The following is a 56,054-nucleotide window of genomic DNA, read 5'->3' on the forward strand; positions in this document are numbered from 1 at the left end:
CATCGCCTGCAACGGCCCCATCTCCCCACCCGAACCGGCCGGGACGGCCCGGCGTATCGGGTGAAGCTTGTGGTGGTCGGCGTCGGCGGGTTCCCGGCCGGGCTGAGTCCCGGAGTTGGGGTTGGGAGCTGTCCAGGTGTTCGGGGCGGGAAGGGCGCCCAGCGGGCGGTTGAGACGGCGGGTCCACGGCGGCAGCGCGTCCAGGGCCAACCTCGTCGCCGTCCAGCCGTCCGGTGCCTCCTGCACGTGTCGCAGCAGCATCACCGTTGCGACCGCGACCAGGACCACGACCACCAGCAGCAGCACGGCCACAGAGGTGGACCAGACCGGCTCCTGCGGCAGCGCCGGGGCCAGCAGCTCCTCGAACGCGACGAGCAGCCACCCGTAGACGCCCACCACCACCGCCCCCGCCCCGGCGAGAACCCACAGGGCCGCCGGGTTCGTGGGATCCGCCGGGGTCGTGGGGGCCGCGGAGGAGCGCCTCCAGTCACTGGCGTGGGCGGCGGCGTGCACGGCCACCATGAGCGTGGCCACCGCCGCCGCGACCGGCAGGACCGCGACGAGGCCCAGCGAACCAACCGCGAGAAGGACCGCGGGCAGGGCCGCGGCGACGCCTAGACCCGCCGCCAACCCGATGAGGACCCCGCGCCTGAGCCGATCGCCCGGAGCCTGCCCCCTGCTGGAGCCGGACGGGCCGTCGGAGGTGGTGGACGGTGCGGTCGGGGCGTCGTCGCTCGACCTAGGCCGGTGCGCCCCGGGGGTGGGTTCGCGGCGGGCGCGGGTGACGGCGCCGCCGGCGCGCAGGAACAGCCATGCCTTGTAGCAGCCGTGGCCGATCAGGTGGGCGACCGCGGCCGCCGGGAGCCCCAGGCCCAGCTGCACGCTCATGTAGCCCATCTGCGTGGTCGTCGACCCGGCCAGACGCCCCTTGACATCGGTGCGCACGCTCATCGTCAGCGCGCCCACCGCCACGGACACAACCCCCAGCAGGAGCAGGCCCAGCAGGGCGGCGGGCGCAGCGGCGAACACACCCCAGAACAGGGCCACCATCACCCCAGCCCCATTGACCATCCCGGCGTGCAGGAGCGCCGACACCGGCGACGGCGCCTCCGCGGTCTCCACCAGCCACGACCGCGCCGGCACCAACGCCGACCTCACCACACACCCGATCACCAGCAGCCCCGCCACCACCGTCACCGGCCACCCCGACAACCCACCCGACAGCTCGACCGTGGTCAGGGCGGCCGGGGTCAGATCCGCCCGGTTCAGTGTCGGCAGCCACAGCAGGCCAACCAGCACCGCCGACCACACCGCGGCATCGCCCAGCAGCAGCCGGCGCTTCACGTGACGGGCCGCCCGACGGGCCGACGGGGTGCCGGCGTGAGCCACCAGGCCTACCAGCACCAGCCCGCTTCCGGTCCAGCCCACCGCGACCACCGGAAGACTGGCCCCGGTCATCAGCAGCGCCAACGAACCCAGAGCGGCCAGCAGCAACCAGCCGAAGCCCGTGGTGTCCGAACGCCCGGCCAGGTTGCGGATCGAGTACGACGCCACCAGCACCATCACCGCCGCCACGAACCCCAGCAGCAGCACGCTCAGCACATCCAGACGCAGCCCCACCTGCACCCCGCCCAACTCGACCACGACCCACGACCAGGGACCAGAGACGAGCACCCTCCCCCCAGCCGCCACAGCCAGCACGAGGACGAGAGCGGACACTCCACGGACGAGCTGCACCATCTGCACGACCGGCAACATACATGACGTGCATTACATGTGTTGTGGTTCCTGATCTAGGGTGAGCCCATGACGTGCAGAGCCAACCGTCGGGTGGGCGCGTGACACCTGTTCCCGGGTCGACGCCTCACCGTTCATCGGCCCCCGACGGCCTGTCGACCGACGCCACTACCCCAGCCCCGTCGCGGACCGAGCAGGATCCGCCCGATCGGACCGGGTCAGGCCCCCCGCCGCGCGAGCCGGCGACCTCGAGGTGGCGGTTCCTCACCAACCACGGCCACGTCCTCATCCACCTCGCCCGCCACCCCGAGTCCCGGGTACGCGACATCGCCACCGCGGTCGGGATCACCGAACGCTCCGCCCAGTCCATCCTCACCGACCTCGAGAGCGACAACTACGTCAGCAAGGTCCGCCACGGCCGCCGCAACCGCTACGAGCTGCGCCCCGAACTGCATTTTCGTCACCCCCAGGAAGCCGACCACCAGATCGGCGAGCTCCTCAACATCTTCCGCTGAGCCCCGCACAACGCCCCTGCAGCCGACGCTCAACAGGCCGCTCGACCTCACCAACTCGCCATCGGCACGGTTCACGACGCCGTCGCCGCCCCCGTCATCGCTTCACATCGCCGCGGCCGATCCCACCGTCGTCGATGCCCTCCACCGCGCGGACAGGCAGCAGCCCCATCCCCCCAGGTGCGGCCCGGACGGGGAGGCACGGCCCGCACCGCGCCAGGCGGCGCCCAGACCTGCGGGGGCCGCTCCAGTAGGAGTACGACGTCGCCGCGGTGGTGCTGGGGCTGGCGTCCTTCCCAGAAGACCTCTTTCGGGCGGCGGGAGGTGGTGTGGCGGGGGGTGCTGCGCCCGGGCAGACTGCGCAGCGCCCCAGTCCTCGACGTCAGGAGAGCTCATGAGTGCCGCAGACAAGATCAAGAACGTCGCCGAGGACGTGGGCGGTAAGGCCAAGGAGGCCGCGGGCAAGGTCACGGACAACGAGCGGCTCGAGGCTGAGGGGAAGACCGACCAGTCGAAGGCCGACCTCAAGCAGGCCGGGGAGAACACGAAGGACGCGTTCCGGCAGCACTGATCCGCCCGCTTGACCCGTGAGTCGACGTGGTCGGTGTCCACCACCCGCTGAGGTGGGCACCGGCCACACCGCTGTTGCCCCGATCCTGAAGCCGGCTGCGGCGCCCGTGCGGAGCGAGGTCGACTTCCGGCGGCCGGTTAGCCAGGCCTGCGGGCGGAGGCGTCCTTCTGGCTTTCGCCGGGGTCGGCGGTGAGGTGGTTCCTCAGGCCCCGCAGGGAGGTGCTGAGGACGCGGGAGACCTGCATTTGGCTGAGTCCGACCTCGATCCCGATCTCGGTCTGGGTCAGGTTGCCGTAGAAGCGGAGCGCGAGGATCCGTCGTTCGCGTTCGGGGAGTCGGGCGAGCAGGCCTTCCAACGCCATCAGGTTCACGGTGGTGCTGGAGCCGGCGTTGTCGTCGGCCTCGAAGCTGGGGCCGAGGTGCGGGTTCGCCTCGATGAGGCCGTTCAGGGACACGGCGTTGTACGCCTCGCCCGAGCTCATGGCCTCGATGATGTCGTCCTGGCCGACGTCGAGGCGCTGCGACACCTCTCGCACGGTGGGGGCCCGTCCGAGCTGGTGGGTGAGGGTCTGGGTGGCGCGTTGCACCTGGGTGCGGAGCTCCTGCAGCCGGCGGGGTGGTCGCACGGTCCAGCCGCAGTCGCGGAAGTACCGCTTGAGCTCACCGGTGATCGTGGGCGTGGCGAAGCCGAGGAAGTCCTGGCCCCGGCCGACGTCGAACCGGTCGATGGCCTTGAGGAGTCCGAGCGAGGCGACCTGGACGAGGTCCTCGGTCGGGACCCCGCGGTTGGCGTAGCGGCGGGCCAGGGTGGCGGCGACCGGGAGGTTGAGCAGCACGATCTCCTCCCGCAGCTGCGTGCGCTCGGCCGCGCTGCCGGCGAGGGACAGCAACGCGAACTTCTCCGCAGTCGCACGGGACACGGCCTGCCAGCTCTCAGGACGAGAGTCCTGCCAGGAACTAGCCGCCGTGCGCGCGGCCTGACGATCCGACGACGGACCAGACACAGGGTCGAGCGCGCGGTTGACCGGAGGGCCGGGCGCGGGGCTGATGGGGGGGCCGGACGGGGGTGTGGACGCCACACCACGCGGGGCGCGGCGAACGTCCAGGGCGCCCGCGGTCATCTGCGACCCTCCTGCCGCAGCGTGACGCTGCTGCCGGGGCGGCGTGCCGCCCGGATCCCCACGACGTCCTGGACCCACACCTCGACCGGACCTCCGGTCACCCGGGTGACGGTCTCACGGACGGCCTGCGCGGTCGGCAGCACGGCGGCCCCGAAGCGCAGGACGATGTGGACCTCCGTGGGCTGGCCCTCACGGAGGCGGACACCGGTGACCTTGCGGCCGGGCAGGTGCGTCGCGGCCTCGCCATAGGCACCGGCGTGCAGGTCGGCGACTCCGCGGACCCGCAGGACGGAGCTGGCCACCTCATCGGCGAGGGTGCGGTTGTCGGCGAGGTTGGGGTCCCCGAGCCCGGATACGGCTGCGGATTTGGCGGTCGGTTGGTTGATCACGCAGGTCCTCCTACGATCTGCCTCATGGTCTGGACGTGCAACGCGGGACGACAGTCCCCGATCAGACGGCGGACCACGACGATCGTCACGCCACCCTGCAGTGACGTGCATCACATGCGCCGGGAGCCGCAGATGCGGTTACGGGACGAGGGTCAGGGCATCGACCGCTGTCACGGGTTGCCACGGTGACGCCACGGAACGTCAGCGAAGCGGTCCTTGATGTCACCGACGGTGCGTTGGCTCGACGGGCCGCCCTGGGCGACCGTGAGGCGTTCGCGGAGATCTTCCACCGACACGGGGAGGCCATGTACCGCTACGCGAAGGGGATGCTCGTGGGCTTCCCGGAGGACGCCGAGGACGTCGTGCAGTCGGCGCTGCTCAAGGCGTGGCAGCACCTGCCGTCCTACCGCGGGGAGTCCTCGCTGAAGACGTGGCTGTTCAGCATCACCGCGAACGAGGTCAGGACCATCCGGCGCCGGTCCCGCCCGGTGCTGCTGGAGCACGTCCAGGTGGTGGAGCGGGTGGACCAAAACGCGGTCCACCCGGAGCAGAACCTCGCGGACCGTGAGCTGTGGGAGGTCCTGGACGCCGCCCTGGCCGACCTCCCGCCGCGGCAGCGGGAGGTCTGGATCCTGCGTGAGCTGGACGAGATGTCCTACGCCGACATCGCCACGGTCCTCAACGTCACCCCCACCACCGTGCGCGGGCAGCTGCACCGGGCCCGGCGCGCGGTGGCGCAGCGGATGGAGGACTGGCGATGAACGAGCCCACCTCCGACCGCGGGCCCGGACCCACGCAGCGGCCGCACACCCCCGGAGACGACTACCAGGCCGGCCACGAGACTGGCCAGGAGGCGAGCCCGGTCCTGCGGTCGGCCATCGAGTCCCTGCGCAGTCGCCGCGACCCTCGCTGGGTCGAGGTGTCCGACCGCATCCTCGACACGGCTCTGCGGGCCACCCGCCCCTCCGCGTCGGTGGTGGTGAGCACCCCGACCGGACCGGTGCGGGTCAGTGAGCAGGTCATCACCGCCTACCTGCGTGACGCCCTGGACGCGGCGATACCGGGGGTCGCGATGATGCGCCTGGTCCTGCAGGTTGAAGGCCGGGACCACCTCGGGGGCCTCACGATCTGCATGGTCGCCCGCTACGGCACGAACCTGCTCCTGGCCGCGGACCGGACCCGGGACCTGACCCGGGTGGCGTTGGAGACGGTCCTGGGCCCCAACTCCGTGGCCGTGGAGGTCGCCCCGATGCGGGTGCACTTCGAGGACGTCCTGCCGGGCGACCCCGCGGTCGAGGACCCCTGGCCGGGCTGACGTCCTTGCCGGTTGGTTCGGGTCTGTTTCCGGCCGCGCGTTTAGTGGCATCACCCCCGGGTAGTGAGGGGCGGGTCGCCAGAACGGCGGCCCCCTGCGGCGGACGTCGGTAACCGCGTACCCCCCACTTCACGACGTCCGGATGAAGCTGTCCTGGGCGTTCTTTCCGGAGGCATTCATGCGAGACGCTCTGACGACGTTGTGGACGACGGTGGCGGCGTTCGTGCCGCTGCTGGTCGCGTTCCTGCTCATTCTCATCATCGGGTTGATCATCGCGAAGGTGATTTCCAAGGCCCTGGAGAAGGTGCTGGAGAAGGCGGGCTTCGACCGGGCGGTCGAGCGGGGCGGGGTGAAGAAGGCGCTGGAGAAGTCGAAGTTCGACGCCAGCGACATCGTCGCCAAGCTCGTTTACTACACGCTGGTCCTGTTCGTCCTGCAGTTCGCGTTCGGGGTCTTCGGGCCCAACCCGATCAGCGACCTCATCGCCTCCGTCATCGCGTTCCTGCCTGGCCTGATCATTGCGATCATCATCGTCGTCATCGCCTCGGCCATCGCCGCGGCCGTGAAGACGCTGATCGAGGGCACCCTGGGCGGGCTGTCCTACGGCACGGTCCTCGCCAACATCGCTGCCGTGTTCATCCTCGGCCTCGGCATCATCGCCGCTCTGGAGCAGGTCGGCGTCGCGACCGCGATCACCACCCCGATCCTCGTCGCCGTGCTGGCCACCCTCGGTGGCGTCATCGTCGTCGGTGTTGGCGGCGGCTTGATCAAGCCCATGCAGCACCGCTGGGAGGGCTACCTGGCCAAGGCGGAGGAAGAGGCCCCCAAGATCCAGGCCGAGGCCAAGTCCGCGCCCAGCGTCAAGGCCCAGGCCGAGCAGGCCAAGAACAAGGCCCGCCAGGCCGGCCAGCCCGGCACCCGCGGCGCCACCCGCCACTGACCCCTCAGCCACTCGAACGGCACCACACCAGCGCGGTCCGCGCCGGTGCAGCACCCCTCACAGAGGAGATCCACATGATCACCACCGACCAGATCCAGTCCGTGCTCAGTGGCGGCGGCACCGTGCTCGGCCGTGACGGCGACAAGATCGGCGGCGCCGGCCAGGTGTTCCTGGACGACCAGACCGGCGCCCCCGAGTGGGTCACCGTGAAGACCGGGCTGTTCGGCGGCTCGGAGTCCTTCGTCCCGCTGGCCGAGGCCAGCGTCACCGGCTCCGACATCACCGTGCCCTACGACAAGGCCACGGTGAAGGACGCCCCGCGCATGGACGCCGACGGCCACCTGAGCCCGCAGCAAGAGGACGAGCTGTACCGCTACTACGGCATGGCCTACTCCGAGCAGGCTTCCGACTCCGGCCTGCCCGCCGGCGGCCGTCAGGACCAGGACCTGTACGACCAGGACCGCAGTGACCAGGGGCGCGACGACCGTCGTGACGTGGCCGGTGAGGCCGGTGTCGTGGGTCAGGACACCTCTGGTCCCACCACCGACGACGCGATGACCCGCTCGGAGGAGAAGCTGCACGTCGGGACCGAGAAGGTCGCGACCGGAAAGGCCCGCCTGCGCAAGTTCATCGTCACCGAGAACGTCACCACCACCGTCCCCGTCAGCCACGAGGAGGTCCGCATGGTGACCGAGCCCATCACCGACGCCAACCGCGGCGACGCGATGTCCGGTGGGGACCTCACCGAGGAGGAGCACGAGGTCGTCCTCACCGAGGAGCGGGTCGTGGTGAACAAGGAGACCGTCCCGGTCGAGCGCGTCCGCCTGGACACCGAGACCGTCACGGAGAGCCGCGAGGTCAGCGAAGAGGTCCGCAAGGAGCAGATCGAGCAGGTCGACGTGACCGACTCGACCCGCACCAACCCCAAGCACTGACCCACCAGCACTGACCCACCAGCACTGACCCACCAGTGCTGACCCACCAGTGCTGACCCACCAGTGCTGACCCACCAGTGCTGACCCACCAGTGCTGACCCACCAGTGCTGACCCACCAGTGCTGACCCACCAGTGCTGACCCACCAGTGCTGACCCACGAGCACCATCGACAGAAGGAGCACGTCATGCAGATCGACAAGTCTCAGATCATCGACATGCTGAAGTCCCGCGGCGACACCGACCAGGCCAGCAAGGCCGACTCGGAGCTGCCCGACACGGTGGACACCGACAAGGACTCGGGCCTGCTGGACAAGTTCGGCATCAACCCCCAGGACCTGCTGGGCAAGATCCCCGGCCTCGGCTAACGGGAACACCCCCGCACGACCCCTGGCGCGCCACGACCCCCTCGTGGCGCGCCAGGCCCGTGTCGGGCACCCCGTCCAACACGCCGACCGGAACCCCGGCCCACACGTGCCGGGTTCCACCTCCCGAAGAAGAGGTCCCCATGAGCAGCAGCGCATCCCCCGACCGTCGCTCCCGTGACCGCTCCACCGACCTGTCCACCGACGACCTGTCGGTGCACCACGACCACGACCGCGACGTACCGGGTGGGCAGGAGCACGCCGCCCACCGCGCCGACACAAGTGCCAACACAGACACGGGTGCGGTCTCCGCGGAGAGCTTCGGCCGTGACCGGGCCTCCGTCGTGGACCGGGAGAAGGAGGAGTACGGCGGCGTCAAGATCGGCTCCGCATTCTTCGGCTGGCTCACCGCGACCGGCACCGTCGTCCTGCTGAGCGCGTTCCTCGCGGCCGTGGGCGCCGTCGTCGGCTTCAACACCCAGCCCGACGCCTCCGACGCGACCGCCGACACCGCGCAGACCGCCGGGATCATCGGCGCCATCGTCTTCCTTGTCGTCCTGTTCGTGGCCTACTACTGCGGCGGCTACGTCGCGGGCCGGATGGCCCGCTTCAACGGCGTCAAGCAGGGCGTGGCGGTGTGGGTATGGGCCGTCGTGATCGCCGCGATCGTCGCGGTCCTCGGCGTGGTCGCCGGTGACCGGTTCGATGTCCTGGCCCAGCTGGAATCCCTCCCGCCAATCCCCGTGACCGCCGACGACCTCACCACGGGCGGGATCGTCGCGCTGCTCGCGGTCGCCGTGACCAGCCTCATCGGCGCCATCCTCGGCGGCCTCGCCGGGATGCGGTTCCACCGCAAGGTCGACAAGGCCGGCCTCGGCCACTGATCACCCAGCACAAGCACCTGCACCTGCACGGCACCGGCACGGCACCGGCACGGCACCGGCACGACACCGGCACAGCACCTCGGCGGGGCTGACACAGACGATCCGTGTCGGCCCCGTCGCGACAAGGCGCATTCTCTGCTCGACCGACCGTGACGTTTCGTGACCACGTGCGTCTCTATGAGTGCACGCCACGGTCCCGCGAGACCCCCGAACAGCCCAACCCTCGACCTTCAGGAGCAGACCACGATGAGCAGCCCCACCTCCGACACCACCCCCACCACGACCACCGGCAAGGACTCCGCCGCCGCACGCCGCGGCAGCGTCACACCCGGCACCGCAGGTACGCCGGGCACCGACCTGGTCACCGAGGGCGGGCGTACCACGATTGCCGACACTGTCGTGTCGAAGATTGCCGGCATGGCCGTTCGGGACGTCAGCGGAGTCCACGCCATGGGTGCGGGCGCTTCCCGCGCGTTCGGCGCGATCCGTGAGCGCATCCCCGGGGCCAGCAGCAGCGTCAGCCAGGGCGTGTCCGTCGAGGTGGGCGAGCGTCAGGCCGCCGTGGACGTTGACATCGTCGTGGAGTACGGCGTCGCGATCCCCGACGTCGCCGACGCGGTGCGCCGCAACGTCGTCACCGCCCTGGAGCGCATGACCGGGCTCGAGGTGACCGAGGTCAACATCACGGTCGACGACGTCTACCTGCCCGGCCAGGACGACACCTCTCAGGACGACGCTGGCAACGGTGACGCGAAGTCCCGCTCGTCCGAGCCTCGCGTCCAGTGAGCCCGGCACCGGCGCGCGCGTCGGTGCCGCCCCTCCTTCCAGGCGGCGGTGAGGACGTCGAACGCCTTACCGCCGCCGCGCTGGCCGTCCCCGGGGTGACCGGGTTGCACGGGGGCCAGTTCGGGGAGGTCGCCACCTACCTGCCCGGACGACGAGTCGTCGGGATCCGCGCCTCCGCCACCTCGGTGACCGTGCACGTCGTCGTGACGGCCGCAGCCCTGCCGGCCGTGCTCACCAGCGTCCGCGCAGCGATCACGGGCGTCGCCGACGGCAGGACCGTCGACGTCGTCATCGCCGACCTGCACCAGGCCCCCGACCCCACCGACGACCCGCCCTCCGGGCCCCGGCCGCCCGCCTGGACCCCCGTCGGCCCCGTCACCCCCGTCACCCCCGTCACCCCCGTCAGCCCCGTCCCGCCGATCACCCCGACTACCCGACCCGGCCCCGGTGACTCACCGGCCATGGAGGAGCGCACCTCATGAACACCACCACCCTCGGCCTCGCCGCCGGCATCGCCCTCGGGTTCGCGGCCGCGTTCGGCGGGTTCTACGCCTTCGTCCTCGTCCTGCTCTTCGGCGCCATCGGGCTGCTGGTCGGGCGGATCCTCGGCGGCCAGCTGGACGTGTCCGCCCTCATCGCCGACCAGCGCAACCGCCGGTGAGCGGCGGCGTCACCACGATCGCCGACCGGGTCGTGGAGAAGATCGCCGGCCAGGCGGCCACCGAGGTCCCGTACGCGGGAGGCTCCGCGCGCCGGGTCCTCGGTGTCGCGGTCGGTGAGGACAAGGAGCAGGACCGCCCCCACGTGGACGCACACGTGCACGGCGGCACTGTCACCGTCGACATCACCATGTCGGTCGTCTACCCCGAACCGGTCCAGGAGGTGGCGCAGGCCGTGCGCCGAAACGTCGAGCAGCGCGTCAGCACCCTCACAGGACTCGACGTCGCCCAGGTCGACATCACCGTCACCAGCCTCCTTCGGTCTCGCCCCCAGCCCAGGAGGGTCCAGTGACCCGTCGCCCCCGCCGCATCATCCCCGCCACCCTGACAGCGCTGCTGCTCATCGCCCTCGGTGCCTACGCCGCCGTCGTCAGCATCGGCAACCTCCTCGGCGAGGAGCCCACCCGGACGCTGACCCCGCTCGTGGACCGGGCGTCCGCCTCACCGTGGGAGGACCCCGGGGTGCTGACCGCCGGCGCCGTCCTGCTTGTCCTCGGCCTGGTCCTGCTGCTGTGCGGCGTCATGCCCGGACGCGCGCAGGTGCTCGCCCTGGACGTCGACCCCGGCTCCACTCGGGACAACCCCACGAACGACAGCTTCACCAACGACAGCTCCACCAACGACAAGCCCACCGGGGCCCGCAATGCCGGGATGGCTGCCGGCAGCACCGCCGGGATCACCCGCGGCAGCATCCACCGCGCCGCGCAGGACGCCGCCGACGGGGTCGACCGGGTCGACTCCTCCCAGGTCACGGTCACGGGACGCCGTGTCGACGTCCACACCCACGCGTCGGTCCGCGACACCACCGGCCTGGCCGAGCAGGTCGAAGTGGCCGTCACCGACCGCCTCGCGAACATCCCCCTGTCCACCACACCGCGGATCACGGTCCGCGCGACCCCCGCGAGGAGCTGACCCGATGGCCGCGACGACAACACGACCCGGCCGACTCAACCGGACCCTGCTCGCCCTCCTCGGCCTTCTCCTCTTCGCGGCCGGCGCGGCGACTCTTGCGGTGAGCCTCGGACTGGTGGGTGTCCTTGCCCCGAACACCCCGGTCCTGCCCGCGGAGCTGCGGACCTACCTCATCGAGCAGCCCTGGGCGCCCTACGCCGTCGCCGCGGTCGGCATCCTCGCCGTCCTGCTCGGGGTGCGGTGGCTCCTAGCGCAGCTGCCCCGGCGATCCAGCACCGGCCGGTTCCGGATCCAGGACGAGAACGGCCGGGGAGTGACGCGCGTGGACGCCGATACCGTCGCCGACGCGCTCGAGGCCGACATCCGGGCCTACCCGGGCGTCAGCTCCGCACGCGCGGACATCACCGGCAGCCGCCTCCGTCCCGACGTCAGCCTCACCCTCGTCGTGGACCCAGGCACCGACATCAAAGCCCTGCAGGAGCGCCTGCGCGACCACGCCCAGGAACGGATGAGCCGAGCCCTCGGCGCGGAGACCGTCACCACCCACCTGCTGGTGAACCTCAGCCGATCCACCCATGAGGACCGGGTGGCATGAGGCCTCCCACCGCCCCGGTGAGGGCCGGCACGCCCGCGACCCCGCTGTCCTGGGCCGTGACCGCAGCCGGCTGATGGACGGTCGCGTGATCGCGGGCCGGACCCTGGCCTGCGCCGCTGTCGGGCTGGGGGGTGCCTTCGCCGTGAGCATGGTCCCGCTGTCCGGCCTTGTCGCGATCAGCGTCCTGGCTGTGCCCGCCGCCGTGGCCACGTCAACCACCGCCCGGGTCCGGGCCGCTGCCCTTACGCTCGGGATCCCCTTCTTCGCCGGGACTGCTGCCGGAGTCGCCGTGATGATGCTCGCCGTCATCGGCTTCACCGCGGCCCTGGGGCTCAGCGGCCTGGCGGTCGGGGTCGCCGCCCTGGTCGGGGGACTGCTCCTGTGCCGCCCACGAGGTGAACGTAACGCCGACGGGGGCGCGACCACGGCCGACGCGTCAGCACCTGGGGGTAACCCCGTGCCGGCGCACTCTCAGCCGCCGGCTCACCACGACCCTCTGGGTCGCCTACGTGACCCTCGCGACCTCACCGACACCGAGCTGTGCGAGGCGTGGCGCGTCAGCTACCTCCGAGCACACCCGCCCGGATCGGTCCCCGAACAACGAACGTGATCAGACACCCAGTTTGTCTCACTACCAGGGTTTCGAGACCCCCACAGTAGAACGGAGGCCGACCTAGGCTGTGAAGCGCAGCGTTATTTGGCCGCCTTGTCGCAGCGTTGTCTGGCCGCTGGGGTCAGGAGCCGATTAGGAGGGCTTCGCGGGCGGCTTCGACGACCTCGGGGGTGACGGCCTGGAGGTTGTTGATCTGCCGGATTCGGTGGATCTGGGTGAGGAGTCGGTCGACGAGGCGGAAGTTGCCGCCGGTGATGCGGGCGACGGCGGCGATCGCGACTGTCTGGCTGAGGGTGTCGGTCGGCGCGTCGGCCGCACCCTGTTCGGGGTGGGTGGCGAGGCCGTCGGTGTGCCAGCGGTGGGTGAGGACGACGGTGAGCTCGTCGGGGTTGAGCGGTCGGTACTCGTGGGCGAATCCGATGCGGCTGTACAGCTGGGGGTAGCGGGCGAGGCGTCGTTCGATGCCGGGCATGCCGATGAGGATGACGCCCATGTGGTGGCGGTCGTAGTAGTCGCGGACCTGTTCCAGGCCGGTGGTCTTGAGCCGGTCGGCCTCGTCGACAATGAGCAGTCGGGTGAGCCCGGAGGCACCGGACTGAGGGTGCACGAACGGGTCGACGTGACCGTGCTCGTGGTAGTCGACGGCCCAGGAGATCTGCTGGCAGGCCCGGGGCAGGGCCCGGTCGATGTCCTTGCCGGTGGCGGTGACGGTGGGCGTCCACAGAGCGGTGCGGGCGCTGAGCACGCGGGCGGGGACGGGGCCGGCGTCGGCGGCTTTGTCGGAAGCGAGGGTGCGTTGCCACCGCTCCCAGTCCTCGGTGCCGGCGTACTGCCGGGCGGACAGGGTTTTGCCGACCCCGGGCGGGCCCCAGCACAGGCCGATGTAGCGGTGCTGGGCGACGGTGTCGGCGAACTCGGTGAACCGACGGTGCTCCCGAGTGATGAGGAACGGCGGCCGGTCCGGAGGAGGCGTGGGGATCGGGCGTCCGAACTCGCCGATGTCGCCGGTAAGGAAGCGTCGGCCATCGTCGTTTGGGCCGAGAAGGCTCACCGGCGGCGGCTGGTCAGTGAGCGGGGCAGCCCGGGGTTCAATCGGCGGCATAGGTGCGCAGCCGGTGTCGCGGAGCCGGTGCGCCCGCGGGCGCTGCCGTGGGGGCGGGGGTCTCTGCGGTGGGCGTCTCGGCAGCAGAGGTTTCGGGCGCGTGGCGTTGGTCGGGGGGTAGCGCGTCGACGAGGCTGCGTCGTTCGCGCAGCTGCTGCTTGAGCTGGCGGCGGCGGGCGGTGCGGGCTTGCTGGAGCTGCTGCAGGGTGACAGCGTCGGTGCCGAGCTCAGGCGCGATGGCCCGGCACAGGTACTGCTCGTGGTGGTATACGCGCAGCTCGGCGGCGTCGCGCGGGTCGTAGCGGATGGTGACGGTCTCCCCGACGTAGGCGGCCAGGACCGTGGAGACGTAGCGGGTGCCGGCGAAACGGATGCCGTCACGCCGCACCTTCCGACCGGTGGCGGCGGTGAGCAGCAGAAGGTCAAGGTCTTCCGGGTGGGCGGGTAGACGCGGCAGCCAGCCGTCGCCGAGCCAACGGGCGACCGGCGGCTGGCCGGTCTCGGAGTGCGGGCGCGCGTGATAGTCCTCGACGACGAACCGTTCGAGAGTTCCGTCGAGCTGCTCGAGGGTGAGGGTCGGTGCGGTGGCGGGCTGGGCCCGGGTGCCGTGCGGGATGTACCCGGGCAGGTGCGGCAGCAGCTCGCTGGTGACGGTGCCGAAGAACCGCTCGATCTTGCCCCGACCTTGCGGGACGCCGACCCGGGAGTGGATCAGCCGGGTGTGGGTGTCCAGGCAGACCCGTTCCAGGCGGGCGCTGGTGAAGTCGCTGCCGTGGTCGCTGTAGAGCACGTCGGGCAGGCCCATCACCGGCCAGGACGGGTTGGTCTTGCGGCTGACCGCCTGGTGCAGCGCCAGCGCCGTCAGCTCCGCGCTCGGCTCGCCGAGGAACACGGTGTACCCGACGACCGCCCGAGAGTGGTCGTCCAGCACAACCGTCAACCACGGCCGGGCCGTCCGCTGCCTCGCGTCGAGCACCTGCAGGTCCAGCAGGGTGTGGTCGGCCTGCCACTGCTCGTTGGGCCGGGCCGCGTCGCGCCGGTGCACCAGCTCGAACAGGTTGCGGTAGGCGGCCTCCCCGTCTAGCGCCAAGGTCCGCAGCCCCGGGTCGATCGCGGTCACGATCGACCGGATGGTCGAGTAGCTCGGCGGTGGCACCCCGCGGTCACGGGCCAGGTCGCAGACGCGGCGGTGGATGAACGCCGTCGTCGGGACCGGCCTGCTGAGCGCCAGCGCCTCGACCACCAGGACCAGGTCCTCCGGCAGCTGCCGACGTCCTCGGTCACTACGCGGGCGGCGCTGCAGCCCCGCGACCCTCGGCTCGCGTCGGTACGCGGCCGCCCACCGGCGCAGCGTGCGCTCGGGCACCCCGGCGTCCTCGGCCAGCCGGGTCAGCGGCACCCCGTCGTCGAGGTGGCGGCGCAGCAGCGCGGCCTTTGCCACCGGTGTCAGCCGCGTCGCAACCACGCTGGGACCTCAGCTACGTCGCCGGCTTGGCGGCGTCGACCCGCTCGTCGACTCGCTTGTTGACTCGCTCGTCGAGGTGGCGGTAGATCGTGGGTCGGGACACCCCGAAGGTGTCGGCGATCTCCTGCACGGTGTGCTTCCCGCCGTCGTACATCGCCCGGGCCTGAGCGATCTTGTTCGGTGTCATCTTGAACTTCGGCCCACCCTTGCGGCCACGGGCCCGGGCCGCGGCCAGGCCGTCGACGGTCCGCTCCACGATCAGGTCGTGCTCGAACTCCGCGATCGCGGCAAGCATGTGGAAGAAGAGCCGGCCGCCAGGCGTCGTGGTGTCGATGCCCTGCGACAACGCCCGTAGCCCGACCTCGCGGGCCTGCAGCTCGTCCGAGAGCTGCTTGAGGTTCCGCACCGACCGGCCGAGCCGGTCTAGCTTGGTGATGACCAAGGTGTCCCCGGCCCGCAGATAGCCCAGCGCTTCGTCCAGCGCGGTCCGGGTGGCCAGGGTCCCGGAGGCGTGGTCGACGAAGACCTTCTCGCAGCCCGCGGCGGCCAGGGCGTCGGTCTGCGCGTCGGGATGCTGGTCCCGCGTCGACACCCTCGCGTACCCGACCAACGCCACCCTCAGACCGTAACGCGAACGTCCCTGCCGTTCCATAGTCCACGGACACGAGTCATGAGACTCGATCAGGGGCCGCGGGCTGTCTCGACTGGGGTGTCTCATGAACGATCGTTCACGGACGCCCGGCTGATAGAACGACCATCGAGGAAAGGCCAGCCCGGCGACCGGAAGCTTGCGCTGACGATCGTCCTCAGTCGGAAGGGTCAGGAGTTGCCACACGATCGAGCCACTTCCGGATGTGCTCACCCAGACCGCTGTCGGCCCCAACGGCGGAGAGCCCACGCAGAATCGTCTCCGCTGTGACGCGGTCGACGTTCAACGTAAGAAAATCCCGGGGGTCGACGACGGAGCCATTCTTGCTTCCTATCTCCTCTGCGGCTCGCAGAAGGGCCTCCGCCTGATTTTCCGTCAAGCGCGACAGGTCGAGGGCCCAATAGAATGACCAGCCTGGCTCAGAATGCATCTTGATTTACGAATCACGTTGGGGAGAGCGTCGGTCGTGGCGATTAGTCGGCTCCTCGACGCCACCTGCCTCGTTGCACGCCGCGCTGCGCCGGGTGCCGTCGAGGGCGCCGGGACTGCTGCCTCCTCATGAAGGGTGCGCTTCTGCCAGATTGCGTGCCCTTACTGGTCAAGTGTCTCCGTAAGGCTCTTCACCTGGGCCCTCGCAACGCGGCGCGGTCCCTCCATCACCCAAAGGTTTGATCCAACCGTCAGAGTGAATCGGGCGCTCTCTGGGCGCAACAGCCTCGCGCGCGCGTGCACGCCATCGGCAAACTTAGACCAGTCGAGCTGAATGCTAAAATGCTCCCCTGATTTGGGCCAATCAGGTAGAACAGACTCATCGTCTCCCCTTATTAGAACAGCCGTCGCCGAATATAGAGGTCCTTCAGGCGGCCCGTCCTTGCGCCCGCCTTCGGCATGTGGCAGCCAGTGCATCTCCAGCATGTAGGGCCACTCCATCACAGGACCCGAATTCGATCGATGACTCGGTTCAAGCGTTCCAGGTCAACCGCGTACCTTGCTGGGCCGATTCCGTCAAGCTTCTCTAGACGCATCAGCGAGTCAGCAACGTCTCGTGGCAAGTTTGTGGTGACGATGTCTCCTGCGCCACCGTTGAGGGCATCCCCCCATTGCTGGGCATGTTCGGAGGTCTCGGCGAACCACTTTCCCTCCATGGAGCCGTTCGCGGACCGGAAGGCACCGGACGCCTGTATGTCCGCCAGTTCATCCGGGGAGACGTGTCTATACAGCGCTACTAGATCATCGCCGCCAGCCCGGGCGCCTGTTGCACCTGCCCTGGCTGCTCCACCGCCAGGGACTGCAAAGGCACCAACAAGTCCGACGCCCTGGCCAGCTCGAGCTACAAAACCCGTGCTCGTGACGGTGGATGAGGCGCCGGGCGAGAGGGTGTTGGCGATGTTGTCGGTGAGGCCTCCGCTGGCGCCGCGGCCGACGTTCACGAAGAAGTCGGCGACGGGTTTGCCGACGACGCCTGCTGTGTTGTGGCCGGTGAGGGTGTTGGCAGCTGTGTTGTAGATGCCGCAGGCGTTGGGTGAGGCGGTGAAGGGGTTGACGTTGCACATCGCGCCGAGCGGGTCGATGTCGACGGTGGGTCGGTGGGCGACGTAGGTGTAGGCGTTGTCGTACGGCGAGGCCGTGGACCAGGGGACGGGGTCGAAGCCTGTCCAGCGTCCGGTGCCGGGGGTGTAGAGCCGGTCGCGGGTGAGGTAGCCGGCGGGGGTGCTGAGCATGCCGGCGTACTGCAGGGCGGTTGTGGGGCCGGTGGGGGTCGGGGCGCCGACGGCAGCGCGTGGGGTCCCGTAAGGGGTGTAGTCGAAGGCGCGGGTGATGGTGCCGGTGGTGTTGATGAGGTCGGTGACGGATCCGATGGCGTCGTGGGCGAGGGTGAGGTCGGTGGTGACGATGCCGGTGGTGGTGGTGTCGCGGGTGGTGAGGGCGCGGCCGGTGTGGTCGTGCCAATAGGAGCTGGTGGTGGTGCCGAGGGTGGCGGTGGCCAGGGTGGGGATCTCGTGGTTGAGGTCCCAGTCCCAGTTGGTAACTGCTGTTCCGGTGGTGGAGCGGGTGGGCAGGCCATCGCCGTTGCGGAGCAGGGTGGTGGTGGTGCCGGTGCCGACTCGGGTGGTGCGGAGCCGGTTGTCCAGGCCGTAGGTGTTGGTGGTGGTGCCGTCGGTGAGCTGGTTGCCGTTGGCGTCGTAGGTGGCGGTGACGGCGGCCGCGGTGCCGGTGCGGCGGGAGGTGAGGCGGTCGGCGGTGTCGTAGGTGTAGGTGGTGGTGGCGCCGGTTCCGGTGCCGTTCTTCTCGGTGAGGCGGTTGCCGTTACGGTCGTAGGTCCACCACTGGGTGGCGGCGGCCGCGCCGGTGCAAGCGGTGAGGGCGCTGTAGCAGATGCCTTGGAGCCGGTCGTTGGCGTCGTAGCGGTAGGAGCGGGTCTCTTGGCTGGCTGCGCGGGTGGTGGTGGTCTGCAGGGGGTTGCCGGCGGGGTCTCGGGTGATGGCCTGTCCGGTGAGCGGGGTCCCGTTCTTGGTGGTGCTGATGTCGGTGAGGTTGCCGGTGGGGTCCCAGGCGAGGGTTTCGACCGTGCCGTTGGCGTGGGTGGTCGCGAGGAGGTTGCCGTCGGTGTCGTGCTCGAAGGTCGTGTCCCCGGCGGGCAGCGTCACCTTCTCGGGGTTGCCGTCCAGGTCGTAGGTCCAGGCCGCGGTGGTGCCGTCGGGTCGGGTGCTCGTCGCGGGGCTGTGGTCGGGCAGGTAGGTGTACGCCCAGGTTTTCGCGGTGGTGGAGCTGCCGGTGGTGGTGCTGGTGAGCCGGTCGAGGGCGTCGTAGGTGTAGGTGCGGGTGCCGGTCCCGTCGACCATGCGGGTGGTGCGGCCGATGGCGTCGTAGGTGTACGTGACGTCGGGGGTGGTGTCGGAGTAGTCGATCTTCGTGGGCTGGTCGAGGGCGTCGTAGGTCGTGGTGATCTGGCCGTCCCCGGCGGTGGTGGTGGCGTTGCCGTTGGCCGTGACGGTCCAGGTGCGGTTGCCGTTGGGGTCGTAGGTGTGGGTCCAGCGCCCGCTGGGCTTTTCTTCTTGGACGAGGCGCCCGCTGCGGTCGTAGGCGTAGGTGGTGGCGGCCCCGGTCGGGGTGGTGTGGCTAGCGAGCTGGCCGTTGGTGTCGTACGTCAGCGCGGTTGCCTGGTTCGGCTGCGCGTCCGGTGCCTGGACACCGGTGAGCCGGGACGCGACGTCGTAGGTCCATCGGGTCGTGTGGTTGTTGGCGTCCGTCATGGCGACACGGTTCGACTGCGCGTCGTAGGCCGAGGTGGTCGTGTGGCCGCGGGCGTCTCGGGTGCTGAGGAGGTTCCCGGCCGCGTCGTAGGCGTAGGCGGTGGTGTAGTCCGCGGCGCAGTCGCAGTCCGCCTCGTTCCCGCGGGGGCTGACCTCCGTCGTGACGCGGGACTCCGCGTCGTAGGTCCAGGTCGTGACGGCGCCGGCCGGTGACGTCTGCTGCGTCACCTGACCGACGGGGTCGTAGGTGAACGTGGTGACCCGCTGCAGGGCGTCGGTGGTCTCGGTCGGGCGGTTGTCGGCGTCGTAGGTGGTGCTGGTCGTGCCGGCTGCGTCGGTCACGCTGACTTGGTTGCCGTTGGCGTCGTAGTCGTAGATGACCTCGTTGCCCAGCCCGTCGACGGTCCTGACGAGTCGGTCGGAGTAGTCGAAAGTCGTGTAGGTGCGCGACTGCTTGGGGTCGGTGGTGGTGATGAGGTTGCCGACCTGGTCGTACTCGTAGTACCAGGAGTTCGCCTCGACGCAGTTGCAACCGGGGACGTTGCCCTTGGGGGTGGTGCGGTAGGTCATCCGGCCCATCGGGTCGTAGTTCCAGGTGGTCTTCTCGCCTTCCCCGCTGGTCTGGCTCTTCAGGCGTCCGGCGTCGTCGTACGTCGACGTGATGGCGACCTGACCGGTCGTGTCGGTCTGCGTCAGCACCCGCCCGGCCGGGTCGTAGGTGTAGCCGACCGTGACGCCGGCGGGGTCGGTGCGGGAGGTGAGGCGCCCCACCTGGTCGTAGGTGTTGCTGGCGACCCCGCCGGTCGGGCTGGTGACGGTGAGGACGCGGTCCAGCGGGTCGTAGGCGGTGGCCGTGGTGTAGTCCTCGGCGCAGTCGCAGCCGGCTTCGTTGCCCCGTGGGTCGACGACCTTGGTCAGCCGCCCGGCTTGGTCGTAGCCGTGCGTGATGACCGCTCCCAGTGGGGACGTGGTGGACGTGTGGTTCAGGTCGCCGTCGTAGCCGAACACGGTGGTGAAGTCCGACGCGGTCGTTCCGGGCCGATTTCCACGGGGGTCGGTGACCGAGGCGGGGAGGCCGTCGGGCCGGTACGTCCAGCTGGTCCGGTTGCCTGCCGGCGTGGTCAGCGTGGCGATGCGACCGGTCGCCGGGTCGTAGGTGCGGGTAGTCACCCCACCGCGCCCGTCCACGTGCTCCGTCTCGCGGTCCTCGGTGTCGTACGCCCACGTCTCGGTGTGGCCCAGCGGGCTGGTTCGCGACGTCTGGTTGCCCACCGCGTCGTAGCCGAAGGACGTGACCGCGCGACGTGGGTTGGTCACCGACACGCGATTCAGGGCCGCGTCGTAGGTGAAGACGGTGCGCTTGCGGTTGGCGTCCTCGGTCGAGGTCAGCACGTTCCCGCCGTACGTGTCCCGGGTGGAGTTGCCGAGCGGGTCGGTGGTGGTGGCGGTCACGCCGTCCCACCGGAAGGTCGTCGTCTTGCCCAGAGCGTCGGCCTGCGACGTGATGCGGCCCGTGGTGGCGTCGTAGACGTTGGTGAAGGTGGAGTGACCCAGCAGGTCGACGGCCTCGATCAGGCGTCCCGCGTCGTCGTAGATGTAGGAGACGACGGCCCCGTCGGGGTCGGTGGCGCTGGCCAACCGGCCGTCGGCGTAGGTGTAGGACGTGTTGCGTCCATCCACGCCGGTGGACCCGACGATCCGATCCGCCAGCGCACCGGTCCCCCAGGCGAGAGTGAGGGTTCTCCCGGCGCTGTCCGTCGCTGCGGTGACCCGGTCGGCCGTGTGGGAGAGGCCCAGGCCTAGGCCGTTTCGGTCGGTCCACTGCGTCAACCGACCGGTCGGGTCGAACGTGAAGACGTCCTTGGCCTTGTTGCGCAGGACGTAGCCGCCACCCGGACCGGCTTCCAAGGTCGAGCGGAAGCCGGCTGACGGAGTGAAGGAACCGTCGGCCTCCTGGGTGAACACTGCTTGGGCGCCGCCCTCGTCGGTGACGGTGACGCTCCCGTCGGCGCCAACAGATGCCCTCACTCCGAGGTTCCATGACCAGCCCGGCCCGAACGGTCCGGAGGTCGCGTCCGCCGAGTTGTAGGTACGGGCCAGTCGCAGCGGAATGCCCGCGGAGGGATAGGCCAGGTCGTCGGCGTGCGTGACGAAGGACCCCGTTGCGGTGTTGACCGGGTCCGCGCGGAACGCCTGCAGCGAACCTGTCGCAGACAGAGCGGTGCCCGCGCCCGGGCAGGTCGCGCAGGTCCCGTAGGTCGACTCGACCGCCACGCCCTCCGGACCCGGCGCCAGCAGGTAAATCAGCTCCCCGCCCCCAGAAGAAATCCAGCGGATCCTCAGCGGATACACCAGAGAACGCGTACCGGTCGACCACGTCGAACGAGGACAGCCCTCCGTATCCGGAATCGGCCATGGGGCGCGGATGCTTAAAGATGCATCGGAGCCAGTGTCTGCCCTCAGGGAGTTGTGCCGGCAGTACCAACCCGTCGCGTCCTCCAGGAACCAAGCACTCGCATCGAAACCTGTCTTGGTCGTGGAGGTGTTGCGGATCACCAGCCGCACGTCCGTCGGAGCAGGCCCCCCGGTCGGCAAGGCTGTACCGACGTAGTTCTTCCCGGTCGTTGCCAGCGACTCCTGCTTCAGCCAGTAGCCGAAGCCAGGAGTGGTGTTCGACGACGAGGCCGATGCTGGCGTGGCGGTCAACGGTGAGGCGGCACTCGAATCTGATCTGTCCACCGACACCGGCAGGCGCAGTGGAAGACGCATCAAGGCTTCGCCCGCACTGGCTCCATATGGTGCTGCGACCGGCGGACTCATCCAGCTGTCCGACACCGACGGCACAACGACCTGCGGGGGTGACGCCACCCGGGCCATGGCCGGCGCCGCGGTGACGTCCGACAGGCTGGCCGTGCTTCCGCTCGAGTCGCCTGGGGCCGTCACCCGCACCGGCTGAACGGCCGTGGCCGTCGTCGTCGACGCCACAGCTGGGACTACGGACACCTGTACCGTCAGCAGCGCCGTGATCAGCGCGCTCAGCCAGATGGTTGCGACACGAAGCACCTTCTTGCTGTGCGGAACGCGTCCCCTACGACTTGCTGGCCACGTCCTTGACGGCAAGCCATGTTCCCGCCTCTGCGGGTCACCGGTCTTGCGTCCGCCGTCGCTCTGGTGCCCCAAATCTGCCACGGAACAGGCCCCCGCCCTGGTAGCGCCTCCGGCCCAGGAACGACGGCGACTGCTGAAGCATCCGGCAGAAACCGAGAATTACGACCGGAGCGAGACGACTGTCGGCGCCAGAGCGGCGGCGGTCAAGGGCACACCGAGCGCCACGTCCCACGGTCGTACCGTCGTCACCCGTTTGGCTCAGCCCGTCGCCGAACGCACCGGGCCGCCGCCGCCGTGGCACAGCGGGGTGCGCCTCAGACCCGCTCGGGCAGGTTCAGCTGAGCCCGTACCTCGCCGGTAGCGTCCGACGAGCGCAGTTCGAACCGACGCTGAGAATGGCCCAGCTCTCACGGCGCCATGGGCTGGCACGCCACAACCCCTACCGCTGACCATGCCGAATAGCGCTGCGAAGTTCGGGCCACCTAGCGCTGCAGGTCACAACCCACCGCCGACCACCCTCCCCACCCAGTGCCAGAAACGCTCGATGCCGGGACGGCGGGCGCCGCTGTGGAGAACCTCCAAGAAGGCGGTGTTGTCCTGGCTTCTCCGGCAAGCCGGCGGACGATCGCTGGCGAGGGACGACGGCAGCGTCTCGCACGGGGTTGCGATCATGGGAAACGTGAACAGCAGCGCGGCCGTCCCGCCCACCGCCCCCGGCGCTCCGCGCTGTCCTGGACGAGCTTGTGGCGCGGAAGCCGGTCTTCCATCGCCCGGAGCTCGACAAGACCCGGGAGGACCTCGAGCGGCAGACCGCGCCGGACTTCTTCGAGGTCAGGGCCTCCGGCCGCGTCTCTACCCGCGGCCACGTGATCCACGTGCTGCAGGAGCCCTACGCGAAGCAGGACGACGATCGTGGCAGACCTCCGGCTTCCACTGCCGTCGCCTGGGCCCGGACACCTACCTCCTGACCTTCCTGCTGCGCCAGCAGCAGCGCACCACGCGGCGGGCCACCGTCTGGCGGCGCAGCGACGGCGCCTGGTAGGTCCTCTACCACCAGGGCACGCCGGCCGACGGGTGAGCACGAGCAGCGTCAGCGAGGTCGGTGAGGTCAATGGGCGGGCACCGACACGCACACCAGCGTGGTGTCCTCGATGGCTTCGACGACGCCGGGTGACTGCTCGGGGACGTGCACGAAGTCGCCGGTGCGGGCCGTGACGGCCTCGGTCCCCGCGCCCACGCGCAGCGCACCGCCGAGTACCACCCAGACCTCCGAGTAGGGCACCGGAAGGTCAGCGCGGGCCCCCGCGGAGAAGGACGCCGTGTAGGCGCTCATCGACCCGCCAGCCGCTGCATCTAGTCCGGGTGCGATCCGGATGAGGTCGCTGAACCGGACGGCGTCGTCGCCGACCACCGAGCTGAATTTGCGGACCCCCGCGGGCGTGACCGTCACCGCTGACTCCTTCCCACGTCGGGCGCCCGTCGTCAGGCGTCGAGCTCAACCACGGCCACGGCGTGCACGGGCGGCGCCTGGAGGCTGAGCTGGCGCGCGATCGCCGGGATCTCGGGGTCCGCAAGGAACCCCTCGTAGTCCTCTTCGTCCCAGTCGAACACGGACCACATCCGGTGCGCGTCATCGGGATCGACGTAGACCCGGGCGACCCGGCAGCCGTGCTCGCGACGCTTGGTCATCCCTACGGTCCGGAAGACCTCGACGAACCGGTCGGGGTGGGCCACCCTGGCGACGGTCACGATCATGACGGACTCCTCAGCGGGTCGGTCAGCGGCGTGGTCTGGGCGGAGGCGATGCGCCACCGCCTGTCCGCATGGACCAGGAGGTGGGTGAGGGCGCCCCAGGCCGGCACCGGCGGATGGTCACCGTCACCGTGGCCGTCGCGCGCCGTCTTGACACTGCTAACCATGGCCGCGTCAGGAGGCGCCAGGCGGACGTCCATGACCTCCACGGTGGCCCGGACCTGCGCCAGGGGTGAGGTGAGGGCGGCGGCCATGGCCCGGGCGAACGCCTCGCGTCCCAGCACCCGCCGCCCCGCGATGTTCGCGACGATCGCGTCGGCGGTGTGCAGTGCCAGCAGCGCTTCGACGTCGTCCTGGGCGTCGGGGGCGGATACCACAACGGCCTCGGTGTCGGACCGGGCCTTCTCGGTCACCACGGGCACGCCGTCTCCTCACCCTCCGGCGGCCGATCCACTCGACCGCTCGTCGCGACGTTAAGACCTCAACCGCGGTAAGGGTCAACCCGTGGGGCCAGGGAGCGCAAAGCGTAAAGCGGGGACTGACCGTCGGTGAGCTGGCGGCGCGCAGCGGGATGACCGTCTCCGCGCCGCACTACCGCGAGCGTCAGGCCCTGCTCTCCAGCACCCGCACGCCGGGCAACCAGCGCCGAAACTGACGCGACCCCCTGCGCCGGGTCGCCGTCCTCCGTGTCGCCCAGCGCCTCGGCATCCCCCTGCAGCAGGTGGCTCAGGCCCCCCCAGATGTACGGCCGGGCGAGGTCATCAGGTCATCGAGCCGGCTGCGGCGAACGCGGAAGCGGCCGCGAGAGCGGAGGCGGTGCGGACGTGGTTCCACCGCCTCCACCTCGTCGACCATGCGGCCCATGCCCCGCAGTCGGAGGCCATGGCGGACGGCCGCGCCGCAAGGATGTTGTTGAACGGAACGTGTCGGGTGGCGGTCAGACCAACAGCCCCGAACAGGTACAGCGCACTACCGGCGACAACAAGGCCGCTGGAACGCTGCTCGGGGTGCAGGGCAGCGTGAACGGCCAGGGCGCCGCAGCCGACTGCAGTGCCGAATAGAACCGTCATGAAGCCTGGGCGCACCGCCGAGGTGTTGATCGATTGCATGGCCGCCGTTGCCGTGGCTGGGGGGAGGCGGTCGAGGCCGTGCATGACGAAGGTCGAGAACCCCAGGAAGACTCCGCCGGTGGCAGCACTACCTACGGTGGTGGCGATCAGCAGCGCGCTCACCCCTTGGTTCATGAGGTGCTCGCAGGCGCCGGGTGACGCCACACCCCGGTGGCGGCCGCTCTCCGCGCGTACCCGGAGAAGTCGCGCGGCGCCCGGCCCAGGGCCTGCTCGACGCCATGAGCGAGGTGGGCGTTGCGTCCGTCCAGGACCTCGGCGAACAGGTACCCCAACAGCTCGACGGCCTCCGGTGGGACACCGACCGCGGTGAGCATGTCGGCGTAGCCGTCTCGGCTCAGCCGCTCGACGCGTAGCGGCCGGCCGCTGGCGACACTGATCTCGCGGGCGGCGTCGGCGAAGGTGAGCAACCGGGGGCCGGTCACCTCGTAGGTGCGACCGCCGTGCCCGGGCGACATGAGTGCGGCCGCAGCGACGTCAGCGATGTCGTCGGCGTCGACGAAGGGCTCCGGCACGTCACCCACGGGTAGAGCGAGGACCCCGGACAGGACGGCATCGAGCAGGTAGTCCTCGCTGAAGTTCTGCGCGAACCAGCTGGCCCGCACGACCGTGCACGTCGCGCCGTCAGCGTTGGCCGCGGCGGCGACCTGCTGCTCGGCCTTCTGGGCGGCTGGCTCTCCCCGCCCGGACAGCAGCACGAGGCGCCGGGCACCTGCGGCGACGGCCGTCGCCGCGAAGGCGGTGACCGTCTCGCCCGCGCCAGGCACGGCCAGGTCGGGGCTGTAGGCGACGTAGACGGCGTCGACGCCGGCTACCGCGGGCTCCCAGGTGCCCTCGTCCTGCCAGTCGAAGGGCCGGTCCCCGGCCCGGGACAGCGCGCGCACCGCCACCCCCCGCTCATGCAGTCGGGCCGCCACGCGGCGGCCGGTCTTTCCGGTGCCGCCGGTGACGAGCACGTTCTTCGGGCTCTCGATCGCCGACGGGTTGACGTGGCTGTTGTGCTCTCGATAGGTCATGGCAGTAGGAGACCTCACACGCGCTGGACTTTCCATGGCTGAGAGGCGCGATCGCGTGCGCGCGCGTCTACGCTGATGCGGTGGATTCGTTCGCGGCGCTGCTGGACGGTCCCCGTGCACGCGGGGCGTTCCTGCTGCGCTGCGTCCTGAACCCGCCGTGGTCGCTGCTCGTGCAGGACCAAGCTCCGCTGACCGTCGTCTCGGTGGTGCGCGGACGCTGCGTCGTCCTGCCGTCCGGGTCGGACACGATGCACCTGGGCGACGGTGACGTCGCCGTGCTACGCGGGCCGGATCCCTACGTCGTGGCCGACTCCCCGCACACCCCCCCGCAAGCCATCATCCATCCTGGCCAGCACTGCACAGACCCGGACGGCAACCCGCTCACAGGCCTCACGGACCTGGGAGTCCGGACCTGGGGCAGTTCACCGGACGGAGCGACCGTCCTGCTGACCGGGACCTACCAGCTGGCCAGCGAGGTCAGCCGACGGCTGCTGGCCGCCCTACCGACCGCCCTCGCGGTCCACGCCGCGGACTGGCGCAGCCCCCTGCTCGGCCACCTTGCCGACGAGGTCAACCGCGATGCACCAGGCCAGGAGGTCGTCCTCGACCGGCTCCTGGACCTGCTGCTCATCGGTGTGCTCCGCACCTGGCTCGCCCGGCCCGACGCTCAAGCCCCCGGTTGGTATGCCGCGCAGTCCGACCCGGTCGTCGGCGCGGCCCTGAGGCTCATCCACGAACGACCGGAGCAGCCGTGGACCGTGGCGTCCCTCGCCTCGGCCGCCGGCGTGTCCCGCGCGGCCCTGGCCCGCCGGTTCCACGACCTCGTCGGCGAGCCGCCCATGAGCTACCTCACCGGCTGGCGGCTCGCCCGTGCCGCCGACCTGCTCCGCGAACCCGGAGCGACCGTGTCCGCCGTGGCCCACCAGGTCGGTTACGGCAGCGGCTTCGCCCTCAGCACGGCCTTCAAGCGCGTCCGCGGCACCACCCCGACCCAGCACCGAGGGTCCCTCACCCCCGCGCAGCGCCCTTAACGACTCAACTACCGTCCTCACGGTCGATGCCCAGGGTGGCAACGAGGTCCTCGTGAAGCTCGAACCAGACGCAATGAGCGGAGTCGACTTCGGTACGGTCCACCCAGGCGGTGCTCCCGGAGTGGGCGCGCCTCAGCGGCATCGAAGCGGCCGGCGTGCCCCGCCGAACCGGGTCAGGACGGCTGTGAGCCCGACGTGGAACCGGGGCCGCTGTGTCCATGCTCCGTAGCATGGGATGGCCGACTCGACTGGCAAGTCTGGGCCGCATGTCAGGAGCAGTCTCCCCGTGGCCCGGTACGACCGACCGCAGCGGCGAGGCTGTCGACGCTCCGCATGCCGTCCACCGAGGGAAGAATGATCTTGACCAGGGACATGAAGCCAGGCGCACCTGATCTTCCGCTTGGCGGGGTTCTCCTGGACCTCGACGGAGTGCTCCGTCGCTTTCCTGCCCAAGCCATGATCGAGCGGGATCATGACTACCCGGTGGGGTCCGTGGCTGCCGTCGCCTTCGATCCCGAATTGTTGGAACCAGCCCTCACCGGCGCCATCACTCACGAGCAGTGGTGCCGCAACATCGCTGTCCGCCTGGCGGCAGCGCACGGTGACCGTCTCCGGGCTTATCAGACGATCAAGCGGTGGGGGCGCGACCGGGGTGTGGTGGACAAGGAGGTCCTCGCCATCGTGCGACACCTCCGTCAGAAGGTTCCTGTCGTCATCTTCACCAACGCCACCAGCCGCCTTCCTAAGGACCTCGAACGGCTGCGGTTGACGGATGAGGTCGATGCTGTCGTGAGCTCCGCTGGTACCGGCGTCGCGAAGCCGGAGCCCGAGGCGTTCCGGTATGCCGTCCGGTCGCTGTCCCGGGTGCACGGAAAGCAGCTCGAGGCCGCCTCTGTGCTGGTTGTCGACGACTCCCCTCGGAACGTCGAAGTGGCAACTGAGCTTGGGTTTCGGGCACACCTCTTCAACGACGCCCACCGACTCCGGATGGTCGTGGACGCGCTCACCCGTCACGCCAGAGACATGCGCTGAACGAATGAGGCACCAAGCGACGTCGACGTCGACCGGCGCACAGCCGTACAGCCGTACAGCCGTACAGCCGTACAGCCGTACAGCCGTACAGCCGTACAGCCGTACATCCGACCGTGCCTGCCAGCCTGGCATTGCGACCGGCCGGGTGACCGCGGTCGATGAGCCACTGCCACTGCCACTGCCACCACGAGTCCCCTTTCGTTCCTCAGGGCCAACCCCGTGACCACACAACAACTCCAGGGACGCGCCACTGGACACCGATCAGCCACCGGCCGCGCCAGGCTCGGCTCAGGCCTCCCCAGCGACAGGCAGTTTGCAAAGCGGTTGGCCAGATCCGAGATCGTTCAGGGCCTGGCGCAGTTCGAAAATGCGGCCCTCGGCTGCGCTGACGAGCTGCTCGGTCAACGACTGCCAGTCAGCCTTGGTGGGCTCCGCGGGGAGTGCCTCGAATAGGGCGACGACCTCCTGAACGGTTAGCCCGACGCGCTGAGCGACCCGGCAGATCCGCACCATGCACGGGGCGTACTCATCGTAGCGACGTTGGTTGCCGCTGGTCCGCAACGAGGTGAGGAGACCCTGGCGCTCATAGAAGCGCACGGCCGAGGTGGCCACGCCACTAGCCTCGGCGACCTGGCCGACGGTGAGGGTATGCGCAGTGGCTGTGGTGCTGGTCATGGCGTTCAGCCTCCCTTGACTTGAACTATTGTTCAAGTCCTAGCGTCGCATCCATGGACACCTTTACGACCTCGGACACCACGACCTCGGACACCACGACCTCGGCGGGGAAGCCCCTGCGGGTGGCGGTGATCGCGGGCAGCACCCGGCCCACTCGCCGCTCCCCAGCTATCGCGCGCTGGGTGACGCAGGACAACAGCCGGCCCGACCTGTGTCTCGCCCCGGGATTGATGGAGGCTCTCAATCCACGGAGGATGAGAGCCATGGCAGCACCACGGAAGTACCCCGACGAGCTGCGGGAGCGGGCCATCAGGCTGACCGTCGACGCCCGGAAGGACCCGGCGAGCAGGCCGGGTGCGTGCAGGCGGATCGGCGAGCAGCTGGGCATCAACCCGGAGACGCTGCGGGGCTGGGTCACCCAGGTCGAGGTCGACGAGGGCGCCCGCGCGGGCACGACGACGACCGACGCGCAACGGCTGAGCGAGCTGGAGCGTGAGGTCAAGGAGCTGCGCCGGACGAACGCGATCCTGCGCAGCGCGTCGGCTTTCTTCGCGGCGGAGCTCGACCGCCCACAGCGGTGATCGTCGACTACATCGACGCCCACAAGACCGAGCACGGGGTCGAGCCGATCTGCACCGCCCTGACCGAGGCCGGCGTCACGATCGCCCCGAGCACCTACTACGCCGCCAAGGTCCGGCCACCCTCGCAGCGCAGCCGTCAGGACGCGGTCACGACCGAGGCCATCCGCACGCTGCACGCGCTCAACTACGGCGTCTACGGAGCGAAGAAGGTGCATGCGGAGCTGCGTCGGGAAGGTCACGTCGTCGACCGCGGCGACGGGCCCCGACCGGTCGCCCGCTGCACCGTCGAACGGCTCATGCGCGCCGCTGGGCTGCGCGGGATCACGCGCGCCAAGGGTCCGCGCACGACCGTCCCCGGCGACGGCCCGGACACCCGACCAGACCTCGTGCAGCGGGCGTTCACCGCGACGGCCCCGAACCAGCTCTGGGTCGCCGACATCACGTACTGCCGCACCTTCACCGGCTGGGTCTACGCAGCGTTCGTCATCGATGTCTTCAGTCGCCGGGTCGTGGGCTGGCAGCTGTCGAAGAACCTTCGCACCGACCTCGCCCTGGACGCCTTGGAGATGGGGATCTGGACACGCCAGCACGCCGGCCAGGACGTCACCGGCCTGACCCACCACAGCGACAAGGGCGTCCAGTACGTCGCTGTTCGCTACACCCAGCGCCTCGCCGAGGCCGGCGCCGTCGCCTCGGTCGGGTCCACTGGGGACTCGTATGACAATGCCCTGGCCGAGGCGTTCAACTCCCTCTTCAAGGCCGAGCTGGTCCGGAACAAGGGCCCCTGGAAGTCCATCGACGACCTCGAGATCGCCGTCGCGGAGTACATCGACTGGTTCAACCACCGGCGCCTGCACGGCGAGATCGGCCTCGTCCCACCCGCCGAGCTCGAGGCACAGCACGAGGCCGCCCATGGGTCTCAGATCGACACGCAGGACCGTCCCAACCTCGCCCCGACTACCGTCGAGGCGTCAGTTCCGAGCCTCCACTGAACCCGGGGCGAGACAGGTGGGCCTCGGCCCCACCACCCGCGAGGCTGCGGAGACAACCGCCGTTCAGACCGAACTCCTGCGTGCACTTGTTGCGCGGGGCTTCGGAACGGTCGTGCTTCAGGACAGCACCGAGATCGGTGAACGCCTGGACCGCTGGGTCCGCACCTCGGCCAGCGTCGACCCCGTGGAGGATCTCGACGCCGTGCTCGCGGACGCGTGGGGACCCTGGCGTGTGGAGCCCGTCCGCCTCCTGTTGACCTGGCTCCGCGACCACAACCTCGCGCATCCAGACGACCCCGGCCAGCAGGTGGAGGTACGAGGGGTCTTTCGACCGAAGGCCGTCCCGGCCGACTACGACCACGTCCTCGCCCTGACCGCTGGAACCGACGGGCACGGGCAGGTGCGGGAGCTGCTGGAGACGATCCGCGTCGCCCACGACGGAGGTGAGCACGTCGAACGCGCCCACGGGCGATGGCACGGCCCGCCGTATGTGGACCTGGCGCGCCGAGCCCGTGGTCTCGTCGAGTCCGCCGACGGCACTGACGCCCGGGCGCGGGCACAGGCGCTGACCGGGCTGGACCGCATCATCGACTTCCACGCCACCTCGCTCAGCCAGGGCCACGACGCGCTGGCTGAGGACATCGCCGCCGCGGACCGCCTCGTGGACCACCTCGCAGCCACCGGGCGTCGCGCGGTCGTGTGGGACGGCATCGCCCACCTGATGGCCCACGGTCGAACGTTCGGCGGGCGGCTACGCGAACACCTGGGACCGAACTACCGCTGCGTGGTCACGACCTTCGGGTCCGGCGCGATCAGAAATCTGCAGCTGCCCACGCCCGCGGCAGGGAGCCTCGACGCGACGCTGCAGCGGGTCGCCGACGCGGTGGGCGGGGCGTGCATCATCGATCTCGCCGGCCCAGCGCCAGATCACGTCCTCCGGTGGCTCGCGGACACCCACCCGTCGCGGATGATCTCCGGCATGTATCGCCCCGACGAAGACGAACGTCACTACCTCGCCGTCAACAACCTCAGCACCGCGGTTGATGTACTCATCCATCTACCCCAGATAACCCCGGTGCAGGATCTGACCTGACAGCCCCGGTTCGGCTCCGCGCATAATCCGCAACTCCAGGAGTCGCGAGCAGCAGCTGGGATGATCGCTCTCACCCACCCAGAGGCGCCGCTACCGGCCCCTCACGATCCAGGGTGTCGCCGGTGGCAGGTCGCCTGGCCCCCATGCCCCGTCGAGGCAGAGGGTCGACCAGGACCGATGACTTTGTCGTAGTCCGGACGTCGTAGACGTGGACAACCCATCGTTGCCACGAGGAAGAGTGTGATTCATGCCGAAGTTCGTCACCGTCGAGTACAGCTTCCGCCGGGGTACGGCCGCACGGTCAGCTACATCCGAGAAGGCATCCGGGCCGACCTAGCCGGTCCGTTCCATCGCCAAATGAGAAGCATCCGATGCTGACACCGTGAACATCATCACGTGATCTCAGCAGAGGTCTGACAACGGTCAACACCAGGACCCAATGGAAAGGACCAAAAATGCGCAAGATCACAACTGGACTCTTCACCTCACTCGACGGCATCGTTGACGCAGACGACGACTGGCAGTTTACCTACTTTGACGCGGAGCTCATGCACGAAATCTCCAACAACAGCGGTATTGACGACCTGCTGATGGGCCGAGTCTCCTATGAGGGTTACGCGCGCCTGCGGACCGAGCACCCGGACTCCCCGGTTTTGCCATTCCTGGACTCAAAGCCAAAGCACGTCGTTTCCACGACGTTGTCTGATCAGGACTTGGATTGGGAGGGAGCAAGGATTATCGGTGGGGACGTCACCGCCGGAGTTAGGGCGCTCAAGCGTTCACCGGGCCGCGGAATCCTAGTCCTCGGCAGCCCGATGCTCGTTCGGTGGTTGCTCGCGCACGGCCTGCTCGACGAGTTGGCGCTCACAGTGTTCCCCATCGTGGTCGGCTCGGGTCCCCGCCTCTTCCAGGATATGCCCGCCGAGCGGGTTGGGCTCCGCCTGACCGAGCACCGGGCACTCGCCAGTGGCACCCTGTCGCTGCGCTACACCCCAGCGACCGGCTGACTGACTCCCAACAGTCGCGGGGCCTGCCTGGTTGCATTTCAGTGCAATGCACTGTTGAGGAAAGACGCGACCACGCGACGGTAGCTGTCGGGGCGCTCGTGGTGGGCGGCGTGCCCCGCTCTCGGGAGCACGACGAAACGCGCCTGCGGGAAGACCTGGATGTTGCTGGTCGTCATCTCGCGGGTCAGGTAGTCGCACTCGGGTCTCAGCACAAGGACGGGTAGCTCGTCGATGGCCTGTCGGTTGAGGACGGTGATGGGCGACCGGTCGTGCAGCTGTGGCATCTGGTTCGCGTAGTAGCCGGCCCCTTGGACACCCAAGCGATCCTGGAGACCAGGATCGCAGAACATGGCGGCTGTCGTGAGGTCGTAGACGGCCGCGAATCGCCGGTCCATCTCGTGGTCGCCTGCGGCGACGTGCGCGACATCCGGTGCAGCAGCGGTGAGGGCGTACACGAACGTATTCCGCGGCTTTGCGAGCTCGGCGTAGAGCCGCAGGGTGTCACGGGTAGACAGGCCAGCCGTGGGGTCGCCGCTGACGGCGGGCGCGGCGCCCAGCGGACTCTGGCCGGGTGCGCTCAGGACGAGGGCCGCGACGCGGTCCGGTTGCTCGGCCGCGAAGACGCTGGCCACTCCGGCGCCCCACGAGTGGCCCAGAAGGACGACGTCGTCGTGCCCCGAGGTGGCCGTGGCTGCATCAGCCACGGCCTCCAGATCAGACACCGCCCGCCGCATCGTGTAACCCGACGGGTCTGCGAGGCGGTCGGAGGCCCCGGCCCCGATCTGGTCGTACACCCAGACGTCCCTCACGGTAGCCAGCCCTGCCAGCACTGGGACGTCATGAGCCATGTCCGCGACACCCGGACCACCGTGCACGTAGACCAGCGGCGGCTGGGTCGGTGGACCGGCACTGGCGCGGGTGACGTGCGCCGCCAGTTGTGTGCCGCCGACACCGGCGAGCCAGAGGCGCCCGTCGATCTCGTCGGGCGTCATCGTGTCGGGGTGTGGAGGGCGGTGGGGGGTGGCCCAGCCCAGTGAGACCCCAACAGCGACCACAGTGAGTAGGGCCGGACCGAGGACCGGGCGGGCCAGTATCGGCGGCGGTGCGACGCGTCGACCACGCGCGCGGGAGGTCCGCCTGCTCCGCACGGCCACCCAGCGACACCAGGCGACGGCACCGACGACGCACGCGCCGAACCCACTGAGCACGGCTGCCGGCCATGAACCCAGCAGCGCCGCGGTGGCGACCACCACGGCAGCCGCGGCGACCGAGAGCAGGAGACCACGCAGGGCAACGCCGGCGACGTTCCGGGCGAGGCCAGCAAACCTGACCATGTGATGTGGTCGGCGGGCAGGGGTCATCCTCCGCCCCCGGGTGATCCTAGGCTCGACGACGCGTCCTGCACCGGGTCGCATCCGACGGTGCCGTACCGGTCACCGATCCGCGCCTGGCCTCGGAGGCGACTCACAGCAGCCCTGTGCGGAATCCGGCGGCGACGGCCGCGGCTCGGTCGCTCACCCGAAGCCGGCTCAGGATGTGCTGCACGTGGGTCTTGACGGTGGCCTCGCCGATGAACAGGGCCGCGGCGATCTGCCGGTTCGTTCGCCCGGCCGCGACCAGGCGGAGGACCTCGACCTCCCGGTCGCTGAGCAGGGCGGCCGCCGGTGGGGTGCTCAGCCGCCCTCGTACGGTCGGCGACAAGGTAGCTCTCCCGTCCCGCGTTGCACGAACCGCGGCGAAGAGGGTCTCGCGATGGGTGTCCTTGAGCAGGTACCCGCGTGCGCCGGCGGCCATCGCTGCCCGGACCTCTTCCTCCGTGTCGTAGGTCGTCAGCACCAGGACCTCTGTGCCCGGATGACGTGCGTGGATGGCGCGGATCAGTTCGACCCCGCCGATGCCGGGCATCCTCAGGTCAGTCAAAACGACGTCGACCGTGCGGACGGACAGGACCGCCAGCGCCTCTTCGGCGCCGGCCGCCTCACCGACGACCAAGAGGTCGTCCTGACTGTCGAGCTGCCCCCGTAGGCCGTCGCGAACCACCGGGTGGTCGTCGACCACCAACACGCGGACCGGCTCAGGCATCGACAGGCCGCGGCAGGAGCGGCACCGTGGCGGTAACCGTCGTGCCGCCGGTCGGAGAGCTGTCCACCTGCACCTGACCCCCGAGAGCCTCGACGCGCTCGCGCATGATGGACAGGCCATGACCACCCCCCGGCGCCCCCGTTCCACCCCCTGTACCCCCGCGACCCGTCACACCCGTCAGGCCCGGGTCGTCGGACTGGGTACCGGTGCCATCGTCGGCCACATCCACGGCGATGGCATCGCCGAAGAAGGACAGCGTGACGTGGGCGCTGCTCGCCCGCGCGTGGCGGGCCGTGTTGGTCAAGGCCTCGTGCGCCGCCCGCAGGAGAACGTCTTCGACCCGTGTGGGCACGGGGGTGGTGTCTCCCGTGATCCGCAGGTGAACGGGGAGACGGTGGGCTTGCTCGAACTGCTCGACTGTCGCGCGCAGCGCGCCCGGCAGGGCCGTGCGGGTCAGCGCGCCGGGGCGCAGGGCCCGTACCGAGCGCCTAGCTTCCTGCAGGGTGTCGCGGGCCAGGTCTGCGCTGCGGTCGACCCGGGCTCGGAGTGGATGGTCCGGTGGCAGCTCAGCGTTCATGGCTTCGAGCTGGCTGACGACACCGGCGAGCCCGGCGGCCAGGGTGTCGTGAATTTCCCCGGCCAGGCGGCTGCGCTCGGCGAGGGTTCCGGCCTGACGTGCCTCGGTGACGAGCCGGTCCTGCAGGGCGACGTTCTCGGCCAGAGCCCGTTCCAGGTCGGCATGGGTTCGGGCCAGCGTGGCCAACGCGGCACGGCGTCGGACGGTCTCCGCTTCCAGCGCGCGGATGGCTCCGCCGACCACGCACACCAGCGCCGCCGCACCGAGACCGACAACCACGTCCTCCACGGAATAGCGCTCACCCGGGAAAGCCGTCACTGCGACGAGCGCGGTCAGGCCGACGCCTGCGTAGGCCCACGCGCCGGGCAGCGCGACGAACGCCATGGGGTAGCAGACCAAGTACAACGGGAAGAAGGTGAAGCTCAGGCATGTCAGGTAGTCCGTCAGAGCCACGAGACCAATGAAGTAAACCGCCATCGGGGCCAGCCGGACCTCCAGCCACTGCGGGTGGACGAGCACCCACCAGCCGTGCCAGGCCAAGACCGCTGCGAGACCCGTCAGTGCTCCCGGCCACACGTCGGCCAGGTCACCCGAAGCCGCCGCGACAACCGCACACACCACAAGCAAGGCGTAGGGCAGCAGAACCCACACCCGGTCCGTGCGACTCAGGGGCGACCGCTCTTCGCTGGCCACGACCATCAACCGATGCTGGCACGGACCGAGCCGCCGCGGGAGTGCTGCCGGCGGGAGGTACTGCCGTAGGTCAATCGACGCAGCATCATCTCGGCCGGGCCCTGACGGTGCAGGTGGCCGAGCCACGCTGCGGCGAGCACCGTCAGAGCCCAAGTGGACACGGCCAGGACCACGGCACCGGAGCTCGAGAGGTCGGCGCCCCATCCCAGCGACCAGGCGGGCAGCAACGTGGCAAACACCACGGTCTGGGCGAGGTAGCAGCTCAGGGACCTTTCCCCGGCGGCTCGCAGCGCCTGGACCAACCGTGGGAGTGCAACCGGACGGGGAGGCGACGACCGTCGCGCCAGCCGCTCCGCCCACAAGGCGATCAAGGCCGCATAGCCCAGCCCGCACAGCACACCCGTGGTGATGTGCAGCCACGACAGGACCAGGATGACGGGGAAGGGAACGTTCCAGACGTCGACGGTGACCAGGGCCATGCCGACGCCGCTCAGGATTCCGGACCCAACCCCGAGCACCGCGACCCGCCCCAGCAGGACCCGGTGCCGCAAGGGGGTCTCCAGCAGGTTCCGCCGCGCGGCCCACATCCCGATCAGCATCGGGCTGAGCACGGCCAACAGCCCGAACGGGGTCATCACCCATTCGAGCGACCGCCATGCAGTTGCCTCGATGGGGTCCTCTATGGCGAACGACCACAGGAAGCTGCGCTGCGTACGCACCCCAGGATTCGCATAAACGACACCCTGCACAACGCCCGCCAGCACCAGCCAGAGGGCCGCGGTGTAGAGCAGCACCCGGTCGCTGACCCCTATCCGGGCGGCGAGGACGACCCCGAGGACGCCGTACCAACCGAGTACGTCACCGGAGAACGCCAATACGGCGTGGGCGGCCCCGAATGAGACCAGCCACCAAGAGCGTCGGCGCAGTAGCGCCCGGACCGCCACCTCGTCCAGCCCCCGGTTCCGCTGGCGTTGCGCGAGGCTGATGAGCCCGTACCCGAACAGCGCGGCAAACAACGGGTACGACCTGGCATCGACGAGAACCACCAGCCCTGCGGTCACCGCGCGGTCCAGCGTCCCGGTCTCCACGATGTGCTGGCGCAGCCCGTACGGGCGAGCGTGCAGATAGATCATTACGTTCGCCATGGCGATCGGCGCGAGCATCACGCCCCGAGCGAGGTCCGGCGCCACTGATCGGCCCGCCGGAGTCGACTCCCGATCCTGCCCTGTCTTCATACCCATCACGCTAGGAACGGCCCAGGAGCACCAGCATCCGCCGATCGGCGGACCAGCGGAGCGAACTTCGCGCACGATCGTGGCCGCCCGACCGTCAAGCACGGTGGGACGTGCGGCGGGGTGTGCTCGGTCGGGGCGCGTCTCAGGGCAGGTATTTCAGACATCTGGGAAGGAGGGGCCGGCCCACGGGGGCGCATACGTGGCTGGCCCGCCCCGCACCTCGAAGCGGCGGCCGCTGTCTGTCGCCGGGGAGCACGTCAGGTGCGCATAGGCATGTGACTTGATTCTCATTCAGCCGCTTGTGGCCGCGGTGACCCGGGGGACGTCGATAGCGAGCTCCGGCCCTGCTCCATCTGCGTCCCCAGCCCAACGGCTGGTCTCCGGCCGCGGAAGGCCCACCCAGGGCCCACGTGCCCAGGCCGAGCGCCGAGACACGCGGCCCGGCAGGCCCACAGGTCCCGCACCGCGGGCCACCCTTTGGCGGCGTCGGTGCTCCGGTCCGATCAGTCGTCATCGGTGCCCTGTTTCCTTGACCCACTCACGGCAACGGGACCGTCGAGGGTTCGTGGACCGTAGGCGACGACACGACACGCCAGCGCCCAGGCGAATCGCCCGACTGATGCCGAGACCGCCCGGGGACCAGCCGGGCGTGCCAGCGCGCGCCAGCACACGTGCCAACGGGCCCGTGGACGGGTCGGCGTGGCGATGGTGGGCGCACCCGGGAGCGCCGACAGCGCGCCGGAGTCCAGGTGCCATTGCCGGACAGCGGCGGCGTACAGCGGGTGTGAGCGAGGCTGACGTGTGGGCATGCCGCTGACGGTAAGTACGATCGGACCGCTGCTACGGTACGGTTTGATGCAGGTTTCACAGACCAATATGCGGCAGGTTCAGCCGGGCGCTCAGCACGCGACGCAGGCCCGCCTGGTCGGCCAGGCTCAGGAACTGCTGGTCGACCTGAGCGAGCAGGGCCAAGGGCCACTGAACGAGCGGCTAAAGCGGGCGCTGCGCGCAGCTGTCAGGTCGGGGCGGCTGCCCGTCGGGACGGTGCTACCCCCGAGCAGGCGCCTCGCGGAGGACCTGGGGGTATCTCGCTGGACGGTCACCGAGGCCTACGCGCAGCTGGTGGCCGAGGGTTACCTCGAGTCCCGCACCGGCTCGGCGACCCGGGTGCGGTGGTCGGGAACCGGGCATCTCGGACCACCCTCGGTGCGGCTGCCTTCGGCGGGCATGGTCCGCTACGACTTGTCTCCAGGGCTCCCGGACCTCCGCGCGTTCCCCCGTCGCGCCTGGGCGAAGGCGTTGAGCGGCGAGGCCCAGGTCGTGCCGTCCGGTGAGCTCGCTTACCCGGACCCGGCGGGTCATCCTCGGTGCCGTCTGGTGCTCGGCGGGTACCTGCAGCGCAGCCGGGGGGTGTCGCTCGACGGCGCGGAAGTGCAGATCCGTACCAGCGCAACCGCCGGGGTGAGGCAGCTCTGCCGGGTACTGGCAGCCGCGGGAATCCGCGAGGTCGCCGTCGAAGACCCAGGCTGGACCCGGTTGCACGAGGTCATCCGCGGGGCGGGGCTGCAGGTCGTGGCTATCCCTGTGGACGAGCACGGGCTCCGCGTCGACGTGCTGTCGGCGCGACAAACGCCGGTCAGGGCTGTCGTCGTCACCCCCGCGCACCAGTTCCCGCAGGGCGTGGTGCTGTCCCCGGCGCGTCGGGGGGAGCTGCTGGCCTGGGCCGACCGGGTCGATGGCGTGGTCGTGGAGGACGACTACGACGCGGAGTTCCGCTACGACCGGGCCCCGGTGGCGACCCTGCAAGGGATGCGCCCGGACCGCGTGGTCCTTGTCGGCTCGGTGTCCAAGACCCTCAGCCCGGCACTGCGTCTGGGGTGGCTCGTCGGCCCCGCCCGCTGGCGAGGCGGGAAGTTGGAGCGGGGCGGGGTCGCCGGTGCCGGGGGCGCCGCCGGTAGTGGGGATCATGACGGGGCGATGTTGGCCGACGGTGCTGAGGTGGCGGTGCCGCCCACCTTGGACCAGCTGGCCCTTGCCGCGCTCATCGAGTCCGGCGCCTACGACCGGCACCTCAGGGCGGCACGTCGCCGCTACCGGGCACGCCGCGACACCCTCGTTCAGGCGTTAGGGGCGCGGCTGCCGGGGACCACTGTGTCCGGTGTCGCCGCCGGCCTGCACCTGCTGCTCCACCTGCCCGGGTCCCCACCCGACGGGGCCGTGGGCCCTAGCTTCGCCTCGGGTGTTGCTCAGGCGGCCGCGCGACAGGACATCGCACTGGTCGCGCTCAACCGGTACTGCATTGAGGCCACAGGGGAGGCTCTCGTCATCGGCTACGGCAACCTAGCCGACCGCGACGTCGACCACTCAGTCCGACTCCTCAGCGCGATCATCGAGGCCCGCCACGACATGATGCCCACCGACAGAGGGGCCGATCTGGACGAGGTGCTCACACCAGAAAGGGCCGAGCGGGACGGTCAACCGGGCGGGTCTGTAGGGACGGCTCGCGCCCGGCCCTGCCTGCCGCTGCGTCCGCCGTGATTCTCGTCCGGTGGACCGTGGCCGATCGGGACGCCCCAAAATTGGCGGCAGTCTGGGTTCGCTGGTTGAGACGATGCCGGGCATGAAGGAACTGACGCTGCAGCGCTGGCAACTGGACCTGACGTGGGCACTTGCGGAGGTGCATCTTGCGGACCTCACCACCGAGGACTGCCTGTGGGAGCCCGCGACACTTTGCTGGACGGTCCACCAGGAGGACGATGGCAGATGGTTCCCCGACTGGCAGGTCCCGGAGCCGGAGCCGGTCCCTGTGCCCACTATCGGCTGGCTGACCTGGCACCTCGGATGGTGGTGGGGCACCGCCGCCGACCACTTAGTCGGTCGCGACATCAGGAACCGCACCGACGTGGCGTGGCCCGGCGACGCCGAGTCGACCGTGCAGTGGCTTCATGTGTTGCACGAGGAGTGGGCGGAGGTGCTCGACACCCTGACAGAGGAGAAGCTGGACAAGCCGTCCGCCTTTCCATGGCAGGCCGAGTCGGGCCTGACCAAGGCCCACACTGTGGCCTGGGTCAACGCGGAACTGATGAAGAACGTCGCCGAGATCGGCAACCTCCGCCTCCTTCGAGCAGCGACGTAGCCCCACCGGTGCGATGAAGCAGGCTCCCTGCGCATTCTGTCGGGCGGGGTCGGCGCTGGCGGCTCGACGCTGCTGACGCCGGACGAGGATCGACTTCTGGGACACCGACGGACCGTGCGGAACCTGGTCAGCCGTCCGAGCTGCAGCCGTGAGGACAGATGAGCCTTGCGCCCACCTGGCACCCGCGGAGGTCGACGGGAGGGCCGCGTGTAGTACCGTTTGTTGTACGACTTCAGGAGGAGCCATGTCAGTCACCGCCAGCCAGGCTCGCGCGCAATTGTTCCCGCTGATCGAACAGGTCAACGAAGACATGGAAGCAGTGGAGATCGTCTCCAAGAAGGGCACCGCCTTCCTGGTTCCCGCCGAGGTCTACCGCTCGCTGCTGGAGACCAGCTACCTGCTGCAGTCCCCGACGAACGCGGAGCACCTACGTGCCAGCCTGGCCGAGGCACACGCCGGTGAGGTGGCCTCCCACGAGCTGCTCCCGGGGTGATCCGCTTCACCACCCGCGGCTGGGCGGACTACACCTCGTGGACCGGCGACCGGAAGACGCTGCTACGAATCAACCGTCTCATCGAGGAGGCCACGCGCGACCCCGGTGCTGGCGTGGGGAAGCCCGAACGACTCTCCGGAGACCTGTCGGGATGCTGGTCGAGGCGCATCGACCAGGAGCACCGGCTCGTCTACACCGTCACCGACGGGGAGATCGTGGTCATCGCGGCTCGCTACCACTACTGACCAGGATCTGGTGCGGCAGGACTCGGGGCCGCGACCGCGCGCCGTAGCGGGGGCAGCGACGTCACCGCGTCCATCCCGATCACCGATCCTCTGCCGGACAGCGCGTCCAGGGGCCCTCGACCCCCGATTCTGCGTCGTCGGCCTTCTCCGAGGGCCAGCCGTGTCAGTCAGGGGTCGTCTCCTGAAGCGACCCAACGCCAAAGGCTCGGCGTTCACCTGTTCCTGCAGCAGTCCGACCAGCGGCGAGTCGTAGACCGGTGCCGGTCATGCCAGGACGAAGCCCAGGTGACGAACGATGAACGGCACCATGAGGATGACCCACACCCCGACGACACCCCAGAAGCATCTGCACCTGGAACCGGGGTCCCTGCCGCCAGAAGTCCACGAGGATGACGCGGATCCCGTTCAGGGCATGGAACAGGAAGACGCCGACGAGGCCGATCTCCATCACCCCCACGAGAGGGTTCTTGTAGGTGGACATCACGGTGTCGTAGGCCTCGGGCGAGACCCGCACCAACGCCGTGTCGAGGACATGGATGAGGAGGAAGAAGAACAGGACGACACCGGTGATGCGGTGCAGCACCCAGGACCACATGCCGGCACCACCCCGGTACAGCGTGCCGGGTGCTCGGCTCGTCACGGCACCCGAAAGACCGCGTGGCCGGCCCCGGGCTGCGGCAGGCTGCGGCGCCGTGCTCACATGTCACCGCCTGACACGGCCAACCCGCGCGGCGGTGGTGACATCACGACCCGGCTCACCACGGGGACCACGACGTACGCCGTCGGCGTGGAGACGAGGACGCCGAGCGCGAAGGACGTGACGAACGCCGGGGGGAAGGCCGACACGGGGACGTTGATCGCCGTCATCACCAGGCCCATGACGAACGACAGGATCGTCGAGATGCCCAGGCTCAGGACCCACCCTGCGACCGGACCGTCGGCGGGCCGCTCCCGAGCGCGCCAACACCGGGCCGCGACCCACCCGGCGCTGAGGAGCACCAGACCCAGGGCCGCGACCGTCGCCACCGCCGTCATCATGGGTGCCATGGGCAAAACCTCCGCCGAGCGAGCCGGTGTCTCTACAGATGGAGAGATTAGCACTACGAGTGGAGGGGACCGCCGGGAGTTGCTGCTGCGCTCCGCGCTGCACGTGCTCGGGACCTCGGGCTGGCACGGGCTGACGCATCGCGCCGTGGAGCAGCACGCTGATGTCCCGCACGGGTCGACCGTGTACTACTTCGGGTCCCGAGACGGTCTGGTGGACGCCTTGGTCGACCACATCTGCACCGCGGACGTCGAGGACTGGACCGCGGCCAGGGCGGACCTCGCCGCCACGCTGGCACGGCAGGAGGACCCCACCGGAGATCTCGTCGATCTGCTCACCCGGCAGCTGGTCTCAGACCGGGCGCGCCTGCTGGCTCGCTACGAGCTGTTCCTAGAGGGCGCGCGTCGCCCTGACCTGGCACGCCACCTGACGGAGCGGGGTCTCGCCATCAGGCAGTTCCTCGTTCCGGTCGTCACCGCCCTCGGCTCCACCGACAGCACGGCCGACTCCGACCTGTTGGCGGCCCTGCTCGACGGGCTCCTGCTGCACGAGCTGGTCGGGCCACCGGCCACCGCCATCGAGGAGCGCCGCGACCTGGCCTCGGCCATCGCCCGCACGCTCCGGGCCGTGGTCCCGTCCCGCTCATCCGAGATCAGGCCCTCGTCGCCCCACTGACCCACGAACAGCGGGCCCACCCGCCACGATCGGGCGCCCCACCTTCCCGCCTGTTCCCGCCGGGCCCGTACCCTCCCCGACCCGAGGTCAGGGGGCATCGCCGCGCCACTGAGCAGCGCCCTGGCTGCGGATTGTTGGCCTACCAGGTTCCCGGCTGCCGATCGTCTAGCGGCAGGGCGAGTGGAGTCCACCAGGGTGGTGTACGAGGCCAGCACGGTGACCGCGTCGTCGTAGACGAGGGCGCGGCCACCGCGTGATCCTTCGAGTGATCTCTCACAACCGACTCGAAGAGGAACCCCGCGATGACCGCTCCGTCGATTATTGACCCTGCCCGCTTCCTGCACGAGCACCTCCAGCAAGCCTCCCCGGACCTGCTCCGGGAGATGCTCACCACCTTCGTCAACACCCTCCTCAGCGCCGATGCCGACGCGGTCTGCGGCGCCGACTACCGCGTCCGCAGCCCAGAGCGGACGAACCGCCGCAACGGCTACCGGGCCCGGGAGTGGGACACCCGCGCCGGCACGATCGACGTCGCCATCCCCAAGCTGCGCGAGGGCTCCTACTTCCCGGACTGGCTGCTCGAGCGCCGACGCCGCGCCGAGCGGGCCCTCACCTCCGTGGTCGCGACCTGCTACCTGCTCGGCGTCAGCACGCGCCGCATGGAGAAGCTGGTCGAGACCCTCGGCATCACCCGGCTGTCCAAGTCCCAGGTCTCGGTGATGTCCCGCGAGCTCGACGAGCAGGTCGAGTCTTTCCGGACCCGACCGCTGGACGCCGGGCCCTATACGTTCGTCGCCGCCGACGCCCTGGTGATGAAGGTCCGCGAGGGCGGGCGGGTCGTCAACGTCCACGCGCTTCTGGCGACCGGCGTCAACGCCGACGGGCACCGGGAGAACCTGGGCCTGCAGGTCAGCTCCGCCGAGGACGGCGCGGGCTGGCTCGGGTTCTTCCGCGACCTCGTGGCCCGCGGCCTGTCCGGCGTCCGCCTGGTGACGTCGGACGCCCATGCCGGCCTGGTCGCCGCGATCGGGGCGACCCTGCCGGGGGCGACCTGGCAGCGTTGCCGCACCCACTACTCGGCCAACCTGATGGCCGCGACGCCGAAGAGCTCATGGCCGGGCGTCCGGGCGGCACTGCACTCGGTCTACGACCAGCCCGACGCCGACGCCGTCCACGCCCAGTACGACAAGCTCCTCGACACCGTCGCCACGTCCTGCCGAAGGTCCACGACCACCTCGACGCGGCCCGCGCCGACGTCCTCGCGTTCACCGGCTTCCCGAAGGAGATCTGGCGTCAGATCTGGTCGAACAACCCCCAGGAACGGCTCAACCGGGAGATCCGCCGACGCACCGACGTGGTCGGGATCTTCCCCGACGAGAACTCCCTCGTCCGACTCGTCGGCGCGGTCCTGGCCGAGCAGCACGACGAGTGGACCGAAGGACGCCGCTACCTCGGAATCGACGTCCTGGCCCGCTCCCGCGTCACCCTCGTCGACGGCGCCGCTGACGCGTCCCCGCCGACCCCGACCAAGGAGGTGAGCACCGACCTGACCGCACTCACAGCCTGAGCAGCAGAAGGATCACGCAGCCCTGCTACACCACGCCCGGGACTTGACCGTAAGGCCTCGAGGTAACCCTTGAGCAACTATTCAGCGAGGCGTCCCGGGACCAGGAGGACCTATACGGATCGTTGCTGGCGACGGACCGGGCCGCGAGGCGGTGGGCTTCCCCGTCCAGGAGGGGGTCAGAGACCGACGGCCGCGCTGCAGCGTGGCCCGGTCAACTTGGACGTTCGGAACGTTCTCTATCGGAAACCCTCCGGATCTGTCCTCCCCACGTGTTTCGCTGACCGCACACGGCGACCCCCGTGGTCGGTACCAACCGTCGGAGGGGACTGCTGCACGGATAGGTGACACCTGACCTGTGGCGCTGCTGGGCGCCGCTGGAAGGATCGTCACCGTGCCCAAGCCCCATCCCAAGGAGTTCCGCGACGACGTCGTGGCGGTCGCCCGCAAGGGCGAGGCCCCGCTGCAACAGATCGCCAAGGACTTCGGGATCTCCGACTCCTGCCTACGCAACTGGCTCCGCGCGGCCGAGGTCGAGGACGGCAACCGTCCCGGCCTGACCGCGACCGAGTCCGCGGAGCTGCGCGAGCTACGTCGCCGCAACCGGCTGCTGGAGCAGGAGAACGAGGTCCTGCGCCGAGCGGCGGCCTACCTGAGCCAGGCGAACCTGCCGGGAAAAGGCTCTTCCCGCTCGTGAGAGAGCTCGCCGTCGACGGCATCCCCGTCGCCCTCACGTGCCGGGTCCTGAACATCGCCCGACAGCCCTACTACCGCTGGCTCGCCGCGCCCATCACGCCCAGCGAGCTGGCAGAGGCGTACCTCGCCAACGCCTTGTTCGACGCCCACCGCGACGACCCCGAGTACGGCTACCGGTACCTGGCCTACGAAGCCCGCGACGCAGGCCAGGCCCGCTGCGACCGGACCATCTGGCGGGTCTGCCGCGACAACGGCTGGTGGTCGGCGTTCGGCAAGAAGCGCGGCACCAACGGCAAGAAGCCCGGCCCACCCGCCCACGACGACCTCGTCCAGCGCCAGTTCGTCGCCGCGGCACCGAACACGCTCTGGCTGACCGACATCACCGAGCACTGGACCGGCGAGGGCAAGCTCTACCTCTGCGCCATCAAGGACGTGTACTCGGGGCGAATCGTCGGCTACTCCATCAGCGACCGGATGAAGTCCCGCCTGGCCGTGGACGCCCTGAACAGCGCGGTCGCGCGCCGCGGCGGCGTCGACAGAGTGGCCGGCTGCATCGTCCACTCCGACCGAGGGTCGCAGTTCCGGTCGCGGCGATTCCTGGCCGAGCTACGCCACCACGACCTCGTTGGGTCGATGGGCCAGGTCGCCTCCGCTGGTGACAACGCGGCCATGGAGTCCTTCTTCGCCCTGCTGCAGAAGAACGTCCTCGACCGCCGCCGCTGGACCACCCGCGCCGAGCTCCGCATCGCGATCGTCACCTGGATCGAACGGACCTACCACCGCCGCCGACGACAAGCACGACTCGGCCGCCTGACCCCGATCGAGTACGAGACCATCAACGCCCCTCAGGTCGCACTCGCCGCCTAATGGGGACTCCTGACCGCTCGCCGGCCCCTCACTGCTGCGCATCAAGCCAATCCCCGGCACGCTGGCCATCGCCAACGGCTTGACCATACGAGCCCACAGCCATGGACGATCAGCCCCAGGCCAGGCAAGGCGGCCTCGTGCCAGATACGTGCCAGATGCACCCGCACACGACCGCACTGCGACGCCTGAGCACGCACAGGACCGGGCCCCTGACCTGCGACGCAGGCCCGATGGCGCACCCTTCAGCACACCCGCTGTCGGTTTCCTAATGCGGAACTCCGAGGACACCGGTTGCCATGATCACCGTGCGTGCAGGGGGCTCCAGCCGGCTCGCGGCGACAGGGCGCCCCACCGCCAGAATTCTGGCCCATGAGCGCCGGAGACCACGGACACCCTGTCCGCGGGTGCGTGCACCACTACCGCGACCCAGCAACGCGTTGACCCGTGAGCACCCGACCCAGACTTGGCCGGCGGGTCATCGGGTACGCGCCCCGGCGGGTCGTCGACCACGGCCCTGACGGAGCGCAGGCTGACCCGCTGGACGTCCACGCGGCCCTCGACTAGGAGCCGGCGCGCCTTGGTCGCCCGGGGCTCCCTCACGTGTCGGCCTGCACGGTCGCCGGGCCGAGGGGGACGGTGACGAGCTCGACGGCGGTGCGGTGGCTGCAACGGGTCAGCCGGGCGCACGTGCAGGACCAGCGCCCCTTCCGGTAGTTGACCAGGTGTCGGCCGGTGTCCCCGTCGACCATCGCCTCGATCCACCGGGGGTACACGTGGGGGACCTTGACCCGGCCAGCGGCGAGTAGACGGAGGGCTTTGGCGTCGAGCTCCGCGCGTGCGCGTGCGCCACGCGCGTTCAGTTGGCTGCGACCGGTCGCGCCGGTGTGTCCGCACGCGGACATCGGCAGTTGCCCGGAACCCCAGACGGCCTGCACCCGATCGGCCTACCGTCCGGGCATGACGATGAGCTCGCGACGGTTGTCCGTTGTTCTGGCCGGTCTCGCCTCGCTAGCGCTGACGGCGTGCGGGGCGTCAGACGCTCAAGTGGCCGCGCTCGCGGAGGCGTCGGCCTCTGTGAACGACGCCATGGCGGCCGTGGCGTCTGCTGAGGCGGAGGCTGACGAGGCGAGGGCGGAAGCCGACGATGCACGGGCGGAGCTCGAGGCGGAGGTGGAGCGAGCCGCGGAGGCTGACGCTCGCGAGGCTGCCGCGGCGGCGAGCGAAGAGGGTCGGTACGAGCTCACCACGTCGTGCGACTACATCCTGGACTTCGACAACGGGCACAGGTTCGTGGGGGACGCCTTCTTGACGTACTTGGGCACGACGCCCATCACGGTGGTGGTGACCGCTCAGTGGATGCAGTCCGGCGGCGAGCCGATCGTCGAGACGCAGGAGGTATCGCTGGCCGAGGGAGACGAGGATGTGCAGGTCCCGTTCTCGGTGGAGGCGACAAGCGGCGAGGTTGACGCGATCCAGGCCCTGCCCCGTGGGAACCAGTGCTCGGTCGACACGGACGGCACCGAGTCCCCCTGACCGGTGCTCGATTCGGAGCGCCGTCGTCTTACCACGTCGCTACGCGGGGCCTCGCTGCGACCAGCTGCGATGCTCGAGGTGCGGGCCGACGCAGGCGTCCAACTCCCCCTGCCAGTCGTCCCGGGCGGGGGGCACGCCTACCTCGATGGCCCACTGGACTGCGAACTCGAACGGGAGCCGTGGGACCGGCAGGTGGGCGTCGAGGCTCTTGCCGACCATGTCCTCGGGGCCGGCTAGACCGGCGTGCAGGTGGGGGTAGGTCACGGGGCTGCGTCCGCCGGGGTGCCAGTGGATGCGGAAGAGGTCGCTTCCCAGCAACGCCAGCCGGTACCGGTAGGCCACCGTGGTAATGCGCCATGGCCCGGTCGGTAGTTCTAGGTCTTTCACGAACCGGTAGTGCATCTGCGCCTCGAAGTGCCACCCGCCGGGGAAGGCGGCCCCTCGGAGCCCGTTGAGGCTCCAGGCATGCGGCTGCTCGTCGCTGCCGGGCGCTCGCCCGCCAGGGCTCACCGCGAGCGTGACCTGACCGAGGACGCCAGCTGCCCGCTGCAGGGGGTCTGCGAACGCTTTGAACGCCTCCGCTGGGGTCCTTCCGGGCACGTCAGCGAGCGAACGGCGCCAGCATGCGCAGTCGCACGACGTCCTCGCGGTCCGTCTCGTCGAAGTCGCCTCGGTCCAGGGCCTCGAGGAAGTCGACCCGCCCTATCCCGAGGGCGTCGCGAACCTGGGCCTCGAACTCAGCACGGGCCTCGTCCGCGTCCACCTCTTCGGTGGTCGCGTCGCACGTGGTGGTCGCCATCGTCGTCTCCTCGGGCCCGGGTCCTGCGTGAGGCTACGCCTTCGTAGCATCGTCTCGTGGGTACATCATGGATGTCGGCTCAGACAGTTGCCCCTTGAGGTGGCCGGCGTAGCAGTACCCGACCGGTTCGGTGGCGCTGGCCTGCGGTTTCGGTATCGGCTGGGCTGGGCTGGGCTGGACGAGCGCTAGTCAGAACCGGTTTGGTCAGCGGGTGATCACGAGTGTGCAAGCGACGCTCACTTCCGCCGAACTTCGGTCCCCGCCGCTGACTCGGTGCTTCACTTCAGCATGGACGACGACGGGACGGCCCGGCCCGACAGGCCATGGAAGGTCGACGAGACCACCAACCAGCCGCGTGGCGGGGGCCTGATGATCGTGTTCGGGCTGCTGCTGTGCCTCTGGGGTGGGGTGAACGTCATGGAGTACGGAAGCGGGATCAGCTATCTCGTGACCCTGCTAGGCATCGGCCTGCTCCTCAGCGGCATCACCGTGCGGAGCGTGCGCGGTTCGGCTATCCGTCAGCGTCACTGACTCGTCGGCCGCCCGGCGCACGGACTAGGACGGCGGGCGCCGCCGAGCCTGACCGCAGGCACGGGTCGTCCTGCGCCGACGCCAGGTCCCACCTGGCCTCAATCTGGCCTCACTTGGGCCGCAAAGGACCACTAGGGATCCCGGTCAATCACAGGTGTTTCCGCAGGTCAGCCGCTATGTGCCCCCTTCCGCCGGCACGCCAGCACGCTCTTCTAATCCGTAGGTTGCAGGTTCGAGTCCTGCCGGGGGCACCGAAGGGACTCCTGCTCACAGACCGTTGCGCTCGCTCCAGAGGCGCTGTCCGCGGGTGCCGGATCAGGTCTGGTCCGCACCTGGTCCGCATTGCGGCTGCGGACCGCGTCGCCGAGGCGCAGCGCGAGGTCGTCGAGGTCGCCTCGACGGGGCCCGCGCACGACCGCGGAGGCGTGCCCGACGATGCGCTCCCGGATCCTTGACCGCGCAGGTGCCCATGAGGCGCGTGTCACGCCGTCAGGGTTGGCACCGGTGGGGCCGGCCGGGGGTGAGGGACTACGGCGTGCTGCAGTCACGGGGTGCGTGACGCGACTCAGAGCTCTGGGCGCTCCTGGGTCAGGCCCGACCGGCCCGCTCCGGTCCTCACCGCCTGGGCCATCGCCGGGGTCGTCGCCGGCCGCCCACGGCACGGCAACCGGCCCAGCGGACGTCCAGCCACGCGGGCTCAGCCCGAAGACTCGCTGCCAGCAGGGGGATCCCTCTCGGGGTGTGGTTGCGGGTCGTGAGTGGCTGCGCCTACCGCCGACGCATGGATCTCCTCTGCTGGCTCGGGGTTCCACCTCGCATCAGAAGGGGTGTTGCAACGACCGACCGAGCCTGCCACCGCTCGTCGGGAACCCAGCCGGCTACGACCCGTCCTTGACCTTGACACCGTGGGAGCGTGTGACGTGGGCGTCGACATGTTGAGCATCGGGGAGCTGGCGCATCGCACGGGAGCCTCCCGGCGGATGCTTCGCCACTGGGAGGAGGTCGGGCTCCTGCGGCCGGCGCAGGTGGACGTGGTGACCGGCTACCGCTGGTACGACCTCAGTCAGACCGGTCGAGTCCACGCCATCACGGCTCTGCGAGCCGTCGGCTTCGGTCTCGAGTCGATCGCAGACCTCCTCAGCTCGGAGCTGTCCGAGCAGCGGCTGGTGGCGCTGCTGCACGCACGCGAGCGCGAACTGGAAGGCCTGATCTCCGAAGCCTCGGAACACCTCCATCAGGTGCGCCAGCGCCTGAGCTCACTAGAGGAAGGGCACCACGCGATCATGAGCACCCTCCAGCTCGGCCCGATCCCCGCCCTGCGACTGGCCGCACTGCGCAGTCGCGTCAACGACGAGTCCGAGATCGGCGCCGCCGTCAGCGACCTGCGCAGCGCTCTGGCTAGTCACCTCTCCGGGAGAGGCGGCCAGGGCACCGACGTCGTCATGGCCTACGACGGGGTCACCGACGCGGACTGCATCTGGGTGAGCGTCGGCGTCGACGCCGACGACGCCGGCCTTGCCGATGGTCTGGACCTGCTCACCCTGGCCGGTGCAGAGCGCGGAGCGACGGTGCGCTACGACAGCGCCCCACGCAGCGTCGGAGACGCGTGGATCACCCTCGATGCCCAGCTGGAGGAGCAGGGTCTGCGCACCCGAGGCGTCTACCGCCAGACGGTGACCGCCGCCGGAGAGGTGGTTCTGGAAGCCCCCGTGGTGGCCTTGGGGTGACGGTCGACGGGCGCAGGTGGGCCTCGTTTCCCGTCCTCGGATCGGGGGTGCGCCGCTGGCGTGGCCAGGCGCTCGGGACGCCCGTCCGGCCGAGATGGCCCGGGTAGCGCCGACCGGTACGAGAGGGGGATCGACGGGGCGTGGCTGCGCGGCCGCCGCAGCAGGTAGGAAGGCCGGATGACGACGAGGGGGACGAAGCCATGATCGACCGGGCGGGCCTGGCGGAGTTCCTCCGTCGACGGCGGGAGTCCCTGCAGCCGGAGGACGTCGGGATGCCTCGCGGCCAGCGCCGGCGCACCGAAGGCCTGCGCCGCGAGGAGGTGGCCGTCCTGTGCCACATCTCCACCGACTACTACGCGCGCATCGAGCGCCAGCGGGGACCCCACCCCTCGGAGCAGATGATCAGCTCGATCGCCCAGGGCCTGCACCTCACCCTGGACGAGCGCGACCACCTGTTCCGCCTCGCCGGTCACACCCCGCCGTCCCGCGGCTCGACCAGCGACCACATCAGCCCCGGCCTGCTGCGCATCCTCGACCGCCTCGAGGACACCCCTGCGGAGGTCGTCACCGAGCTCGGCGACACCCTGCGCCAGACCCGGATGGGGACGGCCCTGACCGGCGACACCACCCGGTTCACCGGTCCGGCCCGCAGCCGCGGCTACCGCTGGTTCACCGACCCGGAGGAACGGAGCCTGTGCTTCCCGGAGGACCGCCCGTTCATGTCGCGGATGTACGCCTCCGGCCTGCGGCAGGTCGCCACCGTACGAGGTCCGTCCTCGCGCGCCGCGCAGTACGCGGACCTGCTGCTGCAGCAGAGCGAGGAGTTCCGCGCCCTCTGGTCGGACCACGAGATCGGCGTCCGGCCGGAGACCTTGAAGCGCTTCGACCACCCCGAGGTGGGCACCCTGGAGCTGCACTGCCAACGCCTCAACGACCCCCAGCAGTCGCACTCCCTGCTCGTCTACACCGCGGTACCCGGCAGCGAGAGCCACGACAAGCTCCAGATGCTCGCCGTCATCGGCGACCAGACGGTGCGCTGACGCGGGCACACGTGCTCCGGGGCGGCGTCCCTCACCCACGTGGCCGTCGCCGGTCTCGCCGTCGCCCCCGTCTGCACCGGCGTCTCGACGGCGTCCGCACTGTTCAGCGGGGTGGGCGAGCAGATGTCTGACCGCTGCCTCGCCCGCCGGGGGTAACCAGGACCTCCCGGTCCCCGGCTGGCCACGCCCCGGACGAGGCCGGGTCGAGCACCGGGGACGAAAAGCAGGGCCTGGCGGTCCTCGGATCGGCAGGCCCTGGATGCGCTCGTCGCCGGGGCGCAACCTGGAGGTCCGCACGAGCCCACTGACCAGCGACCTCACGGAGAAGCGCTCATGGCAACCACCATCACGATCCCCGACCTGCGGGGACAGCTCACCCTGGTCACCGGTGCGAGCGACGGCATCGGCTTCGTCATCGCCTCACGCCTCGCCGAGGCCGGGGCAGAGGTGATCATGCCAGTGCGGTCCGCCGCGAAGGGCGACGCCGCCGCCGAGCGGATCCGGACGGCGACCGGCAACCCGGACGTCACCACCCGGGCCCTCGACCTCTCCTCGCTCGACTCCGTGGCCGCCCTCACGGCGGAGCTCGTCGCGGAGGGCCGTCCGCTCGACGTCCTCGTCAACAACGCCGGCGTCATGACCCCGCCGAGCCGACAGCTGACCAGCGACGGGTTCGAGCTGCAGCTCGGCACGAACCACCTGGGGCACTTCGCGCTCACCCTGGGCCTGCTCCCCCTGCTCCGGGCCGGACGAGGACGCGTCACCCACCAGACGAGCATCGCGGCGCGTCGGGGCGAGGTCCTGTGGGACGACCTCAACTCGCAGGCCGGCTACGACGGCATGAAGGCCTACAGGTCGTCCAAGATCGCGGTCGCCCTGTTCGCGCGGGAGCTCGGCGCCCGCAGCCGCCGGGAGGGCTGGGGCATCTCCAGCAACCTCGCCCACCCCGGCGTCTCGCCCACCAACCTGCTGAACGCGCAGCCCGGGATGGGCCGCGACCGCCAGACGGGCGGCCGCCGCGTCATCCGGCTGCTCTCGCGCCTCGGGATCACCGGCACACCGGAGTCCGCCGCGCTGCCCGCGCTCGTCGCCGCCACCGACCCCTCGGCCCAGGGCGACGAGTTCTACGGTCCTCGGCGGACCATGAGCGGCGGCCCCGCCCGGCAGCAGCCCTGGCCGCCGTTCGCCGGCACGACCGACGGCCGCAGGATCTGGGAGGTGTCCGAGGAGCTCGTCGGCGTCCGCTTCGCGGCCTGAACGACCTGCCCGTCGACAGGGGTCGCCACCCGACGTCCGGCGGTGGACGAACGTGGGCTCCCGCACAGGTCGGACCGCCTCGGCCAGGAACCACCGGGGCACCGGCCTTGCGCCAGGGCCCACCGAGGCCTACAACTCGCGTATGCGCGCAGACAGCAGCATCAGCACGCGGCCCCCTCCGGGGCTGGTCCGCGAGACCGCGCTGACGTTCTCGCTGCTGGCGGACGAGACCCGCCTGCAGCTGCTGTGGGCGCTGCTGGACGCCGAGCTGTCGGTGGGCGAGCTGGCCGAACGGGTGGGCAAGCCGGCTCCGGCCGTCTCGCAGCACCTGGCCCGGCTGCGCCTGGCCCGCGTCGTGGGCACCCGGCGCGAGGGGACGTTCGTGCACTACCGGCTCGAGGACGACCACGTCGCCCAGCTGCTGGTGGACGCGTTCCACCACGCGGAGCACGGCGCCCCCGGGCTGCCGGCGCACCACCGCGACGGCCGGGCGGACGACCGCGCCGCGGACCACCCCCCGCAGGACCCGACCGGATGACGGCCGACGGGACCCACGAGCACGACGCCCACGAGCACGAGACGCACGAGCACCCGACGCACGAGCACGGCCCGTCGCTACGAGCCCGCGTCAGGCGCGCCCTGGTGCCGCACGCGCACGACGCGAACGACGCCATCCGCACCGCCGAGGAGTCGTCACGGGACGGCATCCGCACCGCGTGGATCGGGCTGGCCGGGATGATGGCGACGGCGGCCGTGCAGGTGGCCATCGTCGCGGTCTCCGGGTCGATCGCGCTGCTGGCCGACACGATCCACAGCCTGGGTCACGCCGCGACCACGATCCCGCTCATCATCGCGTTCCGGCTCGGCCGCCGGGCCCCCACCGCGCGGTACCCCTACGGCTACCGCCGGGCCGAGGACCTGGTCGGGCTGTTCATCTCGCTGGTGATCGTGGCCACCGTCGTGCTCATCGTCTGGGAGTCCGTCGACGCCCTGGTCACCCCGCGCGAGCTGACCAACCTGGGCTGGGTGTTCGCCGCCGGGGTCGTCGGGTTCGTGGGCAACGAGGTGGTGGCGGTCTACCGGATCCGGACCGGGCGCCGGATCGGCTCGGCGGCCCTGGTGGCCGAGGGCCAGCACGCACGGGCGGACGGGTTCACGTCCGTGGCCGTGGTGCTGGGGGTGGTGGGCGTGTGGCTCGGCTTCGAGCGGGCCGACGCCGTCGCCGGGCTGCTCATCGCCCTGGCCATCGCCGGGATCCTCGTGAACTCCCTCGTGATCATCGTGCGGCGGCTGATGGACGGCATCGAGCCGGCGGTCCTGGACCGGATGCGAGCCGTCGCCGCGGCCGTGGACGGGGTGGTGCTGGTGAGCGAGGTGCGGGCCCGCTGGTCGGGGCACCGGATGGAGGGCGACGCCGAGATCGGGGTCGCGTCGGACCTGACCCTGCCGCAGGCTCACGAGCTGGCCGAGCTGGTGCAGCACGAGCTCATGCACGCCGTGCCCAACCTGGACCGCGTGACCGTCCACGTGCATCCCACTGTCGACCGCGCGGTGCCGCCGGAGCTGCACGAGCTGTCCGGCCACCACGCCTCGGTCGAGGCCCGCCAGGCCTACCTGGCCCGCACGACCGCGCCCGGACCGGAACCCGGCTGACCCCCGTGGTCGCGGTCAGTCCGGCGGTCAGTCCTGCGTGAGGTCGCGCACCCGGACGTCCCGGAAGCTGACGACGTCCGGCGCCGAGCCGTGCGCCTGCAGCCCGACGTACCCGACGAGTCCCCGGCTCTCCGAGCCCGGGTCCAGGGGACGGCCCGGGAACGGCACCCCCGGCACGTTCTCGTACTCGTTGATCACGACCCCGTTGCGGATCACCGTGTAGTGCTGGCCGACCACCCGGATCTCGAGGTCGTTCCAGACCCCCTTGGGCGTCGGGTTCGCCCGGTCGAGGCCGATGTCGGCGAAGCCGTAGACCGAGCCCGTCTTGCGCGGGTCGTTCGACCCGCCCTCGGGCGAGTCGTTGATCTGGATCTCGTGCCCGCAGTTGACGGCGATCCAGGACAGGTTGTTCTGCTCCTGGCCGTTGAACGTCGTGGGGCAGCCGGGGACCGGGCCGTCGAGGGCCGGGAAGCGCACCTGCACGCCGGAGTTGCCGCGCGCCTCGCCGGGGGCCTCGTCGCGGAACTGCAGCCGCATCGAGAAGTCGCCGAACTGCTCCGGGGTGTACCAGAGCGTGCCGAAGCCGCCGCCGGCCCCGACGCGGCTGCGCACCGTGCCGTCCTCGAGCCGGTCGAACCCGCCGTTGCCCGCGTAGTCCCAGTCGGCGAACGACTCGGCCGAGTCGTCGAGGATGGTCTCGTAGGCCGCGCTGCGCCCGACGTCGGACCGGCCGGCCGCCTGGGTCAGCCGGGTGCGCTCCCGCGGGGCCAGCACGTCGGCGGCCACCAGCTCGCGGGTGACCTCGACGACGTGGCGGACGAAGTCACCGTGCGTGGGCCAGGCGCTCTCGTCGTCGATCAGGTCGTTGACGCTGCACCCGCCGGCCAGCTCGTGGTCGGTCACCCCGGTGTCGACGTCCAGCAGCCACACGGTGGGCCGGGCGTCGCGGCCCTCGGCGCAGTCGGGCAGGGCCGAGCCCTGCGCGGGGGCGCCCAGCAGGGCCAGGGGCAGGGCGAGGGCGGCGACAGCGGCCCCCACCCAGGGCGTCGTACGAGACATGGCGGTTCCCCCGTGTGGTCGCTTCGTTGCGTTCTGCGACGGTAGGGACCGGTTCGTGCCGGGTCAAGGGCGCGCGACGGCTGCGGTCCGTGCGGCGCCGATGGCGGCGTCGAGCACGTCCAGGCCGGCGTGCAGCTCGTCCTCGCTGACCGTCAGCGGCGGCGCGATCCGGAAGATCCCTCCCATCCGCGGCAGCTGCACGATGTTGACGTGCAGGCCGCGCTGCAGGCACTCGCTCGTCACGGCCCGGCCCAGGTCGTCGGCGGGCGCCTTGCTGGCCTTGTCGAGCACGAGCTCCAGGCCCTGCAGCAGGCCCCGGCCGCGGACGTCGCCGACCACGTCGTGCCGCTCGCGCATGGCCTGCAGCCGCTCGCCCAGCTGCACCCCCAGGTCGGCGGCCCGCTGCACCAGCCCGTCGCGGGCCACGACGTCCAGCACGGTGGCGGCGACCGTCGCGGCCAGGGGGTCGTTGACGTGGGTGGTGAAGAACAGGAACCCCCGCTCGTGGCAGGCCTGCTCCACCGCGGCGCTGGTCACGACCGCGGCGACCGGCAGCCCGGCGCCGAGGGTCTTGGACAGCGTGAGGATGTCGGGGGTGACCCCGTCGCGCTCGAAGGCGTACATGTGCCCGGTGCGCCCGACGCCGGTCTGCGCCTCGTCCAGGACCAGCAGCATGCCGCGCTCCTCGCACAGCTGCTTGAGCCGGGCCAGGTAGCCCGGCGGCAGCTCGATGATCCCGCCGGAGGACAGGACGGGTTCGACGACGCAGGCGGCCAGCGCGCCGGTGGACTGCTGGTCCACGGAGTCGAAGCCGTGCTCGAGCTCGGCCAGCCAGTCGTGCGAGCCGTCGGCGGTGCGGAAGGGCGAGCGG

58 protein-coding genes, 1 pseudogene and 1 other annotated feature (2 of these 60 cut by a window edge) are annotated in these 56,054 nt (G+C 70.3%); of the genes and pseudogenes, 35 read left to right on the plus strand and 24 right to left on the minus strand.

The window, feature by feature from the left end:
• Positions 1–1,644 carry the start of a putative inorganic carbon transporter subunit DabA gene (locus SJY06_RS17860; protein ID WP_380168881.1) on the minus strand. 3,195 nt of this gene lie to the left of the window's left edge, so the window shows 1,644 of its 4,839 coding nt (coding positions 1–1,644); the start codon lies at positions 1,642–1,644; the stop codon falls past the left edge of the window.
• Between the two features lie 194 nt (positions 1,645–1,838).
• Between SJY06_RS17860 and SJY06_RS17865 the strand changes: the two genes are divergently transcribed.
• On the plus strand, positions 1,839–2,252 hold the full coding sequence (locus SJY06_RS17865) for a helix-turn-helix transcriptional regulator (RefSeq protein ID WP_380168882.1): 414 nt from the start codon (positions 1,839–1,841) through the stop codon (positions 2,250–2,252).
• A gap of 391 nt (positions 2,253–2,643) precedes the next feature.
• Positions 2,644–2,820: a CsbD family protein gene (locus SJY06_RS17870; RefSeq protein ID WP_380168883.1), complete on the plus strand. Its 177-nt coding sequence runs from the start codon at positions 2,644–2,646 to the stop codon at positions 2,818–2,820.
• Between the two features lie 137 nt (positions 2,821–2,957).
• On the opposite strand, the gene SJY06_RS17875 is transcribed toward SJY06_RS17870, so the two are convergent.
• Both SJY06_RS17875 and SJY06_RS17880 read right to left on the minus strand, forming a co-directional pair.
• Positions 2,958–3,740, minus strand: coding sequence for a SigB/SigF/SigG family RNA polymerase sigma factor (locus SJY06_RS17875; RefSeq protein ID WP_380168884.1), 783 nt, complete (start codon positions 3,738–3,740; stop codon positions 2,958–2,960).
• Between the two features lie 197 nt (positions 3,741–3,937).
• Positions 3,938–4,243: a hypothetical protein gene (locus SJY06_RS17880; protein WP_380168885.1), complete on the minus strand. Its 306-nt coding sequence runs from the start codon at positions 4,241–4,243 to the stop codon at positions 3,938–3,940.
• 272 nt (positions 4,244–4,515) lie between these two features.
• Between SJY06_RS17880 and SJY06_RS17885 the strand changes: the two genes are divergently transcribed.
• The 13 genes from SJY06_RS17885 (at position 4,516) to SJY06_RS17945 (ending at position 12,389) form a co-directional block, all read left to right on the plus strand.
• The gene (locus tag SJY06_RS17885; protein WP_380168886.1) at positions 4,516–5,091 is read left to right on the plus strand and encodes an RNA polymerase sigma factor; all 576 of its coding nucleotides are present in this window, start codon (positions 4,516–4,518) and stop codon (positions 5,089–5,091) included.
• Complete coding sequence (locus SJY06_RS17890; RefSeq protein WP_380168887.1) at positions 5,088–5,645, plus strand: hypothetical protein; 558 nt, start codon at positions 5,088–5,090, stop codon at positions 5,643–5,645. Before SJY06_RS17885 ends, SJY06_RS17890 begins: the two co-directional genes overlap by 4 nt.
• Positions 5,646–5,787: 142 nt before the next feature.
• Positions 5,788–6,585 carry a hypothetical protein gene (locus SJY06_RS17895; protein WP_380168888.1) on the plus strand — a complete coding sequence of 266 codons (798 nt, stop codon included), beginning with the start codon at positions 5,788–5,790 and terminating at the stop codon, positions 6,583–6,585.
• Positions 6,586–6,659: 74 nt separating this feature from the next.
• Positions 6,660–7,520, plus strand: a complete 861-nt coding sequence (locus SJY06_RS17900) for a YsnF/AvaK domain-containing protein (RefSeq protein ID WP_380168889.1) — start codon at positions 6,660–6,662, stop codon at positions 7,518–7,520.
• Between the two features lie 186 nt (positions 7,521–7,706).
• On the plus strand, positions 7,707–7,886 hold the full coding sequence (locus tag SJY06_RS17905) for a hypothetical protein (protein ID WP_380168890.1): 180 nt from the start codon (positions 7,707–7,709) through the stop codon (positions 7,884–7,886).
• 140 nt (positions 7,887–8,026) lie between these two features.
• Complete coding sequence (locus tag SJY06_RS17910) at positions 8,027–8,767, plus strand: hypothetical protein (RefSeq protein ID WP_380168891.1); 741 nt, start codon at positions 8,027–8,029, stop codon at positions 8,765–8,767.
• A gap of 246 nt (positions 8,768–9,013) precedes the next feature.
• Positions 9,014–9,553, plus strand: a complete 540-nt coding sequence (locus SJY06_RS17915) for an Asp23/Gls24 family envelope stress response protein (protein WP_380168892.1) — start codon at positions 9,014–9,016, stop codon at positions 9,551–9,553.
• The gene (locus tag SJY06_RS17920) at positions 9,550–10,035 is read left to right on the plus strand and encodes a hypothetical protein (RefSeq protein ID WP_380168893.1); all 486 of its coding nucleotides are present in this window, start codon (positions 9,550–9,552) and stop codon (positions 10,033–10,035) included. Before SJY06_RS17915 ends, SJY06_RS17920 begins: the two co-directional genes overlap by 4 nt.
• On the plus strand, positions 10,032–10,214 hold the full coding sequence (locus tag SJY06_RS17925; RefSeq protein ID WP_380168894.1) for a hypothetical protein: 183 nt from the start codon (positions 10,032–10,034) through the stop codon (positions 10,212–10,214). The genes SJY06_RS17920 and SJY06_RS17925 overlap by 4 nt, the downstream gene beginning before the upstream one ends.
• Positions 10,211–10,564, plus strand: a complete 354-nt coding sequence (locus tag SJY06_RS17930; protein ID WP_380168895.1) for an Asp23/Gls24 family envelope stress response protein — start codon at positions 10,211–10,213, stop codon at positions 10,562–10,564. Before SJY06_RS17925 ends, SJY06_RS17930 begins: the two co-directional genes overlap by 4 nt.
• Complete coding sequence (locus SJY06_RS17935) at positions 10,561–11,184, plus strand: DUF6286 domain-containing protein (RefSeq protein WP_380168896.1); 624 nt, start codon at positions 10,561–10,563, stop codon at positions 11,182–11,184. The genes SJY06_RS17930 and SJY06_RS17935 overlap by 4 nt, the downstream gene beginning before the upstream one ends.
• A gap of 4 nt (positions 11,185–11,188) precedes the next feature.
• Positions 11,189–11,779 carry an alkaline shock response membrane anchor protein AmaP gene (gene amaP / locus SJY06_RS17940; RefSeq protein WP_380168897.1) on the plus strand — a complete coding sequence of 197 codons (591 nt, stop codon included), beginning with the start codon at positions 11,189–11,191 and terminating at the stop codon, positions 11,777–11,779.
• Positions 11,760–12,389 carry a hypothetical protein gene (locus SJY06_RS17945; protein WP_380168898.1) on the plus strand — a complete coding sequence of 210 codons (630 nt, stop codon included), beginning with the start codon at positions 11,760–11,762 and terminating at the stop codon, positions 12,387–12,389. Before amaP ends, SJY06_RS17945 begins: the two co-directional genes overlap by 20 nt.
• Before the next feature lie 124 nt (positions 12,390–12,513).
• Here SJY06_RS17945 and SJY06_RS17950 read toward each other — a convergent pair whose 3' ends face one another.
• The 4 genes from SJY06_RS17950 to SJY06_RS17965 all read right to left on the minus strand — a co-directional run bounded on the left by SJY06_RS17950 (position 12,514) and on the right by SJY06_RS17965 (position 21,214).
• A complete protein-coding gene (locus SJY06_RS17950; protein WP_380168899.1) occupies positions 12,514–13,443 on the minus strand; it encodes an AAA family ATPase in 930 nt (309 codons plus the stop codon).
• 37 nt (positions 13,444–13,480) lie between these two features.
• Complete coding sequence (locus SJY06_RS17955) at positions 13,481–14,935, minus strand: Mu transposase C-terminal domain-containing protein (RefSeq protein ID WP_380168900.1); 1,455 nt, start codon at positions 14,933–14,935, stop codon at positions 13,481–13,483.
• A gap of 37 nt (positions 14,936–14,972) precedes the next feature.
• Entirely contained in the window at positions 14,973–15,575 is a 603-nt protein-coding gene (locus SJY06_RS17960) for a recombinase family protein (RefSeq protein ID WP_380168901.1), read from the minus strand.
• Positions 15,576–16,537: 962 nt separating this feature from the next.
• Positions 16,538–21,214, minus strand: coding sequence for a DUF6531 domain-containing protein (locus tag SJY06_RS17965; protein WP_380168902.1), 4,677 nt, complete (start codon positions 21,212–21,214; stop codon positions 16,538–16,540).
• A gap of 316 nt (positions 21,215–21,530) precedes the next feature.
• Here SJY06_RS17965 and SJY06_RS17970 point away from each other — a divergent pair, with 316 nt between their 5' ends.
• On the plus strand, positions 21,531–21,818 hold the full coding sequence (locus SJY06_RS17970) for a hypothetical protein (protein ID WP_380168903.1): 288 nt from the start codon (positions 21,531–21,533) through the stop codon (positions 21,816–21,818).
• A 1,260-nt stretch (positions 21,819–23,078) separates the two neighbouring features.
• On the opposite strand, the gene SJY06_RS17975 is transcribed toward SJY06_RS17970, so the two are convergent.
• The 5 genes from SJY06_RS17975 to SJY06_RS17995 all read right to left on the minus strand — a co-directional run bounded on the left by SJY06_RS17975 (position 23,079) and on the right by SJY06_RS17995 (position 25,865).
• Complete coding sequence (locus tag SJY06_RS17975; RefSeq protein WP_380168904.1) at positions 23,079–23,420, minus strand: hypothetical protein; 342 nt, start codon at positions 23,418–23,420, stop codon at positions 23,079–23,081.
• Between the two features lie 32 nt (positions 23,421–23,452).
• Positions 23,453–23,725, minus strand: coding sequence for a hypothetical protein (locus SJY06_RS17980; RefSeq protein ID WP_380168905.1), 273 nt, complete (start codon positions 23,723–23,725; stop codon positions 23,453–23,455).
• Positions 23,722–24,144 carry an SgcJ/EcaC family oxidoreductase gene (locus SJY06_RS17985; RefSeq protein ID WP_380168906.1) on the minus strand — a complete coding sequence of 141 codons (423 nt, stop codon included), beginning with the start codon at positions 24,142–24,144 and terminating at the stop codon, positions 23,722–23,724. Before SJY06_RS17985 ends, SJY06_RS17980 begins: the two co-directional genes overlap by 4 nt.
• Before the next feature lie 339 nt (positions 24,145–24,483).
• Entirely contained in the window at positions 24,484–24,954 is a 471-nt protein-coding gene (locus SJY06_RS17990; RefSeq protein ID WP_380168907.1) for a DUF1772 domain-containing protein, read from the minus strand.
• A gap of 8 nt (positions 24,955–24,962) precedes the next feature.
• Entirely contained in the window at positions 24,963–25,865 is a 903-nt protein-coding gene (locus SJY06_RS17995) for an NAD-dependent epimerase/dehydratase family protein (RefSeq protein ID WP_380168908.1), read from the minus strand.
• An 80-nt stretch (positions 25,866–25,945) separates the two neighbouring features.
• Here SJY06_RS17995 and SJY06_RS18000 point away from each other — a divergent pair, with 80 nt between their 5' ends.
• Both SJY06_RS18000 and SJY06_RS18005 read left to right on the plus strand, forming a co-directional pair.
• Positions 25,946–26,896 (plus strand): AraC family transcriptional regulator, encoded by a 951-nt coding sequence (locus SJY06_RS18000; protein WP_380168909.1) that lies wholly within the window; start codon positions 25,946–25,948, stop codon positions 26,894–26,896.
• Positions 26,897–27,229: 333 nt separating this feature from the next.
• The gene (locus SJY06_RS18005; RefSeq protein ID WP_380168910.1) at positions 27,230–27,928 is read left to right on the plus strand and encodes an HAD family hydrolase; all 699 of its coding nucleotides are present in this window, start codon (positions 27,230–27,232) and stop codon (positions 27,926–27,928) included.
• 288 nt (positions 27,929–28,216) lie between these two features.
• On the opposite strand, the gene SJY06_RS18010 is transcribed toward SJY06_RS18005, so the two are convergent.
• A complete protein-coding gene (locus SJY06_RS18010) occupies positions 28,217–28,603 on the minus strand; it encodes a MerR family DNA-binding transcriptional regulator (RefSeq protein ID WP_380168911.1) in 387 nt (128 codons plus the stop codon).
• Between the two features lie 263 nt (positions 28,604–28,866).
• On the opposite strand from SJY06_RS18010, the gene SJY06_RS18015 reads away from it, so the two are divergent.
• From SJY06_RS18015 to SJY06_RS18025, 3 genes are all read left to right on the plus strand, one after another.
• Positions 28,867–30,176 (plus strand): IS3 family transposase gene (locus SJY06_RS18015; RefSeq protein ID WP_380163351.1). Its coding sequence is split into 2 segments (ribosomal slippage): positions 28,867–29,146 and positions 29,146–30,176, totalling 1,311 coding nucleotides; the frame shifts between segments, so codons are not numbered across the junction.
• Positions 29,145–29,273: a sequence feature (AL1L pseudoknot), on the plus strand. (Overlaps the previous gene by 129 nt.)
• Before the next feature lie 16 nt (positions 30,177–30,192).
• Positions 30,193–31,269 (plus strand): erythromycin esterase family protein, encoded by a 1,077-nt coding sequence (locus SJY06_RS18020; RefSeq protein WP_380168912.1) that lies wholly within the window; start codon positions 30,193–30,195, stop codon positions 31,267–31,269.
• 455 nt (positions 31,270–31,724) lie between these two features.
• Positions 31,725–32,276, plus strand: a complete 552-nt coding sequence (locus tag SJY06_RS18025) for a dihydrofolate reductase family protein (RefSeq protein ID WP_380168913.1) — start codon at positions 31,725–31,727, stop codon at positions 32,274–32,276.
• 38 nt (positions 32,277–32,314) lie between these two features.
• Here SJY06_RS18025 and SJY06_RS18030 read toward each other — a convergent pair whose 3' ends face one another.
• From SJY06_RS18030 to SJY06_RS18045, 4 genes are all read right to left on the minus strand, one after another.
• Positions 32,315–33,268 (minus strand): alpha/beta fold hydrolase, encoded by a 954-nt coding sequence (locus tag SJY06_RS18030; protein WP_380168914.1) that lies wholly within the window; start codon positions 33,266–33,268, stop codon positions 32,315–32,317.
• A 472-nt stretch (positions 33,269–33,740) separates the two neighbouring features.
• Positions 33,741–34,340 carry a response regulator gene (locus tag SJY06_RS18035; RefSeq protein ID WP_380168915.1) on the minus strand — a complete coding sequence of 200 codons (600 nt, stop codon included), beginning with the start codon at positions 34,338–34,340 and terminating at the stop codon, positions 33,741–33,743.
• 10 nt (positions 34,341–34,350) lie between these two features.
• A complete protein-coding gene (locus SJY06_RS18040) occupies positions 34,351–35,634 on the minus strand; it encodes a sensor histidine kinase (RefSeq protein WP_380168916.1) in 1,284 nt (427 codons plus the stop codon).
• A complete protein-coding gene (locus SJY06_RS18045; RefSeq protein WP_380168917.1) occupies positions 35,634–36,863 on the minus strand; it encodes a DUF418 domain-containing protein in 1,230 nt (409 codons plus the stop codon). Before SJY06_RS18045 ends, SJY06_RS18040 begins: the two co-directional genes overlap by 1 nt.
• Positions 36,864–37,670: 807 nt before the next feature.
• Between SJY06_RS18045 and SJY06_RS18050 the strand changes: the two genes are divergently transcribed.
• The 4 genes from SJY06_RS18050 to SJY06_RS18065 all read left to right on the plus strand — a co-directional run bounded on the left by SJY06_RS18050 (position 37,671) and on the right by SJY06_RS18065 (position 40,737).
• On the plus strand, positions 37,671–39,401 hold the full coding sequence (locus SJY06_RS18050; RefSeq protein WP_380169730.1) for a PLP-dependent aminotransferase family protein: 1,731 nt from the start codon (positions 37,671–37,673) through the stop codon (positions 39,399–39,401).
• An 82-nt stretch (positions 39,402–39,483) separates the two neighbouring features.
• Positions 39,484–39,999, plus strand: a complete 516-nt coding sequence (locus tag SJY06_RS18055) for a DinB family protein (RefSeq protein WP_380168918.1) — start codon at positions 39,484–39,486, stop codon at positions 39,997–39,999.
• A 244-nt stretch (positions 40,000–40,243) separates the two neighbouring features.
• A complete protein-coding gene (locus SJY06_RS18060) occupies positions 40,244–40,492 on the plus strand; it encodes a type II toxin-antitoxin system Phd/YefM family antitoxin (protein ID WP_380168919.1) in 249 nt (82 codons plus the stop codon).
• A complete protein-coding gene (locus SJY06_RS18065) occupies positions 40,489–40,737 on the plus strand; it encodes a Txe/YoeB family addiction module toxin (RefSeq protein ID WP_380168920.1) in 249 nt (82 codons plus the stop codon). The genes SJY06_RS18060 and SJY06_RS18065 overlap by 4 nt, the downstream gene beginning before the upstream one ends.
• A gap of 163 nt (positions 40,738–40,900) precedes the next feature.
• On the opposite strand, the gene sdhC is transcribed toward SJY06_RS18065, so the two are convergent.
• Both sdhC and SJY06_RS18075 read right to left on the minus strand, forming a co-directional pair.
• The gene (gene sdhC, locus SJY06_RS18070) at positions 40,901–41,320 is read right to left on the minus strand and encodes a succinate dehydrogenase, cytochrome b556 subunit (RefSeq protein ID WP_380168921.1); all 420 of its coding nucleotides are present in this window, start codon (positions 41,318–41,320) and stop codon (positions 40,901–40,903) included.
• Positions 41,321–41,433: 113 nt separating this feature from the next.
• A complete protein-coding gene (locus SJY06_RS18075) occupies positions 41,434–41,784 on the minus strand; it encodes a DUF2798 domain-containing protein (RefSeq protein ID WP_380168922.1) in 351 nt (116 codons plus the stop codon).
• Between the two features lie 79 nt (positions 41,785–41,863).
• Here SJY06_RS18075 and SJY06_RS18080 point away from each other — a divergent pair, with 79 nt between their 5' ends.
• The 3 genes and pseudogenes from SJY06_RS18080 (at position 41,864) to SJY06_RS18090 (ending at position 45,584) form a co-directional block, all read left to right on the plus strand.
• Positions 41,864–42,457, plus strand: coding sequence for a TetR/AcrR family transcriptional regulator (locus tag SJY06_RS18080; RefSeq protein WP_380168923.1), 594 nt, complete (start codon positions 41,864–41,866; stop codon positions 42,455–42,457).
• Positions 42,458–42,759: 302 nt separating this feature from the next.
• A pseudogene (locus SJY06_RS18085) lies at positions 42,760–44,024 on the plus strand (IS256 family transposase).
• 391 nt (positions 44,025–44,415) lie between these two features.
• Positions 44,416–45,584, plus strand: a protein-coding gene (locus SJY06_RS18090; RefSeq protein WP_380168924.1) for an IS3 family transposase whose coding sequence is annotated in 2 segments (ribosomal slippage) — positions 44,416–44,694 and positions 44,697–45,584 — 1,167 coding nt in all. Because the reading frame shifts where the segments join, the coding sequence is not laid out codon by codon here.
• 596 nt (positions 45,585–46,180) lie between these two features.
• On the opposite strand, the gene SJY06_RS18095 is transcribed toward SJY06_RS18090, so the two are convergent.
• Positions 46,181–46,357: a hypothetical protein gene (locus tag SJY06_RS18095; RefSeq protein WP_380168925.1), complete on the minus strand. Its 177-nt coding sequence runs from the start codon at positions 46,355–46,357 to the stop codon at positions 46,181–46,183.
• Positions 46,358–46,541: 184 nt separating this feature from the next.
• On the opposite strand from SJY06_RS18095, the gene SJY06_RS18100 reads away from it, so the two are divergent.
• On the plus strand, positions 46,542–47,117 hold the full coding sequence (locus SJY06_RS18100) for a hypothetical protein (protein ID WP_380168926.1): 576 nt from the start codon (positions 46,542–46,544) through the stop codon (positions 47,115–47,117).
• 39 nt (positions 47,118–47,156) lie between these two features.
• Here the strand turns inward: SJY06_RS18100 and SJY06_RS18105 are convergent, their stop codons facing one another.
• Positions 47,157–47,717 (minus strand): hypothetical protein, encoded by a 561-nt coding sequence (locus SJY06_RS18105; protein ID WP_380168927.1) that lies wholly within the window; start codon positions 47,715–47,717, stop codon positions 47,157–47,159.
• Between the two features lies 1 nt (position 47,718).
• Positions 47,719–47,916, minus strand: a complete 198-nt coding sequence (locus SJY06_RS18110) for a hypothetical protein (RefSeq protein ID WP_380168928.1) — start codon at positions 47,914–47,916, stop codon at positions 47,719–47,721.
• A 288-nt stretch (positions 47,917–48,204) separates the two neighbouring features.
• Here SJY06_RS18110 and SJY06_RS18115 point away from each other — a divergent pair, with 288 nt between their 5' ends.
• From SJY06_RS18115 to SJY06_RS18140, 6 genes are all read left to right on the plus strand, one after another.
• Positions 48,205–48,447 (plus strand): hypothetical protein, encoded by a 243-nt coding sequence (locus SJY06_RS18115; RefSeq protein WP_380168929.1) that lies wholly within the window; start codon positions 48,205–48,207, stop codon positions 48,445–48,447.
• 920 nt (positions 48,448–49,367) lie between these two features.
• The gene (locus tag SJY06_RS18120) at positions 49,368–50,174 is read left to right on the plus strand and encodes a MerR family transcriptional regulator (RefSeq protein ID WP_380168930.1); all 807 of its coding nucleotides are present in this window, start codon (positions 49,368–49,370) and stop codon (positions 50,172–50,174) included.
• Positions 50,175–50,374: 200 nt separating this feature from the next.
• The gene (locus SJY06_RS18125; RefSeq protein WP_380168931.1) at positions 50,375–51,214 is read left to right on the plus strand and encodes a helix-turn-helix transcriptional regulator; all 840 of its coding nucleotides are present in this window, start codon (positions 50,375–50,377) and stop codon (positions 51,212–51,214) included.
• Between the two features lie 333 nt (positions 51,215–51,547).
• Positions 51,548–52,471 (plus strand): SDR family oxidoreductase, encoded by a 924-nt coding sequence (locus SJY06_RS18130; RefSeq protein ID WP_380168932.1) that lies wholly within the window; start codon positions 51,548–51,550, stop codon positions 52,469–52,471.
• A gap of 142 nt (positions 52,472–52,613) precedes the next feature.
• Positions 52,614–53,009, plus strand: coding sequence for an ArsR/SmtB family transcription factor (locus tag SJY06_RS18135; RefSeq protein ID WP_380168933.1), 396 nt, complete (start codon positions 52,614–52,616; stop codon positions 53,007–53,009).
• Complete coding sequence (locus SJY06_RS18140) at positions 53,006–54,124, plus strand: cation diffusion facilitator family transporter (RefSeq protein WP_380168934.1); 1,119 nt, start codon at positions 53,006–53,008, stop codon at positions 54,122–54,124. Before SJY06_RS18135 ends, SJY06_RS18140 begins: the two co-directional genes overlap by 4 nt.
• Before the next feature lie 27 nt (positions 54,125–54,151).
• Here the strand turns inward: SJY06_RS18140 and SJY06_RS18145 are convergent, their stop codons facing one another.
• Complete coding sequence (locus SJY06_RS18145) at positions 54,152–55,162, minus strand: DUF1080 domain-containing protein (RefSeq protein ID WP_380168935.1); 1,011 nt, start codon at positions 55,160–55,162, stop codon at positions 54,152–54,154.
• A gap of 84 nt (positions 55,163–55,246) precedes the next feature.
• Positions 55,247–56,054 carry the 3' portion of an aspartate aminotransferase family protein gene (locus tag SJY06_RS18150; protein WP_380168936.1) on the minus strand. It continues 437 nt past the right edge of the window, so only the last 808 of its 1,245 coding nucleotides appear in the window; its start codon lies beyond the right edge, outside the window; it ends in the stop codon at positions 55,247–55,249.

This window comes from Jannaschia sp. R86511 (genome assembly GCF_042466345.1).
GTDB lineage: Bacteria > Actinomycetota > Actinomycetes > Actinomycetales > JBBAYJ01 > Aquipuribacter.

What these genes read in the sequence shown, in the direction of transcription:
- SJY06_RS17870 (WP_380168883.1), top strand. Translation starts at nt 2,644, where the DNA reads ATGAGTGCCGCAGACAAGATCAAGAACGTCGCCGAGGACGTGGGCGGT.
- SJY06_RS17890 (WP_380168887.1), top strand. Translation starts at nt 5,088, where the DNA reads ATGAACGAGCCCACCTCCGACCGCGGGCCCGGACCCACGCAGCGGCCG.
- SJY06_RS17895 (WP_380168888.1), top strand. Translation starts at nt 5,788, where the DNA reads ATGAAGCTGTCCTGGGCGTTCTTTCCGGAGGCATTCATGCGAGACGCT.
- SJY06_RS17900 (WP_380168889.1), top strand. Translation starts at nt 6,660, where the DNA reads ATGATCACCACCGACCAGATCCAGTCCGTGCTCAGTGGCGGCGGCACC.
- SJY06_RS17905 (WP_380168890.1), top strand. Translation starts at nt 7,707, where the DNA reads ATGCAGATCGACAAGTCTCAGATCATCGACATGCTGAAGTCCCGCGGC.
- SJY06_RS17910 (WP_380168891.1), top strand. Translation starts at nt 8,027, where the DNA reads ATGAGCAGCAGCGCATCCCCCGACCGTCGCTCCCGTGACCGCTCCACC.
- SJY06_RS17915 (WP_380168892.1), top strand. Translation starts at nt 9,014, where the DNA reads ATGAGCAGCCCCACCTCCGACACCACCCCCACCACGACCACCGGCAAG.
- SJY06_RS17925 (WP_380168894.1), top strand. Translation starts at nt 10,032, where the DNA reads ATGAACACCACCACCCTCGGCCTCGCCGCCGGCATCGCCCTCGGGTTC.
- amaP (WP_380168897.1), top strand. Translation starts at nt 11,189, where the DNA reads ATGGCCGCGACGACAACACGACCCGGCCGACTCAACCGGACCCTGCTC.
- SJY06_RS17945 (WP_380168898.1), top strand. Translation starts at nt 11,760, where the DNA reads ATGAGGACCGGGTGGCATGAGGCCTCCCACCGCCCCGGTGAGGGCCGG.
- SJY06_RS17980 (WP_380168905.1), bottom strand. Translation starts at nt 23,725, where the DNA reads ATGATCGTGACCGTCGCCAGGGTGGCCCACCCCGACCGGTTCGTCGAG.
- SJY06_RS17995 (WP_380168908.1), bottom strand. Translation starts at nt 25,865, where the DNA reads ATGACCTATCGAGAGCACAACAGCCACGTCAACCCGTCGGCGATCGAG.
- SJY06_RS18005 (WP_380168910.1), top strand. Translation starts at nt 27,230, where the DNA reads ATGCCGTCCACCGAGGGAAGAATGATCTTGACCAGGGACATGAAGCCA.
- SJY06_RS18010 (WP_380168911.1), bottom strand. Translation starts at nt 28,603, where the DNA reads ATGACCAGCACCACAGCCACTGCGCATACCCTCACCGTCGGCCAGGTC.
- SJY06_RS18025 (WP_380168913.1), top strand. Translation starts at nt 31,725, where the DNA reads ATGCGCAAGATCACAACTGGACTCTTCACCTCACTCGACGGCATCGTT.
- SJY06_RS18030 (WP_380168914.1), bottom strand. Translation starts at nt 33,268, where the DNA reads ATGACGCCCGACGAGATCGACGGGCGCCTCTGGCTCGCCGGTGTCGGC.
- SJY06_RS18040 (WP_380168916.1), bottom strand. Translation starts at nt 35,634, where the DNA reads ATGGTCGTGGCCAGCGAAGAGCGGTCGCCCCTGAGTCGCACGGACCGG.
- SJY06_RS18045 (WP_380168917.1), bottom strand. Translation starts at nt 36,863, where the DNA reads ATGAAGACAGGGCAGGATCGGGAGTCGACTCCGGCGGGCCGATCAGTG.
- SJY06_RS18050 (WP_380169730.1), top strand. Translation starts at nt 37,671, where the DNA reads ATGCCGCTGACGGTAAGTACGATCGGACCGCTGCTACGGTACGGTTTG.
- SJY06_RS18055 (WP_380168918.1), top strand. Translation starts at nt 39,484, where the DNA reads ATGAAGGAACTGACGCTGCAGCGCTGGCAACTGGACCTGACGTGGGCA.
- SJY06_RS18060 (WP_380168919.1), top strand. Translation starts at nt 40,244, where the DNA reads ATGTCAGTCACCGCCAGCCAGGCTCGCGCGCAATTGTTCCCGCTGATC.
- SJY06_RS18075 (WP_380168922.1), bottom strand. Translation starts at nt 41,784, where the DNA reads ATGGCACCCATGATGACGGCGGTGGCGACGGTCGCGGCCCTGGGTCTG.
- SJY06_RS18100 (WP_380168926.1), top strand. Translation starts at nt 46,542, where the DNA reads ATGACGATGAGCTCGCGACGGTTGTCCGTTGTTCTGGCCGGTCTCGCC.
- SJY06_RS18110 (WP_380168928.1), bottom strand. Translation starts at nt 47,916, where the DNA reads ATGGCGACCACCACGTGCGACGCGACCACCGAAGAGGTGGACGCGGAC.
- SJY06_RS18115 (WP_380168929.1), top strand. Translation starts at nt 48,205, where the DNA reads ATGGACGACGACGGGACGGCCCGGCCCGACAGGCCATGGAAGGTCGAC.
- SJY06_RS18125 (WP_380168931.1), top strand. Translation starts at nt 50,375, where the DNA reads ATGATCGACCGGGCGGGCCTGGCGGAGTTCCTCCGTCGACGGCGGGAG.
- SJY06_RS18130 (WP_380168932.1), top strand. Translation starts at nt 51,548, where the DNA reads ATGGCAACCACCATCACGATCCCCGACCTGCGGGGACAGCTCACCCTG.
- SJY06_RS18135 (WP_380168933.1), top strand. Translation starts at nt 52,614, where the DNA reads ATGCGCGCAGACAGCAGCATCAGCACGCGGCCCCCTCCGGGGCTGGTC.
- SJY06_RS18140 (WP_380168934.1), top strand. Translation starts at nt 53,006, where the DNA reads ATGACGGCCGACGGGACCCACGAGCACGACGCCCACGAGCACGAGACG.